The sequence below is a fragment of the Paenibacillus favisporus genome, assembly GCF_040545415.1.
In the GTDB taxonomy this organism is placed as follows: Bacteria; Bacillota; Bacilli; order Paenibacillales; family Paenibacillaceae; genus Paenibacillus_AQ; species Paenibacillus_AQ favisporus.
Genome location: NZ_JBEPLV010000005.1, coordinates 1 through 57,671 on the forward strand (window position 1 = coordinate 1; position 57,671 = coordinate 57,671).

Genomic DNA, 57,671 nt, shown 5'->3' on the forward strand with positions numbered 1-57,671 from the left:
AGAGCAAGCTCTCCATCAAGTCCGCTCGACTTGCATGTATTAGGCACGCCGCCAGCGTTCGTCCTGAGCCAGGATCAAACTCTCCAAGAAAGTTGATATAGCTCATTTTGAATCTGACGAGATTGATTTAATCTCAATCGCTCCGGTCATAAGACCGTCGCGTTTATACTCACTCGTTGTTCAGTTTTCAAAGATCAAACTTCGTTTCGTTACCGAAAGCTCATCGCCTCAGCAACTTTTATAGTATATCATACTCTCAGCAAGTTTGCAAGCTTTTTTTATATTTCTTTTAAAAAGCTGTGTTATCAACATTCCTGCTTTAAGAGGGCAAGAGATAATATAACACAGCCTTTAATATGAAGTCAACTATTTACGAAGAAATAATTTCGTTGATACATAACTGTCTTTGCTGAATCAGATTGATAATCTGTCCGTTGACAGAGACCATAGGCCGTGTCGGATGATTGCGGTCCGTGAAGACGATTTCTCCAATCTGATCATTGCTTAGTCGGACAACGGTGCCGTTATGAAATTCTGTTACTTTGCTGATCAATGTGCTGACGATACTTGGATCCAACTTACCAAAAGCCTCTGCATGAATTTGCTCCAGCACCAGGTACGGAGATTGGGCTTTCTGGTATACGCGATTCAGCGTCATGGCGTGGAATATATCAACGATGCCAACAATTTTCGCATAGATGTGAATCTTGCCTCCATCCAGCCGGAGAGGATACCCTGTGCCGTCTACCTTTTCATGATGCTGCAGAGCAGCCAAGCGTACGCCCTCATTAATAGCCGTTACATTTTTCAGAAGTTGATAGCCGTAGGTGGTATGTCTCTTCATCTCTTCAACTTCCTCTGCGGTAAGAGGCTGTGGCTTGTACAATACGGCCGGATCAATTTTGAAGTTACCGATATCATGGAATAAGCCTGCGAAAGCAGCTTGCATCCAATCCTTCTGCTGTAAACCGATCCATTTGGCCAGCTGATAGGATGACAACGCACAAAGGACCGCGTGGTGATAAATATAGTCATACTCGCTCATGCTTCTTGGCGAAAAGGTTAATAAATTATAGTCCTTAATCTGTGAAATAAGGGCCTCCAGTTGGCCTCTGAGTTCAAAAATCGGGATCTCTGCCGCAATAACGGAAGGGTATGTGCTTTTTACCAGCTGAATCATTCTGTCATATTCCTCTAGAAAACTGGAACGTTGGACGGTTGTGACTGAGTCCTTTCCGGCCTGAACTGAAGGGACGCTCCGCTGCGGTATCGCCGCTCTGCTGTCAACGGAGCTCTTCGTTTCCTGCTCTCCGTTGTCAACGTCAACCGACTGCACCATAAATGCACGCAGGATTTCTAGGTCTCTCGGCAGCAGTACCGTTCCCTTCTGAAGCAGCAATCCGCCCAATGGCGTGTGAACATCCTTGGATAATTTTAAACCGGGTTTGATTTCTGTAATCGATACGCTGGCCATTAATCCATTCACTCATTTCCAACTCATATGGTGGTAATATACACCAATTATATTACGGATAAGGAGGCTGTACAATTGCCTGCTTGCCACATGAAGCCAAGAAAAAAAGCATGAATCTGATGGAATCAGACTCATGCTCTTAGCGTTTGCCGTATTAACGGAATTATTCTTCGTCCGGTGCCTCATCCGAAGCATCCGTCATTTCCGGCGCAGGTGCTCCGGTGTCGTCAGGCTCCGCGCCTTCTTCCGATCCGTTGCCGACCTCTTGCCCTTCGATCAAGACTACGTCTTCATCTTCCGGATCGTCGCTCTTATCCACGCGGCATACGGTCGCTACAGAATCATCCTCACGGATGTTAATCAGCTTCACGCCCTGCGTGTAGCGTCCCATCGTGGAGATTCCCTCCATGCTGGTCCGAATCAACGTGCCACTGGTGGTAATGATCATCAGGTCTTCCTCGGACTTCACGACCTTCAGCCCAACCACCGGTCCGTTCTTGTCCGTGACGTTGATGGTTTTAATCCCCTTACCGCCCCGCGTTTGCGAACGGTAATCGCTGGCAGGGGTACGCTTGCCGTATCCCTTGGACGTTACGATCAGGACATCCAGCTCTTTATCGATGACGTCCATACCGATCACCGAGTCGCCTTCATCCAGGGTAATCCCTTTAACCCCTGTCGCTCCGCGCCCCATCGACCGCACATCATGCTCAGAGAAGCGGATGGACATGCCGTGGGCTGTACCCATGATCATTTCCTGCTTGCCATCCGTCAGCTTGACTTCAATCAAGCAGTCGTCTTCGCGCAAGTTGATCGCGATCAAGCCGCCTTTGCGGATATTCACGTAATCTTCGAGAGGCGTCTTCTTCACAACCCCGCTGCGGGTAACGAAGAACAGGTATTTGTCATCCTCAAACTCAGAGACCGGAATCACGGCATTGATCGTCTCTCCCTGTTCGATCTGAATGAGGTTAATAATCGCCGTTCCCCGGGCGGTACGGCCGAGTTCAGGAATTTCGTACGCTTTCAGGCGGTACACCTTACCCCGATCCGTGAAGAACATCAGGTAATTATGCGAGTTGGTAACGAAGAGATGCTCGACAAAGTCCTCATCCTTCATATCAAGCCCTGTCACCCCGCGTCCGCCGCGTTTCTGGCTGCGATAGGTATTGGCAGGCAGACGTTTGATGTATCCCGTATGCGTGATCGTGATAACCACTTCTTCACGCGGAATCAGGTCTTCATCCAGAATGCTCTCTTCACCAACGGTAATTTCGGTGCGGCGCTCGTCGCCGAAGCGCTCCTTGATTTCTTGAAGCTCATTCGTAATAATGTCCAGAACAAGCTCTTCATTCGCGAGAATTTCACGGTACTCAGCAATCTTCACCATAAGCTCCTGGTACTCGGCCTCAATTTTCTCGCGTTCCAAACCGGTCAGGCGCTGGAGTCTCATTTCCAGAATGGCCTGGGTTTGCTCAAGGCTTAGGCTGAAACGCTCTATCAAACGGTCACGGGCAATTTCCGTCGTTTGAGAAGAACGGATAATCGAGATGACTTCATCCAGATGGTCAAGTGCGATTCGCAAGCCTTCCAAAATATGAGCGCGGGCTTCCGCCTTTTTCAGATCATATTCGGTCCGGCGGCGGATAACTTCAATCTGGTGCTGCAAATAATAGTACAGCGCATCACGCAGCGTCAGAACCTTCGGCTCCTTGTTCACGATCGCCAGCATGTTGATGCCGAACGTGGATTGCAGTGCCGTATGTTTGTACAGATTATTCAGCATGACGCTCGGATTGACATCACGGCGCAGCTCGATGACGATTCGCATACCGGTCCGGTCGGATTCGTCCCGCAGATCGGTAATGCCCTCGAGTCTCTTCTCGCGCACGAGCTCAGCGATTTTCTCGACCAAACGCGCTTTATTGACCTGATAAGGCAGCTCGGTCACAATGATACGCGCTTTATTGTTGACTTCTTCAATCTCGGCTTTGGCCCGCATTGTGACGGATCCACGGCCAGTCTCATATGCCTGGCGGATTCCCTGCCGGCCTAAAATGAAGCCCCGGGTAGGGAAGTCAGGACCCTTGATATATTCCATCAATTCCAGTGACGTAATGTCGGGGTTCTTGATGAGCGCCTGTACACCATCAATCACTTCGCTCAAGTTATGAGGTGGAATATTGGTGGCCATACCGACCGCGATTCCTGATACCCCATTGACTAGCAGGTTCGGATAACGTGCAGGAAGCACAACCGGCTCCAGTTCCTCACCATCATAGTTTTCGGTAAAATCAATTGTCTCTTTGTTGATATCGCGCAGCATCTCGATGGCGATCTTGGAAAGACGCGCTTCGGTGTAACGCATGGCTGCTGCAAAGTCACCGTCAACGGATCCAAAGTTTCCATGGCCTTCAACAAGCATATAACGCATCGAAAAATCCTGTGCCATACGAACCATGGACTCGTATACAGCCGAGTCACCATGCGGGTGATACTTACCGATGACCTCACCCACGATCCTCGCCGATTTCTTAAATGGTTTATCCGGATACATACCGAGCTCCGACATCGCGTACAGGATACGCCGGTGAACAGGCTTCATCCCGTCCCGCACATCCGGCAAAGCCCGGGAAACAATAACGCTCATCGCATAATCCATAAAGGATTCGCGCATTTCGTCGCGTATGTCCCGATCTTTGATTTGCGAGCCTCTTTCTTCCGCCATGGTGGACCTCCTCCAATTTCTATCAAACCACTAACATGTCTTGTCAGACGATTCATTTAGTACAGCAAATAAAAAATCAATATATGAGGAAAAACGTCTATCGACGTACAGTCTTTGCAGGCTGGACCTAGCGCCCGTACTTCCGCAAAAGCTCCCATAACTTTCAGGCTCATGCAAGCCTGTTAAAGTTCAATTCCTTCTTGCCCGAGCGAACCGAAAAGCGCATAAGCGCAGGGCTGAAAAGGTGAAATCAACGGACGAGAATCCGCAAACCCACCAACCTTTATTATATTACTTTCACAAAAAGAGCACAATTAAACGTTTGAGCGCCGCTGGCTCCGCAGCTGCCCAAGTTCCGCTTCTCTAGGGATTCGCCCGGCCTTCTGTGCCTTTTCCACATATACTGGTAGGGCAATAGGGACGCCTAGTGCTGTTTTGAGCAAACAAAACACCACATCTTTATATTATACCATTGTTTTGCTTGCTTGTCCTATGTTTTACGCCTGTGAACCGCGGAGAAGAAGCTCCGGCCGACAAGCACATAACAAGGCCAATCACGTAGAAAGGATGATATTTCTTGGCGATTCAACGTGTTGCAAGCAAATGGGCGAAAACCCAGGTCCTTTTACAGAATCAACAGGTATCTCCTTACATTCCCTTAACGCAAAAATATACACGCGCTACGCTGGGTAATATGCTTGAAAACACACCTCTTGTATACATTAAGCCGGACCGCGGCACATACGGCAACGGGGTCATGAACGTACAGCGGCACGGTGAACCTGACGTTCCAGCTGGCGAGCAGCCCACCGAGGGTCCTCCCCACACTGGAGTGGAATATACCTTGCGCTACGGCATACGCTCCGAGACGTACGCGAACCTTGATGCGCTGCATCTAGCCATTCTCAGACACACAAGAGGAAAGTTTTATATTATTCAACAGGGAATCGTGACTTTGAAGTACGAGGAGCGCCAGTTTGATCTGAGAATTCTGACCCAAAAAACACCCTACCGTAATTGGGAGACGACAGGCATCATCGGCCGGGTGGCCGCTAAGGACATGATCATCACGAACTACCACGGTGGAGGTTCCGTACGCCTGCTGAACGAACTGCTCGAGGGGAACGTAAGCCCTGAAGAAGCCCCTCACTTGGAACGAAAGCTGTATGAGCTGGGTGTAGCCACTGCACAGCAGCTGCAGACCAAATTCCCCGGTATCAAGGAGATTGGCCTCGACGTAGCCATCGACGAGCAGCTCAACCCCTGGATCCTTGAAGTGAATACGCTCCCGGCCATCTTTCCGTTTAAAAAGTTCTTCAAGGATAAAAGCATTTACCGCCGCATAGAACGGTATGCGATCAACTATGGGAGGCTCCCCGGCAGAAGTAAACGAAGAGGCAGCTATTAACAAAAACAAGAGAAGCTCCGGTTCCGGAAACTTCTCTTGTTTTGTCTGTCTATATCATCTTGGGCTGGACTCACCAACAAGTTAAGGTGGGTTTCAAGCTTAAATGTCCAAATTTTTAACGGTTTTTGCGTGTTCGTGAATAAAATCACGCCGCGGCTCAACGCTGTCACCCATTAGGGTGTCGAAAATAAGGTCTGCCTGCATGGCGTCTTCAATCGTCACCTGCAGCATGGTGCGGCTCTCCGGATCCATGGTTGTCTCCCACAGCTGTTCCGGATTCATCTCTCCCAGACCTTTATACCGCTGGATATTAATTTTGGCTCCCTCTCCGAACTCAGCGATGATTTCATCGCGCTCCTTCTCGGAACCGGCATAACGGATCGTCTTATTGCGCTCAATTTTGAAGAGCGGCGGCTGCGCGATGTATACGTATCCCGCTTCCAGCAGCTGGCGCATGTACCGGTAGAAGAAGGTCAGCAGCAGTGTGCGAATGTGCGCGCCGTCGACATCGGCATCGGTCATGATAATGAGCTTGTGATACCGGGCTTTGCTGAGGTCGAAGTCTTCGTCGCCAATGCCCGTACCCATCGCCGTTACGATCGCCCGGATCTCCAAATTAGACAAAATGCGGTCGAGACGCGCCTTCTCAACGTTCAGGATTTTACCGCGGATCGGCAAAATCGCCTGGAAATGCCGATCGCGTCCCTGCTTGGCGGATCCGCCGGCAGAGTCCCCTTCGACGATGTACAGCTCGCAAATGGACGCATCCTTCGAGGAGCAGTCCGCCAGCTTGCCGGGGAGGGCGCTGACTTCTAGCGCACTCTTGCGGCGCGTCAACTCACGGGCTTTACGTGCAGCTTCGCGCGCACGGGATGCCTGCAGCGCCTTTTCCAAGATCCGCCGGGATACGGCAGGATTCTCTTCAAGGAACTCGGACAGCTTCTCGGAGAAGAGGGATTCCACGATGCCGCGGACTTCACTGTTGCCGAGTTTCGTTTTCGTCTGGCCTTCGAACTGCGGCTCCGGAATTTTGACCGAAATGATGGCTGTCAGGCCCTCGCGCACATCGTCGCCGGACAGATTGGAGCCGTCTTTGACGAGGCCGCTCTTGCGGCAATATTCGTTAATAATCCGGGTCAAGGCGCTCTTGAAGCCGGATTCGTGGGTTCCACCCTCATGCGTATTGATATTGTTGGCAAAAGAATAAATGTTCTCGGTGTAGCTCTCGTTGTACTGCAGCGCGATCTCTGCTTGAATGTTGTCACGCGAGCCCTCTACATAGATCGGCTCTTCATGAAGAACTTCCTTTTTCTCATTCAGGAACTTGACGTACTCGATAATACCGCCCTCGTACTTGAAGTAGTTGGAAGCCCCTGTGCGCTCATCCGTCAGCGTCAGAGCAATGCCTTTGTTCAAAAAGGCCAGCTCGCGAATCCGCGTCAGGAGAGTATTGTAGTCATATTCCGTAGTCTCCGTGAAAATTTCCGGATCCGGCAGGAAGGTAACAGTCGTACCGTGCTCGTCGGTATCCCCGACAACTTTGACGTCATATTGGGGCACGCCGCGCCGGTATTCCTGCTGATAAATATGACCATTCAGCCTAACTTGGACAACGACCTTGGTGGACAATGCGTTAACGACGGATACGCCCACGCCGTGCAGGCCACCGGATACCTTATATCCCCCGCCGCCGAACTTACCACCGGCATGAAGCACGGTCATAACGACTTCAAGCGTCGATTTTTTCAGTTTCTCGTTCTCACCAACCGGAATACCGCGCCCGTTGTCGACAACCGTGATGCTGTTATCCTTGTGGACAATGACTTCGATATGGTCGCATACGCCCGCCATCGCCTCGTCGATACTGTTGTCCACCACTTCCCAGACCAGGTGATGGAGTCCTTTGACGCTGGTCGATCCGATATACATGCCCGGCCGTTTGCGGACGGCTTCCAGACCCTCCAGAACCTGAATCTGACTCTCATCATATTGCGGTTGATTCATAGACATGCCTGTCACCTACTTCTATATATTCTACGTTTGCTGATTGGAGTGTACCTGCGTTCACAGTGTCCTAAGCGTTGGCGAAGAAAACATTCGCCCGCTTCTTAAGCGTGGATGAGGAAATTGGAGAGTAATAGACGGTGCTCTTCGTCACGACGATGGATTTGGCTTCCTCTTCGCCAATGTACTCCACGTTCTTTTCCTGCCGGGCATGGCTTACAAACTGCTTGGATATTTTGGAGGATTTCTCGATCGAAATGTCAAAGATCGCAACCAGCTCTGCAGAACGGATGATTTTTTCACCGCCCAGATGGATATACATAACCATTCCCCATTCCTTAAGAGTTGACCTGTCCCGCATGAACATGATAGATGTTCGCGTTCTTCAGTTTATCGGCATTCAAACTTTCGATTCCCGTCGCCGTGATAAAGGTCTGAACTTTGCTCTGAAAAGTCTCAATCAATTGTGTTTGCCGGTAAGGATCAAGCTCGGACAGCACATCATCCAGCAAGAGCACCGGATACTCTCCGATCTCCTCCTGGATCAGTTCGATTTCAGCCAGTTTAAGAGACAGAGCGGTCGTTCTCTGCTGTCCCTGTGAACCGTACGTATGAACTTCCTTGCCGTTAATGAAAAAGGCCATGTCGTCGCGGTGAGGCCCGGCAAGGGTCATTCCGCGGCGCACTTCTTGATCCTTCACTTGTGATAACTTTAACATAAATTGTTCAAAAAGATAAGCTTCATCTTCCTCCTCGGCGTCGCCAAACGACGGCTGATAGACAAGCTTCAGCGATTCCCCGCCGCTTGTGATGCCTTGGTGGATCGTTTCCGCCCACTTCTGCAGCTTTATTATGAATTGTTTCCTCTTTTTGATGATTTTAACACCGTGCTCCACGAGCTGCTGATCCCAGATTTCCAGCATGCCCGGCTTCACGCTGTCTTTCCCCCACATCTGTTTCAACAGGTTGTTCCGCTGGTTAAGAACTTTCTGGTACTGCTGCAAATGATAGAGATATCCCGGTTGGACCTGGCCGATCTCCATATCAAGGAACCGCCGGCGGATGCCCGGTGTGCCTTTCACAATTTCCAAATCTTCCGGGGCAAACATCACCACGTTCAGCGCACCGATAAAATCGCTCAGCTTCCGCTGCTCGAGTCCGTTAATCTTCGCCTTCTTCCCCTGTGGGGACATCGTCAAATCGAGGGTAAGCGGACCGTACTTCTTATCCACAACCGCGGACAGATGCGCGCTTCCTCCTTCAAACGAAATCAGCTCCCGATCTTTGGAGGTCCGGTGACTTTTGGTTAATGCCAACACAAAAATAGCCTCCAGCAAATTGGTTTTGCCTTGGGCATTTTGTCCGATCAGCAGATTTACGTCTCCAAAAGAATCCAGCTGCAGCTTCTCGTAGTTGCGATAATGCTGCAGACTGATATTTTTAACAAACACGCCTTATCCTCCCCATCTTCGCCGGCCGCCGCAGACAGCAGCGGCCTGGGGGCACTTTATGCCTCTTGTGCTACCACAAATTCGCCGCAGTCCGTCACTTTGACCTGATCGCCCGGATACAGCTTCCGCCCCCGGCGGTCTTCCGGCTCCCCGTTTACGGTCACCATGTTCTCCGACAGCAGAGCTTTGGCCATTCCCCCTGTGGATACGCAGTTGGCGAGCTTCAGAAATTGATCAAGCTTAATATATTCACTGTGGATAACTATTTTGTTCATCAGGAATCCTTTCGCTGTGGACAAGTTTTGCTTTAGTTGGTGGTCCGGTACGGAAGAATAACGTACAGGCTTTGGCTGTCATCCACCGGCTTCAGAATGATCGGGCTCATGATGCCGGTAAAGGCAATTTTGAGCTGCTCGCTTTCCACCACTTTCAGCACGTCCAGCATATATTTCGAGTTAAACGAGATTTTCAGAGGTTCCCCTTTAAAATCAATCACGTCCAGCTCTTCGCGCACTTTACCGAGTTCCGACGAGCTGGAAGAAATTTCGATACCGCCATGCTCCATCGTCTGCAGGCGTACGATATTCGTCTTCTCCTCTCTAGAGAGCAAATAAGCGCGGTCGATCGACTCGCTTAATTTTTTTGTGTCCAAAACCAGTTCTGTTTTGTAGTTTGTCGGAATAATCCTAGAAGTATCCGGATAAATGCCGTCCAGGATGCGGGAATAGAACAGGACCCGGTCGATCTTGAACAGCACCTGGTTGTCGGCCACGACGATATCGACCAGCGTATTCTGGTCGGGAATGATCTTGCTCAGCTCGTTCAGCGTCTTACCGGCAATAACGACATTATGAAACTTCACTTCGTCGGCCCCTTCCAAATGAGCGGAGCGGGTGGCCAGGCGGTGTCGGTCGGTAGCGGTAAACTTCAGCTCGTTTTGATCCAGGTTCCACAGAACCCCCGTCAGGATCGGTGTCGTCTCATGCGTGGAAATGGAAAAACCGGTTTGGCGGATCATGTTTTTGAGCAGCGCTCCAGGCAGGGAAACCGTTTGGTTCCCCTCGATATCAGGCAGTACCGGGAATTCTTCCGGATCCAGTCCGACCATCTGAATTTCGGTGGCTCCCGAGGAAATAAAGGTTTGGAACTGGTCTTTGACCTCCATTTGAATTTCCTGAGAAGGCAGCTTCTTGATAATTTCCACGAAGAATTTGGCTGGCAGCACGACGCTGCCCGGTTGTTCGACCGTGACGATAGTGCGTTCGCTATCCTCCACCGGAATAAAGGACTGAATGGAAATATCGGTGTCGCTCGCTGTGAGGGTAACACCCGAATGATTCACGTCCAGCTTGATGCCGGACAAGATCGGAATGGTGGTTCGGCTCGATATCGCCTTGGATACGTGCTGGATGGATTCGTTAAGAACGTTTTTAAGGATGCTGATTTTCATAGTTTCACTCCTAGCAGGAAATTCGGATTGCAAGACTACTCCGGTATGCCGGCTGCGTGCAGCCTATTTATGAATATTATTTTATTTAAATAATATAGTAATAGCAGTAGGCGCACTGAATTTGTGGATAAGTTCAAAAACCTCAATAAAATCAAGCCTATTCACATGTGTATAGATTGTGCATAGGCTTTGAACTTGTTCAGGTTGGATTTTTGATTTTTTCCGTGATGTTATTGATGACTTTGAACAGATCCTGGTCCTCTTTCAGAGACTGGGATATTTTCTCGTGGGCATGGATGACGGTCGTATGGTCTCTTCCCCCGAAAGCCTCGCCGATTTTGGGAAGCGAGAAATCCGTCAGTTCCCTGGATAAGTACATGGCGATCTGTCTTGGAAAAGCGACGGCCTTAGTCCGTTTCCGCGCTTTGAAATCCTCAAGCTTCAGGTTGTAGTACTCCCCGACCTTCTGCTGAATGTCCTGAATGGTGATCATCTTCGGTCTGCTGGACGGGATGATATCCTTCAACGCTTCGGCAGCCAGATGCGTGGTCACGTCTTGATTGGTCAGCGATGAATAGGCGACGACGCGAATCAGCGCCCCTTCCAGCTCCCTGATGTTCGTGTCGATCTGATTGGCGATGTACATCATCGCTTCATTCGGAATATCGAGATTCTCTGCCTTGGCCTTCTTCCGCAGGATTGCGATCCGCGTCTCCAAGTCCGGCGGCTGGATATCCGTAATCAGCCCCCATTCAAAGCGCGAGCGCAGCCGATCCTCCAGCGTCGGAATTTCCTTGGGCGGCCGGTCGCTTGAGATGATGATCTGCTTCTGTTCCTCATGCAGGGCGTTGAACGTATGGAAAAATTCCTCCTGTGTCGACTCCTTGCCCGCCAGAAACTGAATATCGTCAATCAGCAAAATATCAACGTTCCGATACTTGTTGCGGAAACTCTCGGCCCGGTTGTCACGGATGGAGTTGATGAATTCATTCGTAAATTTCTCGGAAGAGATATATACGACCCGGCTGGCGGGATTGTGCTCCAAAATGTAGTGTCCGATCGCATGCATCAAGTGAGTTTTGCCAAGCCCTACCCCTCCATACAAAAACAAAGGGTTGTATGCCTTTGCCGGCGCTTCCGCGACAGCCAAAGAGGCCGCGTGAGCAAACCGGTTGCCCGAACCGATGACGAAGGTGTCAAATGTATATTTCGGGTTAAGCATATGGGTTAGAGCCTCGTCAGGGGTCGCCTGAGGCATGGGCGCGGGCTGCTGTGGAGTGAGTTCGGCAGGCTTGTTCTCCTCAATAACGAATTTCACGTCAACCTGCTTCCCCAACACTTCATAGATGGTGGAGCTAACGAGTTTTGTGTAGCGGCTTTCCAGCCATTCGACAGCAAATGTGGTTGGAGCGGAAATTACGATGGAATGCTCGCTCATTTGTATCGCTTTGGTTGCTTTAAACCAGGTGTCAAAACTCGGCTTGCTGAGCTTGGTATGAATAATTGATAGGATTTGCTGCCATAATTCGGAAGTATGGCTGTCCACAGACTGTCACTCCTTTAAATCTTCCAAATGTGGCTGGGATCGAGCCATGAGTGGAAATGTCGAAAAAAGATGAATGGTGCAGAATATATCCCCAGTTTCAAAAACGGGGGAAAATAAAAAAAGTGGACAAATTGAAATTGTTCACAAGTTTATCCACAGCTTGTTGATAATATATGGGGTGAAATCACATATTCACATCCAAAAACAATATAATCATAGCAAAAGAACGCCCGTTTATCAATGAAATGGCTGAAATTATCCACAAATTCAATAAGTTGTGTATAATTTTTATTCACACCACTATATATTGTTTATAACGTGTTTAATTTTCGACAGCATCTCCCAAAATAAAAAATCAGTTGTGCACAGGTTATGCCGGATCTTAGAATTTTATTGCGAACGATGTGAACAAGTGGATAAATCCGAATTGTGGATTTTTCAGGTTTGTTGGGCCGGGGGCTGTGGAAAACTCGGATGGCTGGATTTTAAAATGAGATGATATGGTTTTAGCGAAATGCAATCGAATGAAGTGAATGCCAGGAGAAAGTGTCCACAGAACCGAGGCTGGGAGAGAGAGGGAGCGTTTAATGAAACTGCTGCTGAAAATGAAGATGAAGCGGTGAAGCTGGCGTTCCAGATCAGATGGATCGAGAAATGGGAGAGGGAAGCAGTAAAAAGAAGGAGAAGAGCGATCGCAGGGATTCAAATTCCGGAAAGTGGAGGAGCAGGTTTGAGTTGACTTTTGGGCCTGTTCATGATTAAATGTATAAAGGCATTTTCTGTGTTGAATGAAAATGAATATTTAACCATAAAGGTTATGAAATCCTGTAAGGGGGTGTGCAATACATGAGACCTACATTTAAACCGAATGTAAGCAAGCGCAAAAAGGTGCATGGTTTCCGGAAAAGAATGAGCACGAAAAACGGCCGCAAAGTGCTGGCAGCTCGTCGCCAGAAGGGCAGAAAAGTACTGAGCGCGTAAATTTCGTACATGAAGACCACCGAGGTGGTCTTTTTTTCATAAGAAAACGTCTATCGGCGCACAAAAATGAGTCTTTCCTTTCATTTCTATAGATTTTTTCAAGAAAAAGAGGGAGAAGCGGACCTTTCGCCGAGTAGAAGATGTAGATACGTCCCGATCCCGATGAAATGAAAGAGGACGGGCCGTGCTCAGAGAAGTGCTCACGGTTCTCATTGTGGTTTATATCGCACAATTGATGACCATACTAGGAAGTGGAATATCGCTATATATTATATGAAGCAAAATTTCGAGTGCTGATATTTTTGAAGGAAAGGCCGCTGTACATCGGGATGGCGGGCAGCAAGCAGGGGATATTCGTGCATAAAAGTTTACGTTTACGAAACCGGGCTGACTTCAGCCGCGTATATAGGCATGGGAAGTCATTTGCCAATTACCAATTCGTCGTGTATTGGTTCCGCAAAAAAGAGGTAGAGAAGTTCCGCGTCGGCATATCCGTCAGCAAGAAAGTCGGCAACGCCGTTGTACGCAACCGGATGCGAAGACTGGTCAAGGAGATTATGCGCCACCATGAAGACAAGCTGATCGAGCATGTCGATCTTGTATTTATTGTAAGAAAAGGCGCCGTCGAAATGTCCTATAAAGACCTTGAAAAAAGCGTTCTGCATGTGCTGCGGAAAGCGTCGCTGCTGAAGCCGCCGGGGCGCTGAATGCTGGTTTCTTTGTCCAATTAATTATGGTATGATTTACGGTGAATGGAAGCGTTAAGAGAGGGGTTATGAAGTGTCGCTACTTAAGACTAGCCGAGGCAGGAAATGGATCCTCCTCATCGCTGTGATGATGCTCGCAGTGGTTGTTTTAGCTGGGTGCGGAACAGGCAACACTGTGACGCATACTACAGAAGAAATGAAGGAAGGCGGCTTTTGGCAGGCTAACGTCGTTTATTATTTCTCGCTCGCATTAGATACGTTCGCCGGTTGGTTTGGCGGAGCTTACGGCTTAGCCGTTCTCGTGATGGTGATTATCGTCCGTACGATTATTCTGCCGTTGTCCATTAAGCAGGTTAGAAGTTCCAAGGCGATGCAAGCGATTCAGCCTGAACTTGCAAAGATAAAAGAGAAGTATAAGGATCAGCCGGAGAAACAGCAGCAGGAAACGATGAAGCTGTTTCAGGAGAACAGGGTTAATCCGATGGCGGGATGTCTGCCGCTGATTATCCAAATGCCGGTTTTTATCGCACTCTATAATTCCATCGTGTACAACTCGCATCTTCGTGACCACTCGTTCCTGTGGCTCCAATTGGGTAAGCCGGACCATACGTTCATCCTGCCGCTGCTGGCCGCTGCAACGACATTCCTGCAGTCCCGCATGATGTTGAAGATGAACCCGAGCCCGCAGCAGGGTGCCATGCAATTTATGATGCTGGTGTATCCGGTTTTGATTTTCTTCATGTCTTACCAGTTCCCATCCGCATTGCCGCTGTACTGGATTTACAGTAACCTGTACACTATTATCCAGAACTACTTCCTGTATCGTAACAACAATACGACTGCGAACGTAGCTGCCGTTTCTTCTGCTGGAGGAAATGCAAATGCCAAGTCTGGCAACAAAGGTAGCAGCAACAAAGGCGGTAAAGGAAATAACAAAGGGAAGAAGGGGGCAAAAAAATCTAAATGAGCAAAGTCGTCGCTTCAGGAAAAACCGTTGAAGATGCTGTAAACCAAGGGCTGGCCCAGCTTGGGGTAAGCCGCGATCGGGTCACGGTCCAAATCGTATCGCAGCCGTCAAAAGGATTCCTGGGACTGATCGGTGTCAAGGAAGCAAAGGTGGAACTTACACTGCTGCCTGAGCCCGCACCGGAACCAGTGGAGACGGCGAAACCTTTGCCACTAGATTTACTTGAACCCGAAGCTTCCTTAGAGGAAGAAGAGAAGGACCCTTACGAAACGGCTGCCGAGTTTATCATTGACGTCGGAAAGAGCATGGGGCTGGATGTGAGCGTTGAAATCCAGCACGCGAGGGATGCTACGACACTTCATATTTTCGGTCCCGATTTGGGACTGATCATCGGCAGAAGAGGACAAACCCTCGACGCCTTGCAGTATTTGGCTAACATTGTGGCGAACCGGGTGTCAAGCAGTTACGTGCGGCTTGTGCTCGATGCCGAGAACTTCCGGGAGCGCCGGAAGAAAACGCTGGAGGATTTGGCCGACCGGTTGGCGGGACGGGTGATTCGGACCCATAAAGAGGTCGTTCTTGAACCGATGTCCCCGCAGGAGCGGAAGGTGATCCACTCTAAGCTGCAGGATCATCCGCAGGTGAAGACCTACAGTAAAGGGGAAGAGCCCAACCGGCGCGTAGTCATTACGATAAAGTAAAGAGAGAACTGTACAATGACTTTATTGAGCTTACCTTTAGCTTATGAAGTCATTGTTTTTTTTGAATCTTGAATGGGGTCACCGGGAGGCGCCGGGTCCAGGCGTCGCAGGTCTTGATACGTCTTGTTATGGCAACAATAGAGCTAACAGAAACGGATGAACGTTTAATATAGAAAAAAGAGGTGATAGCCTTGCTTACAGATACAATCGCAGCGATATCGACAGCTGTAGGGGAAGCGGGAATCGCCGTTATCCGCGTGAGCGGACCGGACTCGATTTCTGAGGTCGAACGGATTTTTCACAGCAAAACGGCGTTAACGAAGGCGGAGTCGCATACGGTTCATTATGGGCATATCGTCGACCCGGACACCCAGGAGCGGGTGGAGGAGGTGCTTGTCACCGTGATGCGGGCGCCGCGGTCTTTTACCACGGAAGATGTGGTGGAGATCAGCACGCACGGCGGCGTGATTTCGGTCAAACGGGTGATGGATCTGCTGCTGCAGCTGGAGATCCGTCTGGCCGAGCCGGGCGAGTTCACCAAGCGGGCCTTTTTGAACGGCCGGATCGACCTTTCCCAGGCCGAAGCGGTAATCGACCTGATCCGGTCCAAGTCGGACCGTGCCTTCTCGATCGCATTGAAGCAGGTAGAGGGATCTTTGTCCCAGAAAATCGGGGAGCTGCGCCACACCTTGGTGGAAACGATGGCTCACATCGAAGTCAATATCGATTACCCGGAGCATGATGTGGAATCGCTGACGGCAGAGTTCATTAAGCAGAAAAGCAGCGAAGTTATGGAAGGTATCCAAAAGCTGCTGAAGACCGCCGAAGAAGGGAAGATTTTACGCGAGGGCATCACCACGGCGATTGTCGGACGTCCAAACGTGGGCAAGTCTTCGCTGTTGAATGCGCTGGCGCATACGAACCGTGCCATTGTGACCGATATTCCAGGCACGACGCGGGATGTCATCGAGGAGTTCGTCACGATCAATAACATTCCGCTCAAGCTGCTGGACACGGCAGGAATTCGGGAAACGATGGACGTCGTGGAGAAAATCGGTGTGGAGCGCTCGAAGCATGCGGTCACAGAAGCCGATCTCATCCTGCTCGTGCTGAATGCAAGCGAACCGCTGCATGAGGACGAACTGGAATTAATGGAACAAATCCGTGGTAGACAATCCATCGTCATTATGAATAAAATGGACTTACCTTCGCAATTGGACAGGGATCTGCTGTCCAGGTACTATCCGGATGAATTGATCGTCCCAATGTCGGTGATGACCGAAGAGGGGATCGATCTTTTGGAAAAGGCGATTTCATCGCTCTTTTTCAGCGGGAAGCTGGAGTCGGGCGATCTGACTTATGTCAGCAACGTCCGGCATATCGCTCTCCTTAAAAAGGCGTACAAATCGCTTCAGGATGCCTACGAAGCGGCGGATCAATTCATTCCGATCGACATGATCCAGATCGATGTCCGTCTTGCTTGGGAACAGCTTGGTGAGATCACAGGCGATACGGCGGCCGAAACGCTGCTGGATCAAATTTTCTCCCAGTTCTGTTTAGGTAAATAAGTCGTTCGTTCATATAGATTCATGTATTTATTTTCAGAAAAATAAAGGAGGTTTGTCCGATGAGTTATGATGGAGGCAGCTATGATGTTATCGTCATCGGCGCAGGTCATGCCGGCTGTGAAGCGGCTTTGGCCGCAGCGCGGATGGGCTGCAATACACTGATGATTACCATCAATCTGGACATGGTCGCATTTATGCCGTGCAACCCTTCGATCGGGGGACCGGCCAAAGGGCATGTCGTCCGTGAAATCGATGCGCTGGGCGGCGAAATGGGCCGTAATATTGATAAAACGTTTATCCAAATGCGGATGCTGAACACAGGGAAGGGGCCGGCGGTGCATGCGCTGCGTGCGCAAGCCGACAAGTTCCTGTATCAACAAACGATGAAGGAAACGATGGAGAAAGAACCGAACCTGACGATGCGTCAAGGCATGGTGGAACAGCTGATTGTTGAAGACGGCGTCTGCGTCGGCGTGGTGACGAAAACCGGCACCTCGTACCGTGCAAAATCTACGGTGCTGACTACCGGCACGTATCTTCGCGGTAAAGTCATTATGGGTGAGCTGACCTACGAAAGCGGTCCGAACAACCAACAGCCTTCGGTGAAGCTGGCGGAAAATCTGCGCGAGCTGGGCTTCGATCTCGTTCGCTTCAAGACCGGCACGCCCCCGCGTGTACACAAGTCCACCATTGACTTTTCAAAGACCGAAATTCAACCGGGTGATGAGAAACCTAAATTTTTCTCTTATGAAACAGAGTCTTCCGATAATGAGCAGCTTCCTTGCTGGCTGACGTATACTTCGGTGGAAACCCACCGCATTATTAACGAGAACCTGCACCGTGCGCCGATGTTCTCCGGTATTATTGAAGGAACAGGACCACGTTACTGCCCGTCGATTGAGGATAAGATCGTGCGCTTCAGCGACAAGCCGAAGCATCAAATTTTCCTCGAGCCGGAAGGCAAGAACACCTCTGAATATTATGTCCAAGGGCTGTCCACCAGTATGCCTGAAGACGTTCAGCTGGCGATGCTGCGCAGTATCCCTGGCTTGGAAAAGGTTGAAATGATGCGCAACGGTTATGCGATTGAATATGACGCTATGGTGCCGACGCAGCTGTGGCCGTCTCTGGAAACGAAGAAGATGCCGGGCTTGTTCACCGCCGGTCAAATTAACGGAACCTCCGGTTACGAAGAAGCTGCAGGTCAAGGCATCATGGCCGGCATTAACGCCGCGCGCAAAGTACAGGGCAAGGAACCGGTCATTCTGGACCGTTCGCAAGGCTATATCGGAGTTCTGATCGACGACCTCGTGACGAAGGGTACCAACGAGCCTTACCGTCTGCTGACTTCCCGTGCGGAATACAGACTGCTGCTTCGCCATGACAATGCCGATCTGCGGTTGACGCCGGTGGGGCATGAAATCGGTCTGATCTCGGAGGAACGGTTCGCGAAGTTTTTGGATAAGAAGGAAAAGGTGGAGCTGGAAATCGAACGCTTACGTTCAACGAAGGTGGGTCCTTCCCATGTGAATGCACTGTTGGAATCGATCGGTTCCGCCCCGATTCAGGATGGCAGCAACCTGCTGACCATTCTACGCCGTCCAGAAGTAACCCACAGCCATATTGAACAAATTTCACCTTCGCCATATGAACTAACGGAAGAAATGAAGGAGCAGGTGGAAATTCAAATCAAGTATGCAGGGTATATCGAAAAGCAGCTGATCCATGTGGAACGTCTGCAAAAGATGGATAAGAAGAAGATTCCGGAATCGATCGACTATAACGATGTTCAAGGTATCGCCATCGAGGCTCGTCAAAAGCTCAGCAGCATCCGTCCGATTTCGATCGGTCAAGCTTCACGCATTTCCGGCGTGACGCCGGCGGATATCTCGATTCTGCTGGTATATCTGGAACACTATAATCGCGTTACAGCGGCAAGAGGTTAACGAATGGATCCGATACAAGAGCAATTTGTGCAGCGTTTAAAAGAACATGGCATTACGCTCGAACCATCCCAGTTGGAACAATTTGAAATTTATTTCAAGGAACTGGTCGAATGGAATGAGAAAATGAACCTTACCGGGATTACCGAGCGGGAGCAAGTGTACACCAAGCATTTCTATGATTCCATCTCCCTGGCTTTTTATGTGAACATGGAGGAGATCGGAACACTAGCCGATATTGGCTCGGGGGCGGGATTCCCGGGAATCCCGCTGAAGATTTGTTTTCCACACTTGAAGCTGACGATTATCGACTCGTTAAACAAGCGCATTTCCTTCTTGCAGCACATTGTGCAGGAGACTGGACTTAAGGATGTAGAACTTCTCCATGGCCGGGCCGAGGATTGGGGAAGGAAGGCGGGGTACCGTGATCACTTCGATCTCGTTACCGCCCGAGCAGTAGCCAGGCAGGCCGTCCTGAATGAGTTCTGTCTCCCCTTCGTCAAAGTGAACGGTCTGTTTGCGGCGATGAAAGGAAGCGATCCGGCGGAGGAAGTACAGGAGGCAGCCAAAAGCTTGAAGGAACTGCGGGGGAAGGTGATCGAAGTAGAACGCTTCTTGCTACCTGTAGAGGAATCGGCTCGCCATATTGTCCAGATCCGTAAGACTGCGCCTACCCCAGGCAAATATCCGAGAAAGGCCGGAACTGCGGTTAAATCGCCTTTAGTATAAGAAAAAACTGGTTTCAGCAAGCTGCATCAGACCCTATGGGGTGTGCAGTCGACTGACTTCCTATCATCGAACTGTCTGAAACCAAGTCATATTTATAAAATGAAGAGGATTGTTTCACGTGGAACAGTCCTCTTTTTTTAGATTATAAAACATTAATTTTCAGCGGAGCTGTTCGATCCTATATAATTTCAAGAAAACTTCTGAAATACACGGTCTGTCCTCTATAAAGATACAGCGATAGCCGCTTTACTAAAATTATAGAGAGATAAATATAACGGTGCCGAATCACTGTACAATCGCAAGAAATGCTTCTGCTAGAAGCGGGTTGTCTTCTTTGACGTTCCTTATATTAATGCTTTTCCCAATGTGAAAAAATGGATAAATGGCAGGAAAAATCGGGAACTTTGGAGAATAGGATTATATGAAGAAAAGTGGTAGAATAGAGTATAAACTGTATTCTATGAACTGGCTTCAAATGGTATGATAGAGAGGGATGATCGTTGGTAAGTGGTCTGACTGTCAGACCGTTCAGTCATGTGAACCTTATACATAAATTACGTTCGGATCTGACGATTCTCATCTTCCATTTTGAAGTCATTGAACGACTCTCTATGTCTGGATTGCAGCTGTCAAAGCTCAAGGGTTAGTTGTTACCCATATCCAACATGGATATCTCGATGACCTGTAGATTGTTGTTAGGTGCTCTAGCGGTGCTATTACGAATTTAGGTGGTAATATACGGAATGAAAGAACAATTTTCTAAATTGTTTGGTTTGACGGAACGAAGCAATGGGGACGAAGTAAAGCAAATTCCGGTGGCGGAAATCGTAAGCAGTCCTTACCAGCCCCGGACCATTTTTGATGACGATAAAATCGACGAACTCTGTCAAACGATCAAGACGCATGGGGTGATCCAGCCCATTGTTGTTCGTATCCGTAATGCCAAATACGAGATTATTGCCGGTGAACGGCGCTGGCGTGCCGTTTCCAAACTCGGTTTGGAGACCATTCCCGCCATTGTCCGTGAATTCAATGATTCCCAAGCTGCTTCCATTGCATTGATCGAGAACCTCCAGCGTGAAGGCCTGACTTCCATCGAGGAAGCCGTTGCCTATCAAAAGCTCATTGACCTTCATCAGCTTACGCAGGAGAGCTTGGCGCAGCGCCTTGGGAAAAGCCAATCAACGATTGCCAATAAAATCCGGCTGCTTCATCTTCCGGATGAAGTGAAAAATGCACTGATGGAGCGCAAAATTACTGAGCGGCACGCCCGCGCGTTATTGTCCCTCGATACCGAGGAACTGCAGCTGAAAGTGCTGGCTGAGATTGTATCCAAAGAGCTGAACGTGAAACAAACGGAGGCTAGAGTTGCCTTTTACAAGGAATCGGCAAAAATTAAAAAGGCAAAGCGCATCTCTTACTCCAAGGACGTCCGGTTGGCGCTGAACACGATTCGCCAATCCATCGATATGGTGTCTGGATCCGGGATGGCCATTAAAACGCAGGAAAACGATCATGAGGATCATTATGAGATCGTGATCAAAATTCCTAAGCGCTAATACGATGGAGCTTAGCGGCTAAGCGGCCGCTTTTTTTAGGAAGTCATAATGAATTTATGCTCTAAACCACGAAATCATAGGTTCCAGGCAGCTGAATTTCATAAGATGGAAGAATAGAGGGGGAGGGGGAATGTTCGCATCTCCCATTTTTCTCGTCAATGTTCTGAAATCAAAGTTGTTCATTGATGATGTCCGAATAATTGAGTAAAGGTTTTTCTTGTTATTCCAGCAAGGGGAAGCGCACTACTGCAGGGCGAAGCCGTTTCTGCGTATCTGTATACTTGAAACACCGGTACTTCTGATGTACCGCCGAGGGCATACAGGTATTTGCAGCCGTTTGTTTTGCTGATGATCACAATCCCGCGACCTACAAGAAGAGTCTTCATACACATAGAGGTGAATTGAGTGTCCAAAATTATTGCCATAGCAAATCAAAAGGGCGGAGTCGGCAAGACGACAACCTCCGTCAATCTCGGTGCAGGATTGGCTTCGCTCGGAAAAAGGGTGCTGCTCGTCGATATCGATCCCCAAGGCAATACAACCAGTGGGGTAGGTGTCAATAAAGCGGATGTAGCGAACTGCATTTATGATGTGATTATCAATGATGTACATCCCAAGGATGCGATCCTGCAAACGCAAATCGAAGGACTTCATATTATTCCGGCAACGATTCAATTGGCTGGAGCGGAAATTGAACTGGTACCGACCATTTCAAGGGAGCTTCGGCTCAAAAAGTCGCTTCAGTTGGTGAAAGCAAATTATGACTATATTTTAATCGATTGTCCGCCGTCTCTTGGTATACTTACTATTAACTCACTTACTGCCGCTGACTCGGTCATTATTCCTATTCAGTGCGAATACTATGCCCTTGAAGGATTAAGCCAGCTGCTGAATTCAATTCGTCTCGTCCAGAAGCATTTGAACACTTCGCTCCGAATTGAAGGCGTTCTGCTTACCATGCTGGATGCTCGGACGAATTTGGGGATTCAGGTGATTGAAGAAGTAAAGAAATACTTTCAGGAAAAAGTGTACCAAACGATCATTCCGAGAAATATTCGACTTAGTGAAGCTCCGTCCCATGGCCAGTCGATCATTACGTATGATCCGCGTTCGAAAGGCGCTGAGGTATATTTAGAGTTGGCAAAGGAAGTGATTTCGTATGAGTAAACGATTGGGTAAAGGGCTCGATGCTTTAATTCCTTCACTTTCGATTAATGAAGATGACAAAATCGTAGAAATCCCACTCAGCCAACTTCGTGCCAATCCTTACCAGCCGCGCAAGGACTTTAACGAGGAATCAATTCAGGAATTGGCCGAATCGATTCGTCAGCATGGGGTCATTCAACCGATTGTTGTACGCAGCGTGCTCAAAGGATATGAAATTATTGCAGGGGAGCGGCGCTTTAGAGCTTCGCAATACTGCGGCAAGGCCACCATCCCGGCTGTGGTTCGCACATTCAGCGATCAGCAGGTGATGGAGATTGCCTTGATTGAAAACCTGCAGCGCGAGAATTTAAATGCGATGGAAGTGGCTGTTGCTTACCAGGGCTTGATGGATCAATACTCACTGACGCAGGAAGAGCTGTCGTTGAAAGTGGGAAAATCCAGATCCCATATAGCAAACTTCCTTCGTTTGTTGGCTTTACCGGATGAAGTCAAAGACTATGTTTCACGTGGAACAATTTCCATGGGCCATGCGAGAGCGTTGGTTGGTCTCAAGGATTCGTCCCTCATCAAGCAGTTGGCGAAGCAATGTGTTAACAATGAGTGGAGCGTACGGGATCTTGAGGAGGCTGTGAAACAGCTCGATCGGAAACCGGCGGATAAGAACAAGGTGAAAGTCAAAAAGCGCGATCCATATATCGATAACTTGGAAGAGTCGCTGCGGGAGCGGTTTAGAACGACAGTGAAGATCAAGCAGAACAAAGATAAAGGCAAAATCGAATTGAACTATTACAGCAAACAGGACCTGGAACGGCTGCTGGAGTTGTTGCAATAAAGATCAGTGGATGGGATGACGCGTCTAGGTGATTCCTGAAAAGGACCGAAGATGCGTCATTCTTTGTTCCTTGGATCGGAGTGAAACGGGATATGAACGCAGTTGTATATCTGGATCATGCAGCGACTTCCTGGCCGAAACCGCCTGGTGTTCTGGCAGCCATGCAAAAGGCGATGGAGGAAGCGGCAGCGAATCCAGGACGAGGGAGTCATCAAATGGCCGTGCAAGCGAGCAGGGTTCTCTTTGAGACCCGCCGGGTGCTGGCTCAGTTGTTTCGGGTGAAGAACCCGAATAACATCATTTTCACCTATAACACAACCCAGGCATTGAATATGGCGATCAAAGGAATCTTGAAGTCCGGTGACTATGTCGTTGCGACGATGATCGAACACAACTCCGTGCGGAGACCGTTGGAATATTTAATGCGGACACTGGATATTCAAGTGGATTACATTGGGGTAAATGATCAAGGAGAACTGGACATGCAGCAGTTGGAGGCATGTTTATCCAAAAATCCGAGGCTGGTGGTTTGCAGCCATAGCTCGAATCTGTTGGGAAGTATTCTGCCAATCCAGCGAATTGGTGAGCTGGCACGCAGCAGTGGGGCAGTATTCTTGGTAGATGCTGCACAAAGCGCCGGCGTGCTGGACATTGATGTGGAGTCCTGCTGCATCGACATGTTGGCTTTTCCGGGCCATAAAGGGCTGCTCGGTCCGCAAGGGACAGGAGGGCTTTACTTATCGCCGGAAATCGAACTGGAGCCGCTGATCCACGGAGGAACGGGCAGCCAATCGGAGGAAAAGGAAATGCCCAGCGTAAGGCCGGACCGGTATGAAGCGGGGACCTTGAACACGGTCGGAATTGCCGGGCTAAGAGCAGGGGTAGAGTATGTGCTTAGGGAAACCCCTCAGCGGATTTATGAGCATGAATGGGCGTTGACACAAATGATGATCGATGGGTTGAAGGGTCTGCCAGGTATGAACTTGCTTGGTCCTGCACAAGGAAAGGAAAGGACCGGAATCGTGGCCTTTACGATCGAGGGCCGGGATTCTACGGAAATCGCCTTCCGCTTGGACCGGCAATATGGAATCGCAGTGAGGGCGGGGATGCACTGTACGCCGTTGGCTCATTATGCGGTACGAACGGATAAGACCGGAGCAGTGAGGGCGAGTGTAGGTGCGAACAGCACGGAGCAGGAAGTTCAACGGATGGTTGAAGCGATGCGCGAACTGGTTCGTTAACTTGATGGCCTGACGCAAGCCTCGAAGTCTATTTGTAATCAAACATCGATGGCAAGACAAAACCGGTTCTCCCCTAAAGCTGAAGGGACAACCGGCAGAATGAATGTTTGTGATTTTTAACCGTATAGTATCAAGGACCATGAATATATGGGATCACGATACGTCTTGGAAACGGGTAGGTCAAGATTGAGGAAAAGGAATGAACAGCATGTCGGACTTAAATGATTTAATCAGCGAACAATTACCAGGAATCATTGGCGGGATCGTACTCCTCATTTTGATCTTGCTCGTGTTGGTGCTGACACAAGGGGCAAAGCTTAGAAAAGTTCGCCGAAAATACGAAACGATGATGGCCGGCAGCGGGGTAGAGGATTTAGAAACACTGCTCATCGATCTAAAGACACAGGTGGACAGCGTGGAGGATGAGCAGCAGCAGCAGCGTGAATCCTTGTCACTGGCATTGAACAAGCTTCAAACGATCAAAGGTAATATCGGTATTAAACGTTACAATGCATTCAGCGAACGGGGGAGCGATCTAAGCTTTTCGATTGCGATCGTTGATGCCGATAGAAGTGGAATCGTCATCACTGCGCTGTACAGCCGTGACAGCTCCTATGTTTATGCCAAACCGGTAGAAGCCGGGCAGTCGACTTATCCCCTTTCACCGGAAGAGGTAGAGGCGATTACTCTAGCCTTGCAAAAAGCGTAGTACGGGCTTTCCATTCCTTAATGGCGGAATGAAGGCTTGAGGCAATAATTTCGGACAAACGCATCACCAAGCTCAGCCTGGTGTTTTGCAATACAAAATATTCCATAAAGCCGCCGACATTAACGATACCCGTCAAATGGATATCGCCAACCGGCGGTAATTCTTTATGTACGCCAGCGCCGGGTTTGAGCGGGCCGTTGGCGACTTGAATGCAGCCTACGCTGGAGGATTGTCCAAGACACGCATCGATGCCGATGACAAATGGATTGTCATACAGCGAATAGATCGAGGAGAGCGTCTCCTGGAGGTTAACGGCATGCACAGGCTCGTCCAGCGTGCCAAACAAGTGAAACCATGGACTTTTATACCGGGCCAATGCAGTGCCTACCAAAGGACCGAGGCAGTCGCCTGTGGACCGGTCGGTACCGATACATACAACGATAACCTGTTGATTTTCCCCGGCTTGAGAGAGATGAAACAGAAGACGATGAATAATAGCGGAATGGATTTCAGGGTCGGTATGTGGTATTTTTAAGCATGTAGGCTCCTGTTTGGGAGACGTTTTTGGCCACTGAGTCATAGAATCTTCCTCTCCTTGCATTTGGTAGTAACTAGTATATGGAAGGAAGAGGGTTTTTATACTTCATGCAGGAATTCCATAGAAAAAGTAATTCTGACGAATGCAGCACAAATCAAGGTGGGGGAGAAACGGATGGCGGCGGAGATGGAAACCTGGATGCTGATTGCTTTTGATTCGACACAGCAGGCGCTGCGCGCTGAGATGCTGCTTGAATATGCGGAGGTTGAAATTGATTTATTTCCTACCCCAAAGGAAATTACAGCGGGCTGTGCATTATCGATCCAGTTCCCGCCGGACCAGCTGGATAGCGTACAGACGATCATCCAGCTGGAGCAGGTGGAGATTCGGGGAATCTACTTCAAAGACAGCACAGAGGGATATAAGAGCATCGAGGATAGGAGGTAGAGTTGATTGAGTAAGTTTTGGCTGGAGGAGACCATTCCCAATCCAGAGCAGGCTGTCAAGCAGGCGGTAAATATCGGCGATAAATTTCTGGATTGGGTGACGAATGTAGATATGTGGACCAATGTGCTGTTTTCAGGCATTCGGATCATCATTCTGTTTTTTGTTTCCCGCGTCATTATACGGGTTGTCTCCAAAATCATAGACAAATCCCTGGCGAGACAGGAGCAGAGCCGGATGAACGTCAATCCGCGGAGGTTCGCCACGGTAGCCGAGCTGCTGAAAAACGTAACGGCGGTCACCTGTAATTTTATTATGGTGCTCCTGATTCTGTCGGAGTTCAACTTTCATTTGGGGCCGCTCCTTGCGGGAGCAGGGGTGCTTGGTTTGGCCATAGGTTTTGGCGCACAAAGTTTGGTTAAAGATGTGATTACCGGATTCTTCATTATATTAGAAGACCAATTTGCGGTAGGGGACGTTATCCAGACAGGGACCTTCAAAGGCACCGTAGAGATGATCGGCCTTCGGACCACACGCATCGTAAGCCCTACCGGGGAAGTTTATATTTTGCCTAACGGTTCCATCGCCAGCGTAACGAACTACTCCTTATCCAATGCGCTCGCGGTTGTTGACCTTCCCATGAAAAACGAGCGAAATCTGGAAGAAACCGTAGCCCTGATTAAACAGGCGCTTACCGGCATTCAGCAGCGGGATCCTAATGTCATTTCAGTGCCGAATGTACTCGGGGTGCAATCCTTGAACACGAGTGAATACGTCATCCGGATCGTAGCCGAGTGCATGCCGAACACCAAAGGAGATGTCGAACGGCAGATTCAGGCCGACGTGAAGCAGGCTTTGGAATACGAGGACATGATGAAACAGGCACAGGCCGAGCTAGCGGCAGGCAAAGAAGGGAACAACGAAATGGGGGAAGGATAACGGTGGAACGTAAAGTGTTTCAGCTCGGAGATATCGTCCAAATGAAGAAAAACCACCCATGCGGCAGTAACGAAATGGAAATTATCCGCATGGGAATGGATATCCGGATCAAATGCGTCGGCTGTCAGCACAGCGTATTGATCCCACGGGCGAAGTTTGAGAAAAATATGAAAAAGGTGCTTCGTTCGAAATCGGAAGACGGAACGGAAGGGCAGGCTTAGAAATAAATAGCTTTGGGGTAAAGGGCTTGCACAAATGATGGACATGTGCTATAATCAATTTTGCTGCGGAAAGGTACCCAAGAGGTCTAAGGGGGCTGACTCGAAATCAGTTAGGCGTCGCAAGGCGTGCGAGGGTTCGAATCCCTCTCTTTCCGCCACATTCCCTTATTTAAGTGACTGCGCATAGAATACATACGGCGAAAACCTTCAGTTGAAGAAACTGGAGGTTTTCTTAGTTGTTGGAGCATTTCACTTTATGATCCTTTGCTTTCATAATAAAGAGATGGGAAGCGGCATTACGGCTATATACAAACCAAAGGAGGACCCATAAGGTCCTCCCATTTGGCAGGCGATGCCATGATTTTTTGGAATTCATCCACACAACACTTCAGCAAGTGAAACTCGGGTCAGCCTTTAGCAAATCTTTGCTTTAGACAATAAAGTGTTTTTAGCACTTCCCTCCGCTTCTTGAACGTGCTGTTTCTGACTTCCTGTGCTTTGTTGCGTTGATCATGTCCAACGGAACCACACCTCTCTCAAGCACCGCCTGATTGTAATATGCGCAGTTTTCGTGCGCTTATGCATCCATTTGTAAAATTAGTGGACCCGCGCTTTCGTCATCCGTTTCCATTTGCGGTCTTTCTTCGAGGTCTCTGGAAAGGTATCGCCCTTAGCCAGCTCGACCCGCTGCGGATCCGTGATTTCAGTGTGGAAGCTGTTTTCACCAACCTCCATGTATACGCCGGGGTTCGGCGCTTTGTCGCCTGGTTCGAATTCGGTTCTTTCACCCATGGACAAGGCCTCCTTTAATCGTTAAAATGGACTGCCTCTGTAGTGTGTACCCTTGGCGGAGAATCATGTGTGGAACAGGATCAATACGGCATTGTACTTGCAATCATTGGGCCAATTTGATATATTAATATGGTGCGAGTTTAGACTCGTTCCTTGCTCCTGACATGATCAGGGGCCGAAGTCCATAAGGAGGTGAAACATATGCGCAAATACGAAGTGATGTACATTATTCGTCCTGACATTGAACAAGATGCTGTTCAAGCCGCAGTCGAAAAATTCCAAGGCATCATCTCCAACGGTGGAGAAATCACTAAGCATGAAGTGATGGGTAAACGCCGCCTTGCGTATGAGATCAACAAATTCCGTGACGGTACTTTTGTTCTGGTTAACTTCAGCGCCAACCCTGACGTTGTAGCCGAACTTGAGCGCCTCATGAAAATTTCTGACGAAGTGATTCGTTATCTCATTACGCTTGACGTTGTTGCTTAATATCCGTTTACGGAATTAGTGATGAAATTCGCTCAAAGGAGGGGACTCGATTGTTGAACCGTGTTATTTTGATCGGCCGGTTGACCCGGGATCCGGAACTGCGCTATACACCTTCAGGGGTAGCCGTAACGCAGTTTACGCTCGCTGTAGATCGCCCGTTTACGGCGCAAGGCGGAGAGCGTGAGGCGGACTTTATTCCGGTGGTCACATGGAGACAGCTTGCTGAGACCTGCGCCAATTATCTGCGCAAAGGCCGTCTGACGGCTGTAGAAGGGCGCATCCAGGTACGGAATTACGAGAATAACGAAGGTAAACGTGTATACGTCACCGAAGTCATTGCCGATAACGTACGTTTCCTGGAATCCAACCGTGAAGGCGGTGGAGGCGGAAGCACCCCGCGTGAGGAGCCTTCCTACGATGGCGGCGGACGTGGCGGTAACAGCTACTCGCGGAACAATTCCAATCAGGATCCTTTTTCCGATGACGGAAAACCGATTGATATTTCGGATGATGATTTGCCATTTTAATAAGGAAAGGACTGAAACAGCATGGCTTTTAAACAAAGAGAAGGCGGAGACAACGATAAAAGACCGGCTCGCCGCGGCGGCCGTAACAAACGTCGTAAAGTGTGCTTCTTCACTGTGAACAAAATTACTCACATTGACTATAAAGATACCGATCTGCTGAAGAAATTTATCAGCGAACGCGGTAAAATTTTGCCTCGCCGTGTAACCGGAACTAGTGCAAAATACCAACGCATGCTGACGATTGCGATCAAACGCTCCCGTCAAATCGCGTTGCTGCCATACACTACAGAGTAATCTGTATCATGGCGAGCGAGAAAGCCAGTACCTTGGACATCCCAGGTGCTGGCTTTTTTGCTGTGATGAACATGTTCAAAATTATTCCATTTGTCTTACGGGAAACGAAAAAGTTATCATAGTGTTATTGCTGCATCAAGCAGTGGCGGTAAGGTTGTAAGCGTACCCGTAGGAAAGGGCAGGGCACAGCTTTCCATTTCCCGGGCAATTTCATGATAGTGAAGTTCCGGCTGGATTGATTCGCAAACAGGCTTCGTAAACAGCATGTTCCTTAACGATCAATGAGGGTATGATATAATGGAAAAACGGCGAAAAGGGGGATTACGATGGGACTGGGCAGAATCTACAGGAATTATTTTAAAAATAACATGTTCATGAGGATTCTGCTGATTTTCACGATCATTGCCATTCTGACAATCGTGATTCTGTCCTATCTGATGTTCTCTTCCCTATCCCAATCGATCGTGGAGAAGGAACTCAACAACCAGAAGGCTGCGATGGAAAATGTCAGCCGGTATCTGGATCAGCGCTACCAGTCGGTAGAGAATATTGCCAGGGATATGTACCGGAACGAAATGCTGTTCTCGAACATTTCCTTTTTGATGGAGCATCCTTATTCGCAATATGTCCAGCATCGGATGGACCAGTTTTACAACGAAACGAACAACAACTCGACGGACCCGCTGCAGTATTTCCAGCAGGTGATGGACGAAAACGGAGATATCCGCAACATCATGCTGTACAGTTCAGAGAAGCAGTTTCTGTCTGTGTTCAAGCCAAACAAGCAGTATAAGCAGCTGACCACCGATATGACCCACTCCTATATTCCGGACGTTATGGCGATGGATTATAAGGGCATCACCGCTCCGAATTACTGGATCCGGAAGGCGGCGGACCAGTGGGCGCCGGAGCTGTACGCCATCCGGGTACCGATCAATAACCGGCAGCTCAAAAATGCAGGGCAGTTTCTCGTTTATTTGGATTCGGGCGGTATCACCGATGCTCTGACCAGCTATAAGGACAGCTTCAAAGGGGATATTGCGGTGCTTTCCGCGGACGGCAAGGTTTTGTATGATTCGGAAGGGAAATATTATGGGAAGACCTATCCTTATATGGATGTGACCGACTCGCTGTATGACGGTGGAAATACCCGCCCGGCTGAGATCAGCAGCCGAATGTATATCAACAAGCTGACTTCGGCTGACAACGGATACGTCGTGATTGGTGCGGTTCCGAAAAAGGACGTGGAGGCCAGCTATTCAGGTATCCGGAAAACGATTATAACGATCAGCGGGATCTGTATATTGTTTGCGATCTTTTTCCCGGCCTTTTTTGTGATTAATTTCGCCAATCGGACGAACCGGATTATTAGGATTACGCGCAAGGTAAAAAACGGGGATTTGTCCGCACGGATCGATAACCCGGGAGAAGACGAGCTTGGCCAGATTTCCCGAAGCTTTAACGACATGCTGGACGAGCTGAACCTGTATATCGAGCGGGTGTACAAAGCCGAAATTAAACAGAAGCAGACGGAGCTGGTGGCGCTGCAGGCGCGGATCAATCCTCACTTTTTGTACAATACACTTGAAGTGATCCGGATGCGAGCCATTTCCCAAGGGGCTAAGGATGTCGGGGAAATGATCTATAGTTTGTCCGTGCTTTTCAAAAGCCTGGTGAAGCAGAAAAAGATTTACACGCTCAAGGATGAGCTGGAGGCATGCCGCTTGTATCTGGAGCTGTTCCGGATCCGTTATAAGGAGAAGTTCAGCTATACGATCGATTCAGACCCGGCGCTGCAGGGCAAATCGGTCATGAGGCTGTCGCTGCAGCCGCTGATCGAAAACTATATCGTTCACGGCATCCAGACCAATCGCGACGATAATCATCTGGACATTCGGGTGAGGGAAGAAGGCGATATGCTGGTGGCTGTGATTACGGATAATGGCAAAGGTATCACGCCTGAGCGCCTGGCTGAAATCCATGAAGAGCTCGGCAAGCCGGAGGAGTCCGGCGAAATGTTTGGGCTGCGCAGCGTGCACAGCCGGCTCCAGTTTTTGTACGGTCCGGCTTACGGGGTGGAAATTGACAGTCGGCCTGGAGTCGGTACGGTTGTCACCGTACGTTATCCTAACCGGGAAGGGACGGATGCTGAAGATGTATAAGGTGTTTATTGTGGATGATGAGCCGTTCATTATCGAAGGGCTGTACGATATTTTGGATTGGGCAGCGCTAGGGCTGGAGATCGTCGGGCACGCAGAGAATGGCCGCCAGGCGCTCGAGGTGATGGCGTCTACGCCCGTGGATGTGCTGATTACGGATATTTCCATGCCGGTGTTGGACGGCCTGAGTCTGATCGGCGAGGCTCGCAAAACCCGCAGCGACCTCAAGGTGATCATCCTAAGCGGATACAACGAGTTCGATTACTTGAAGCAGGGGATGAGGCTCGGTATCGAGAACTACTTGCTGAAGCCGATCAATGTGGAGGAATTGGAATCGACGCTCCGCAATACCGTGTCCAAGCTGGACAGTACGAGGGCGAGTGGATTGTACAGCGCGTTTGATGTGCAAATTTTGAAGGACAATACGCTCTATCGCTGGATGAACGGGCAGATCGCCCCTCCGGAATTTATAGAAAGAGCCGATCTGCTTGGCGTGAACTTGGACCGGCCTTATATGGCCGTGGCGGTGCTTCGGACTGCAGCCGATGAGGCGTTGTTCGGGCAGGTTGACGATTTGCTGGAAGACAGCACGGAGCTGACGCTATTCCGCGATGTGGATGGGGATACTGTCCTTATTGGAAGTCTGGAGAACCCACAGGAGGGGAAAGCTCGTCTGATGACAGCATTGGAGCAGCTGGAGGCTGATTTAGCGAGGCAGGGCTGCACGGTGCATATCGGTGTCGGCTCGGCGGTGAGCCTGCCTGAAGAGGCTTCAGTCAGCTACAAGGAGGCCAAGCAGTCGCTGGAGTATTTTATGGTATTTCCGGATCGGCGGATCATCGACTACACCAGCCTGGAGGAGAATAGCGGCGGCCCGGAGCGGCATATCGCCATCGCTTGGGACGAATACGCCAAGCTGATTCTGGCGAGGGACGAGGCCGGGCTGAATCGAAAAATCCAAGACGACTTTGAGCAGATGCAGAAGGCGGGACATATCCGCCCGGAGGATCTGCTGAACGCGGCCCTGGAGCTGGTGATTCGCTTTAAAATGGAGCTTGAGCAGATCAAGCATACGGATGAGTCGGATATATTCAAGAACGGCTTAGGCAGGGTCCGGGACAGCTCCTCGCTCCAGGATCTCATTACTGCTCTGCAGGACGTGGCTGGGGCTGCGGTCCAGTCGCTGCTACAGGATATGAAGAACCCCGTTGTGAATCAGGTGCTGGTCCATATTCACAATCATTATGCGGACGAACTGTCGCTGAAGACACTGGGGGCGCAGTATCATATCCATCCGGTGTATCTGGGACAGCTGTTTCATAAGGAAACCGGAGAAACGTTCGCCGAGTACATCAATAAGTTCCGGATCGAAAAGGCGAAGCAGCAGCTGAAGAACACGAACCTCAAGGTGCAGGAGATCGCGCGGAACGTAGGCTACTGGGAGACCGGATATTTTTATAAACAGTTCAGGAAATATGTCGGGATCTCGCCGACGGATTACAAGGGGCTGGGTTAACCGGCTGGAGACACCCTGAATCAGATGAGACTAAACACCTACCATCTCATCCGGTTTAGGGTTTTTTTGTGACGTTTGATGCAGAAAAAACCAAATGAAAATGAAAGAAAAACAATAAAAGTAAGCGTTTCACTGAAGAAATGACAAATTTAGACAAAAAGAAAACCTTTTCTTTAATTTGTACACGGTTTTATTTAGTTTATCTTCTTTTTGTAACGGCTTACATCCGTTAAGGTTATCTTAGTTAAACAAACCGAGCCGGAAACAATAAAAGAAAAAGCCGGTTTGGCCGCTTGGTGGGCAGACAGCTAGACAACATTGACTGCAACACAAAAAGGGAGGAACACACATGAGCAAGGGTAAGAAAAGCTTCTCGTTCGCACTGGCCATGTTGACGGCCTTCGCGCTTGTACTCAGCGCGTGCGGTGGGGGCAACAAAGACGTGGAAAGCAGTGGTTCCGGATCTTCGGGAAGCTCCGAGAAACCGGTAAACCTGATCTGGTACACGATCGGCACGCCGCAAAAAGACGTTGACAAGGTTATGGCCGAGGTCAGCAAGTATACGCAGGAGAAGATTAATGCAACCGTCACCATGAAAATGATCGACTGGGGCGACTACCAGCAAAAAATGCAGGTGAACGTAGCTTCCGGCGAACCGATGGACATCATGTTCACATCCGCAGGCGGATTCGATTACGTACAGAACGCAAGAAAAGGCGCGTTCATGGAACTCGACGATCTGCTTGATAAATATGGACAAGGTATCAAAGATACCATCGATCCTGCTTTCCTGGAAGGCTCCAAAGTCGATGGACACAACTACGGCATTCCGGCCAACAAAGAGCTTCCTCAGCAAGAAGTATGGCGCTTCAACCAAAACCTGGTGGACAAGTACAAACTGGATACCTCCAATGTACGTTCCCTGGATAGCATTGAGCCGCTGTTGAAAGCGATTAAGGAAAAAGAACCGAACGTAACACCGTTCGCGATGGACAAGAACTACGTTCCTTATGTTCCTTATGACTACATCATTCAGAATCTGCCAATGGCCGTGAAGCTGGATACGACCGATTACAAAATCGTCGACATCCTCGAAACGCCAGAAATGAAGCAGGCGCTGACAACGATGCACAAATATTATCAAGCCGGCTATGTGGCTCCGGAAGCAGCAACAACAGGCTCCACTAGCGATCTGATGACTTCCGGCAACTGGTTCATGGACCGTGCGCAAACCCAGCCGCTGGCTGACAATACTTGGTCTGCAAGCTATGGCTATCCGGTTAAATCGACACCGGCAAGTGATGCCATTATCACAAATACATCGGTTCAAGGTTCGATCATGGCGATTTCCGCGAACTCCGAACATCCGGAGAAAGCAATGGAATTCCTGAACCTGCTGAATACGGATCCGGTTCTTCGCAACATGGTGGATTCCGGTATCGAAGGAACGCACTACAAGAAGGTTGACGACAAGCACATTGAAAACCTTCCAGAGGGCAAAAACTACGACATGCCGTCGTACTCCCTCGGCAACAACATGCTGCTCTACTTGAACCCGAATGACCCGGATGACAAGTGGGAGCAATTCAAGAAATTTAACGCTGAAGGTAAAGATTCTCCAATCCTGAGCTTCAACTTCGACAGCACGAAAGTAGCAACCGAAATGGCAGCTGTACAAAACGTGAAGGAACAGTTCTGGGCATCCCTGATGACCGGTACCGTTGATCCGGAAACCTACCTGCCAAAAGCGATTGCGGCCTTCAAGCAAGCCGGCCTGGACAAGGTCATCGCTGAAGCTCAAACTCAGCTTGACGCCTGGAAAGCTGCAAACAACAAGTAATGTAGAAAAAAATTCGGAAAGGATCGGGCGGGTGACTTAGCGCCCGGTCCTTTTTCAATGTATAACCAATCAATCATGGGAGGGAAACAGAATGGCCGCATTTTTCAAAAACCTCATTAGAAACAAAGTCATGCTGTTTATGGTGCTGCCCGGTGCCATTTGGTTTTTCTTCTTTTCCTACCTGCCGCTGGTGGGTACGATCGTGGCATTCAAGCAATACCGTTTCAACCGGGAAGGCTTCTGGGCCAGTATCAGCAAGAGTGAGTGGGTAGGCTGGGACAACTTCAAATTCCTGTTCAGCACCAATGATGCCTACACGATTACGCGTAACACGTTATTGTACAACCTGGCTTTTATTATCCTTGGATTGATCCTGTCTGTAGCCATGGCAGTTCTGCTCTCCGAGCTGGTCGGCAAAACGATGGCGAAAATTTATCAGACCGGGATGTTCCTTCCTTATTTCCTGTCCTGGGTCATCGTCGGATACTTTGCATTCAGCTTCCTGAGCATGGACCGCGGGATGATCAACCAAATCCTCGGCTGGTTCGGCGCCGAGCCGGTTCAGTGGTATTCCGATCCAAAATATTGGCCGTATATCCTTGTCTTCGTCAGTCTTTGGAAATCCGTCGGTTATAACAGCGTCGTGTATCTCGCCTCCATCATGGGCATCGACAAATCCCTGTATGAAGCGGCCATGATCGACGGCGCCAGCAAGTGGCAGCAAATCAAGAACATTACGATTCCGATGCTCTCGCCGATCATCATTATCATGACGCTGCTCGCAGTGGGCCGGATCTTCTACGCCGACTTCGGTCTGTTCTACCAGGTTCCAAGAGACTCGGGTACGCTGTACTCCGTAACCAACGTTATCGATACGTACGTATACCGCGGTCTGAAAACAACTGGCGAAATCGGTATGAGTACCGCTGCAGGCCTGTATCAATCGGTTGTCGGCTTTGTACTCGTTATCGTGTCCAACTTTGTCGTCCGCAAAATCGACAAGGACAGCGCATTATTCTAAATCATTTTTTGAAGGGAGTGTCAGGTTATGGCGGAGGTCATTCAAAGAAAAAAACGGGATTTTCATCATGTTTCGCGCGGCGCGAACGCTGTTCTTCATACGATTGCGGCGATCTTTTCCTTCTTGTGCGTATTTCCTTTTCTGTTCGTCGTCATTATCTCGTTAACCGATGAAAAAACGCTGGCAACGGACGGCTACCGTCTGATCCCGGCCAAATGGAGCTTCGAGGCTTACAAATTCGTATTTCAAAGCGGCGACACGCTGCTCCGTTCCTATGGCGTGACGATCCTCGTTACCATTGTAGGTACGCTCGTCAGCTTGATCCTGATCTCGCTGTACGCATACGCGATTTCGCGGAAAAGCTTCCGCTACCGCAGATTTTTCTCCGTATTCGCGATTCTCACCATGCTGTTTAACGGCGGAATGATTCCGACGTACATGGTTGTGTCACAATTGCTCGGATTGAAAGATACGCTGTGGGCGCTGATTTTGCCGCTCGCGATGAACGCTTTTTATATCATGATTCTGCGTACGTTCTACAGCACCAGCGTACCGGAGGCGATTATCGAATCGGGCCGGATCGACGGCGCGGGCGATTTCTACATTTTCCTCCGCATCGTACTGCCGTTGTCTTTGCCAGGTCTGGCGACGATCGGACTGTTCAGTACGTTAGGGTATTGGAACGACTGGTTTAATGCCTTGCTCTATATCGACAATCCGAACCTGGTGCCGCTGCAATCGATGCTGATGCGGATCGAATCCAGCATTCAGTTCATTCAGCAAAACTCGGCCAACAGCTCGCTCAGCATGGCTGCACTGCAGTCCATTCCGCAGGATACGTCCCGTATGGCGATGGTCGTGCTCGCTACGCTGCCAATTATTTTTGCATATCCGTTCTTCCAACGTTATTTTGTACAAGGACTTACCGTAGGTGCCGTCAAAGAATAATAAACAACATCACTTTAGGGAGACAGGAGAGAAGTCGAGATGTTGATTTACAAAGACAAGACGAAACCAGCTGTGGAGAGGGCCCGGCATTTGCTAGGTCTGATGACTTTGGAAGAAAAGGTTGGCCAGCTCGTGCAGCCGTTTGGCTGGCAAACCTATGAACATAGAGATGGGAAGATTGAATTAACGGAATCTTTTAAACAGCAAGTCAAAAATGGCGGTGTTGGTTCCCTGTACGGGGTGCTGCGCGCCGATCCCTGGACCGGCGTCACGCTGGAGAACGGCCTGTCCGCCAAGGAAGGTGCGGAGGCGGTTAACGAAATTCAGCGTTATGCCATTGAGAATTCCCGGCTCGGCATTCCGATCCTGATCGGAGAGGAGTGCTCGCACGGGCATATGGCGATCGACGGCACGGTGTATCCGGTGCCGCTGCTGCTCGGGAGCACGTGGAACGTCGACCTGTACCGCGAGATGTGCCGCGCCGTCGCCGCGGAGACGCGGGCGCAGGGCGGGGCGGTGACGTACTCGCCGGTGCTGGACGTCGTGCGCGATCCCCGCTGGGGGCGCACGGAGGAGTGCTTCGCCGAAGACCCTTACCTGATCGGCGAATTTGCCGCCGCATCGGTCCAGGGGCTTCAAGGCGATGCTTTGGACAGCGACGCGAGCGTTGCTGCGACGCTGAAGCATTTTGTCGGATACGGCAGCTCCGAAGGCGGACGCAACGCCGGCCCGGTGCACATGGGCTGGCGCGAGCTGCTTGAGGTGGACCTGTATCCGTTCAAGAAAGCAGTGGAAGCCGGCGCCGCATCCATCATGCCGGCGTATAACGAAATTGACGGTGTGCCATGCACGGTCAACACGGAACTGCTGGAGGACGTCCTCCGCAAGCAGTGGGGGTTCGACGGTATGGTCATCACCGACTGTGGGGCCATCGACATGCTGGCCGCGGGTCATGATGTAGCAGAAGACGGCATGGACGCCGCCGTTCAGGCCATCAAGGCGGGCATCGACATGGAGATGTCAGGCGAAATGTACGGCCGGTATTTGCTGGAGGCGGTCAGCCAGGGCAAGCTTGGCATTGGTGTCCTGGACCGGGCGGTGCTGCGGGTGCTGGTACTCAAGTTCAAGCTGGGCCTGTTCGACCGGCCATATGTGGATCCGGAGCGGGCTGGGCAGGTCATTGGCCAAAGCGAGCATGTGCAGCTGGCACGCAAGCTGGCGGAGGAAGGCATCATTCTCTTGAAGAACGAGAAAGATGCGCTGCCGCTGGACAAGCGGGCGGGCACCATTGCCGTGATCGGTCCGAACGCAGACCACGGCTATAACCAGCTGGGCGATTACACGTCGCCGCAGCCGGCGGACAAAGTGGCGACCGTGCTGAAGGGCATCCGGGCGAAGCTCGGCGCTGAATCCGGCCAGGTGCTGTATGCGCCGGGCTGCCGGATTAAAGGCGATTCCCGGGAAGGATTTGACACTGCGCTGTCCTGCGCGTCTCAGGCAGACACCGTGGTGATGGTGATGGGTGGATCGAGTGCCCGCGATTTCGGCGAAGGGACGATTGACCTGAAGACAGGCGCTTCGAAGGTGTCGGACAGCTCCTGGAACGACATGGAGTGCGGCGAAGGCATCGACCGCATGACGCTGGGATTGGCAGGCGTACAGCTGGAACTGATTCAGGAGATCCACAAACTCGGCAAACGCCTCGTCGTGGTGTATATTAACGGCCGTCCGATTGCTGAGCCATGGGTGGACGAGCATGTCGACGCGATTCTGGAAGCCTGGTATCCGGGGCAGGAGGGCGGACACGCGGTGGCGGACATTTTGTTCGGCGACGTCAATCCGTCCGGACGGCTCACCGTATCGATTCCGAAGCATGTTGGCCAGCTGCCGGTGTATTACAACGGCAAACGCTCGCGGGGCAAGCGGTATATGGAAGAGGACTCGAAGCCGCGTTACCCGTTCGGCTATGGCCTCAGTTATACGACCTTTGGTTACGATCAGCTCCGCATCAGCGCAGATTCGATAACGGAAGACGAAACGGCAACCGTGTCGGTGAACGTCACGAACACCGGCAGCCGTACCGGAGCGGAAGTCGTGCAGCTGTACGTTTCAGATAGCGTGAGCGCTGCAAGCCGTCCGTTGATGGAGCTCAAAGGGTTTACGAAAGTGGAACTTGAACCGGGTGAGTCCCGGACCGTGGAATTTAAGATCGGCAGGGAACAGCTGCAGTACGTGGGCAGGGACCTGAAGCCCGTCGTGGAACCGGGGCTGTTCCGGATCCATGTCGGCAGACATGTAAACGACACGATGAGCACGGAGTTGGCCGTGCGGGAGGGTAAATAAATGGAACGGATCAGACGCTTTATCCGTGAATTATCAGACAACCGCTGGCTGGAGCAGACAGAGCTCCGCAGCTGGGACATCACCCGCTCTTACTACAAATTGCCTGGCGAATACGAGAATACGGCTCCTTACCCGGAAGGGAAGGGGCTGGCCTCTTTTCCAAGCAAGCAAGGAACGACATATTTCTTCCGGACCCGGCTTGAGCTGCCGGAAGGCTGGCCATCCGAGCCGTTCGGGCTCGTCTTCGCTTCGGGCGGAGAAGGGCTTCTGCGCGTCAACGGGGTTTCCTACCAGGGCCTCGACCGCAATCATACGTACGTGACGCTCGATCCTGCAGTGATCGGAGAGACGCCGGAACTCGAAATCGAGCTGTTTGATCCGGTTCCTGAACCGGTCGATCCATTGAACCAGCAGGCGGTCATCAACCCGCCGATCACGTCGGTCACGAGTCTGCTCGTGCGGCCGAATCATGCGGTTCTGAGCCTGATGTATACAGTCACCGTCGTGCGTGACTCGCTGGTGCTGCTGCCGCAGGAAGACTTCCGCCGCGTGCGCCTGATGGAAGTGCTGTACCGGGCGATGGACCGGTTCGTGAACCTGGATGCGGCGGCCATCCGTGATGGCAGGGACGTTGCCGAAATCGAGGCAGCGCTCAGAGCAGACGTCCAGGAAGTAGGCGGCAATGCCGAGGGGCTGGAGCATATGGTCGGCCAGTCGCACATCGATATCGCCTGGCTGTGGCCTGTCCGCGAAACAGTGCGCAAGGCGAGCCGCACGTTCTCGACGGTCGACCGGCTGATGGAGGAATATCCGGAGTACCGGTACACGCAAAGCCAGCCGCAGCTCTTCGCGTTTCTGAAGGAAAACGATCCCGAGCTGTTCGAACGGGTCAAGGCGCGGATCGTGGAAGGACGCTGGGAGCTGGTCGGCGGCATGTGGGTCGAGCCTGACCTGAATCTGCCGAGCGGCGAATCACTGATCCGGCAGATGCTGTACGGCCAGCGGTTCTACCAAGAGGAATTCGGCCGGATGTCGAATATCGAATGGCTGCCGGACACGTTTGGCTACTGCGCATCACTGCCACAAATTTTGAAGCACGGCAAAGTGGATTATTTCATGACGACCAAGCTCGGCTGGAACGACACCAACCTGTTCCCATACGATTTGTTCCATTGGGTCGGCATCGACGGAACACCGATTTTGTCTTATCTGAACCATGGCGTGAACGAACACACACTGCCGAAGGATGTTCACGATCACTGGCAGTCCTATCGGGAAAAGGCGCTGCATCCCGAGCAGATGCTCCTGTACGGGCACGGGGACGGCGGCGGCGGCGTCACCCGCGAGATGCTGGAGTACATCGACCGGTCCGATCTGATGGTCGGGCAGCCGGCAAGCCGTTACAGTACGGCGGCCAAGTTCTTCGAGAGCATCGAGCATGCGGGTCCGGTGCTTCCGACGTGGCGCGGCGATCTCTACCTGGAGCTGCACCGCGGCACGTATACGACGCACGCCCGCAACAAACGCAGCAACCGCAAGGCGGAGGTGCTGTACCGGGAAGCCGAGCTGTGGAACACGCTGGCTGGGCCGAACATGGATGCGGCCAACCGTACAGAGGTGACGCAGCAGCTGCATGACGGCTGGAAGCTGATCCTGCTGAACCAGTTCCACGACATCATTCCGGGCTCGGCGATTACCGAAACGTATGAAACGTCGGACAAGGAATACGGCGAAATTTTCGCCAAGGGAGAACATGCCTTGAACGAAGGGCTGAACACGCTGGTGTCGAATATCGACACTTCCGGCATGGAGGGCACTCCGTACGTTGTCTTCAACAGTCTCGGATGGAGCCGGAGCGCTGTGGTTCATATCGAAGCCGAACAAGGCGAAGGCGCCTTGGCCGCTTATGACGAGCACGGCACGCGCCTGGAGACGGACGCTGTCGAAGGCGGAATCTCCGTGCGGGTTCCCGACGTACCGGCACTGGGTTATAAAACCGTGTGGGTGAAGCCGGAAGCCACTGTGACTGACTCCGCCGGAGTTCAATCGTTCGGTGATACGTGGGAGACTTCCGCTTACCTCGTGCGGTTCAACGAGCGGGGCGAAATCACCAGCCTGCTGGATAAGGCTGCCGGCCGGGAAGTCGTGAAGCAAGGGGAACGCGCCAACCGGTTCCACTTCTTCCACGACCGTCCGACGCTGTGGGATGCCTGGGACATTGACACCCGCTACGAACAGCAGCCGGCCGGTGAGGCGGAGCTGCTCGAGAAGCGGCTGGTTCTGGCCGGGCGCACCAAAGATGTGCTCCGCTTCCGCTGGAAGATCGGCCAGTCCGAAATCACGCAGGACATGATCTTCTATCACCATGACCGGCGGATCGATTTCAAAACGCATGTCCACTGGAACGAGGCGCACAAGCTTCTGAAAGTGGGCTTCCCGGTCGATGTGGTCACCGATAAGGCGACCTACGAAATTCCATTTGGTTCCCTCGAGCGCGCCACCCACCGGAACACGAGCTGGGAGCAGGCGCAGTATGAGGTATGCGGACACCGCTTCGTGGACGTGTCGGAGCATGGATACGGCGTCAGCCTGCTGAACGATTGCAAATACGGCTATGACGTTCAGGGCAGCACGATCCGTCTGTCCCTGCTGCGGGCGCCGAAGTGGCCGGACGTGACGGCAGACCTTGGCGAGCATGACTTCACCTACTCTTTGCTGCCGCATCAAGGCGGCTGGAGGGAGTCACACACCGTCCGTCAGGCGGCGGAGCTGAACGTGGACATGCCGGTTCGCCAGGCGAAGTCCGGTGCACAAGGCTCTCGTCCGTCAACGGGATCGCTGATTACCCTATCCGGTGGACACGTCGTGCTCGACACGGTGAAACCGTCCGAGGACGGAAGCGGCGTTATCCTGCGGTTCTATGAATCGACCGGTGGACGCGAACAGATCGAGCTGACATGGCCGGGTGCCATCACAGAGGCTTATCTGTCCAACGCGCTGGAGGAGCCGGCCCATCCGCTGCAGCTTCAGGAGGGGAAACTGCAATTGTCTTTTGCCCCTTATGAAATTAAAACCGTCCTGCTTAAGCAGGTTGATTAACGCAATAAATAGAAGTTTGGTATAGATCGTATAACAATACATGATTTGATGTGACATCATTACACTCTACAATTCAGCCAAGTAAAGGGGCGTATCGCTTTGGAACAATTCAGACTTCCTAAAATACCGATGCCGGCGCTGGAGATGCCGCAGGCGATCCAGGACGTAATTAAAGAAGCCGAGCAGAAGCTGGCCCACCGGCCGAAGCTGCTGCAGCTGTTCAAAAACTGCTTTCCAAATACGCTGGAAACGACGACTAAGCTGATGGATGACGGAACGACCTTCGTCATTACAGGAGACATCCCGGCCTCCTGGCTGCGCGATTCCGTGGAGCAGGTCGTCCATTACGTGCCTTTTGCCAAGGAAGACCAGGATCTGCAGCGCATTATCGGCGGATTGATCAAACGCCATGTTCACTACGTCTTGATCGACCCATACGCCAATGCGTTCAATGAATCGGCCAATGACTGGCACTGGAATACGACGGATGAAACGGACATGTCCCCATGGGTGTGGGAGCGCAAATTCGAGATCGATTCGCTGTGCTTCGTCATTCGTCTGGCGTACCTGTACTGGAAGGAAACCGAGCTGACTGATATTTTCGATGCCAATTTCAAAAAGGCCATGCGCGCTATCATCGACGTGTTCAAAACGGAGCAGCGCCACTTCGAGAAGTCTCCGTACCGCTTTACGCGCAACAACGGCATCCTGACCGACTCCCTGCGCAATAACGGAATGGGCATGCCGGTTAACTACACAGGTATGATCTGGTCGGGCTTCCGCTCCAGCGACGACGCTTGCGACTTCCATTACAACATTCCGGGCAATATGTTTGCGGTCGTGGCGCTGCGCCAAATGCAGGAGTTCGCCGAATGGGTCTTCCGCGACATGGACATGCTCGCTGAGCTTAAAGAGCTGGAGATCGAAGTCAACTACGGTATTCAGCTGTACGGCATTTACCGCCATCCGCAGTTCGGGCCGATTTACGCGTACGAGACCGACGGCTACGGCAACTACTGCCTGATGGACGACGCCGGTACGCCGGGCCTGATGTCCATCCCTTACTTGGGGTACACAACGGCGGACGATCCGATTTATCAAAATACGAGACGGTTTGCGCTCAGCAAAGAAAATCCGTTCTACTTCGAGGGCAAAGCGGCCAAGGGCATCGGCAGCCCGCACACGCCGGAGGACTATATCTGGCATATGGCCTTGTCCATGCAGGGATTGACCGCGCAGACGGCCGAAGAAAAGCTGGAGATGATCGCCATGCTGGAAGCGACCGATGCGGATACAGGCTTTATGCATGAAGGGTTCCACGCTGACGATCCGACCGTCTTTACGCGAAAATGGTTTGCCTGGTCCAACAGCCTGTTCTCCCAGCTCGTGTATAAGGCCATGAAGGACGGTCTGCTATGAGCCGGCATATCATCATACTATGCGATACGGATTTCCCGGCTGCGGGCAAGCTCCCGCAGGCCGGAGACTTCCAGCATGCCGCAGAAGTGGCGGTCGTTCGCGCCGAAGAACTGGCTGATGCGCTTCGCGGAGTAGATCAAGGTTGTTTTGTCAATTTGCACGCGCCTTATTTTCCAAAGGCTGCCTGGACGGAAATTTCCGCCTTCCTGCATCGGGGAGGCAGCCTGATCAGTGCAGGCGAGGCGCCTTTTAAAATTCCTGTGGTACGGGATAACGGGTCTTGGGTTTTGGAGACCGAGCAAACTGCCTATCATCAGGAACTCTATATTCACGAAGCGCTGCGGGTGGACACAGGCAAAGTCACGAAACTCGCCGTATCGGACCGCATCCCGCTGCTGAACGGCCAAGAAGGCCTGTTTGAGCTGGCAGATGCCTGGAACCTGGTGCCGCATACGACCAAAAGCGCCGATTTGCCGCAGCAGATGGGCTCAGCCGGCCCGATGAGCACGCAGATCTATCCGCTGCTTACCGGCCTCAGTGCCGAAGGGCGCGAGATCGCCGCGCCGGTCGTGCTGTGGGAGAACTCCCGCGTGACGTTCGCGGGCTCGCGCTGGATGTTCGTGTTCCTGCCGCTAACGGAAGCATTCTGGAACGGCAATGGCGCTGCGCACCTGGTCGACTGGGCGCGTTTCTGCGCCCGGGGCGTGACCGAGCTGTCGCTGAAGCCGAACTACGCTTCGTACGAAGCCGGGGAACACGCGGTGCTGACGCTGCAGACGCAGATTTTACAGCGCGGGGAATCGCGCAGTGCGGCGCCTGAGCTGTGGAGCTTCGAGCTGGAAGTAAGCCATGAGGGCGGAAGCGGAGAGGCCTGGAGCCACCGGTTCCAGGCGCAGGTGACGAAGGAGCAGAACTTTGTGCGCATTCCGGTGCCTCTGGCCTTGAAGAGCGGGCTGTACCGCATCGTATGCCGCGCAGAGGGACCGGACGGCGAGATTCGCGTGCTGCGCCAGGGCTTCTGGGGCCGTGACGACCTCCTTCTGGCCGAGGGTTCGCCGATTACCCGCAGCCGCGACTATTTCATCAAAGACGGGCGGCCGCTGCCCGTTGTGGGCATGACGTACATGACGTCAGATGTAGCGCGCAAGTTCCTGTTCCTGCCGAACGTGGACGTATGGGAGCGGGACATGGCCCAGATGGCCAAAGCGGGCATCAACTGGATCCGGACCGGCGTCTGGACGGCTTACCGGAATATTATGCAGGTTGACGGCCATGCCTCGGAGGAAGTGCTGCGCGCAATCGATGCTTTCTTCCTGACGGCCAAGCGCCACGGCCTGCAGGTGACGTTTACGTTCTTCTCCTTCACACCGGAAACGTGGGAAGGGCTGAACCCTTATCTCGACCCGCAGAGCGTTGAGGCCCAGAAACGCTTTATCCGCAGCATCGTCAGCCGACATACGGCCACGACGCATGTGGACTGGGATTTGATCAACGAACCGTCGATGTTCGATCCGCCGCGGATTTTCTCGGAGGGGCCGCGTTCCGCCCGGGATCCGTTTGAGCACCAGGCGTTCGTGGAGTGGCTGGAGCGCCGCCATGGCGATATCCGCAGCCTTCAGGAAGCATGGAACATGACACCGGACCAGCTGCCCGACTTTGCTTCGGCATCCATTCCGGAAGCGGAAGAGATCAACTTCGACGTGCAGGATATGCACAAAGCCAAGAAGGGAACGAGATGGCTCGATTACTGCCTGTTCTCGATGGATATGCACAACCGGTGGGCCGAGCAGCTCGTCGGCACGATCAAGGAGCTGTGCCCTGACCATTTGGTCACCGTCGGGCAGGACGAAGCGCTCGGCGCCCAGCGCCCATCTCCGTTCTTCTATGAGCAGGCCGTCGATTATACGACAGTGCACTCCTGGTGGTTGAACGACTATCTGGTATGGGACGGCATCTTCACCAAAACGCCGGATAAACCGAACCTGATTCAGGAAACCGGCATTATGTACGTAGAAACGCCGGACGGCCGCGCCAAGCGGTCCGAAGCCGAGCTGCGCAGCATTCTGGAGCGGAAATACGCCTACGCCTTCTCTACCGGGGGGGCCGGTGCGATCCACTGGATCTGGAATACGAACTTCTATATGGATAACGCCAACGAATCTCATATCGGAGCGCTCCGCGCCGATGGCACGGAGAAGCCGGAAGCGGACGTATCCTACGACTTTGGACGCTTCATCGCGGCCACGCGGGACTTGTTTACGGACCGGGAGCTCGAGGACATCGTCGCCGTCTTCCCGTACTCCAACGACTTCTCAAACCGAGCATTTGCGTTCCAGTCGACGACGCGGCTGACCCGGCTGCTGGCCTATGACCTGAAGCTGCCGTTCCGTGCGGCGTCGGAATACCATCTGGACGCGCTGCGGCAGAAGGCGCCGAAACTGATCCTGCTGCCGAGCCCGCATAACATGGACAGCCGGGCGCTGGACGAGCTGCTGGAGCTCGTCCAGGAGACCGGCGCGACGCTGCTCGCCACCGGCCCGTTCGGCCTGGACGCCTACTGGCGTCCGACGACGCGCCTCGACGCCGTTCTCGGCGAGCGCCGGCTTGCCAATGTGCGCCGGGAGGAAATGCTCGGCGTGAACGGCCGACTGCTGCCGGTATCCTTCGGGCACCGGCGGATCGCCGAGGTGGCGAAGGAAGTCCCGGCCGCAGCTGCAGGGACTGGCGCAAGCATGGACGCGCTCGTGGACGTGCCGCTGGGCAAGGGCCGGCTCATTTGGAGCCCGCTGCCGCTCGAGCTGAACGGCCGGGACGAGCCGATCCTTGAGCTGTACCGGTACGCGGCTGCCGCAGCCAGCGTTGAGCGTGAGCTCGAGTGGTTGGCCGGCGGGGACCTGCCTGGTGTGTACGGCCGGAAGCTGAGCTTCAAGGACGGCAGCCTGTACGTGTTCGTCTCCGAGTACGGCTGGGATGCCCCGGTACAGGTCAAGGACCCGCAGACCGGAGCCGTCTACAGCTTTACGCTCGAGAGCGACCGCAGCGTGTTGTTTGCCGCCGACCGGGAGGGCCGCATTACGGCCGTGTACCGGCCAGATGAGGTTGACATCCAAGTAGACTAAACACATTGAGTTTATTTGTACAATAAGGTGTAGGCGATCGTCCGGAGCTTTTGCAGAGGTGGGGCCATCGGAGCAACGGGAGGGGCATCAAACCAATCCTTACAGGGCAGGGGAAAAGGATAATTTTGGTGCCGGATTCAGGGATCCTGCCCCTTTTCACTGCTGTACCGGAGGCAAGGCTTCTGTCCACTGTGAATGGACACTTGTTTTTAGGAGCCAGTGTTATTCCGGCAGGAAGCTCGCGGTCTTATTGGGCAAAAGGGCTTTTGGTAGCAATAGCCGGCTTTTGAATGTTGGGCCTCTGGTGTCCTCCTATTTGGGAAGTTCTTTGGGATTGATCACCAAAACTGGGCAATCGGCAGGGGTTTTTTATAAACTTTTAATCGAAGGTTCAGGCCTGCAGAAATCGTCTGATGTACGGATCGCCAAATTTTTTTCTTCTATTATATATAGGTTATATTTAAGACTTACTTTGAATGTTAATTTGTACACGATGGATGGACACTTGCGGAAGGAGATGATGATGTCCGTAAGTCATCCATGCCAGCGTCCGGCCATCCATGACAGTGCAAATTTATCCAGGGCAGGGTTTGGCTATAAGCTGGACCTTAGCCCAATATGTTGATCTGCAAGCAGGGGATGAGAGTTCCGATCGGGAACAAGCCGCCCAAGGAAAGGAGACCCGATTTCTATGTCAAACAAGCCAAAACGAACGGCGCATATCATCTCCCATACTCACTGGGACCGGGAATGGTATTTGCCCTATGAAAAACATCATGTCCGTCTCATCCGTCTGATGGATGTGCTGATGGATACTTTGGAGAACGATACGGAGTACAAGAGCTTTTACCTGGACGGGCAAACGATCATTTTGGAGGATTACCTTCAGGTGCGTCCCGAGCAGAAGGAACGGCTTGAAAAATACATCCGCGAAGGCCGCATCTTCATCGGCCCGTGGTATATTTTGCAGGATGCGTTCCTGACCAGCGGCGAGGCCAACATCCGCAACATGCAAATCGGCCATAAGGACGCCCGCCGTTATGGGCAAATTTCCAAGGTGGGATATTTCCCTGACACCTTTGGCATCGTCGGCCAGGCGCCGCAGCTGATGCGCCAATCCGGCATCGATAACGCCTTGTTCGGCCGCGGCGTCAAGCCGACCGGCTTTAACAATACCGTTGCCGACTCTGAATATGAGTCTTCCTTCTCGGAGCTCATCTGGGAAGGTCCGGACGGCTCCAAGGTGCTCGGCATTCTGTTTGCCAACTGGTACAGCAACGGCAACGAAATTCCGGCCGATCCCGAAGAGGCGAAGGCGTTCTGGGACCGGAAGCTGGCGGATGCGGAGAAGTATGCGTCGACGCCGGAGCTTCTCTTCATGAACGGCTGCGACCACCAGCCGATCCAGACGGATTTGGCTGAGGCGCTGGAGACTGCGCGTAAGCTGTATCCGGACACGGAGTTCGTTCACTCGAACTTCCCGCAGTATTTGGAATCGGTCAAAGGCCATCAAGAAAACGAGCTGTCCGTCGTGCGCGGCGAGCTTCGTAGCCAGCGGACCGACGGATGGGGAACGCTTGTGAACACGGCGTCTGCCCGCGTATATCTCAAGCAGATGAACCAGCAAGGCCAGGCGCTGCTGGAAAAGGTAGCCGAGCCGCTGGCGGCGTATGCCCACCTGACCGGTCAGGCCTACCCGCACCATCTGTTTACGTATGCATGGAAAACGCTGATGCAGAACCATCCGCATGACAGCATCTGCGGCTGCAGCGTCGATGAGGTTCACCGCGAGATGGTAACCCGCTTTGCGAAGAGCCGCGACGTGGCGGAATCGATCATTGAAGACAGCAAGCGGGCGGTGGCCGATGCGGTGGATACGTCATCCTTCGCGCAGTATGGCGAAGATGCGCTCCCGTTTGTGGTGTTTAACACTACCGGATGGGAGCGGACCGGCACCGTATCCGTCGAGCTGGACGTACAGCGTATTTACTTCCGCGACGGCATCCCACTGGATGAAATCAGCCGCCGGATTCAGACGCTCGAGCTTGGTGAGCGCGTGGTGCTGGACCCGAGCGGAAAGCCGGTGCCTTTTACGCTCGAGGATCTGGGCCAGCGCTTCGGCTACGATCTGCCGGATGACCGGTTCCGTCAGCCGTATATGGCGCGTGCCGTGCGAATTACGCTGCAGGCGGACGCCGTTCCGGCGCACGGACTTCGGGCGTACGCACTCGTGTCCGGCCAGGCAGCGGCGCAGCACTCGGACAATGCTTCAGCATCGCTGATCACCGGGAACAACGTGATGGAAAATAGCATCCTGCGGGTAGCGGCTCAGCCGAACGGAACCCTTACGGTAACCGACAAGCGAAACGGACGCGAATACCGTGACCTGCTCGTTTACGAGGATACCGGGGACATCGGCAACGAATACATGTACAAGCAGCCTGAAGGTGAAGCCCCGCTGACGACGCGCGATGTGCAAGCATCGATCCGGGTTGTGGAAGATACGCCTTACCGCGCTACGCTCGAAATCGTTCATGACTGGGAGGTACCGGCATCGGCGGATGAGCTTCTTCAGAAGGAGCAGATCGAAGTGGTCTACTATCCGGAGCGCAAAGCTCAACGGGTGAAAGAAACCGTGCCGATGAAGATCCGTACCCTGGTACGCCTGGAGAAGGACGGCAAGGGCGTTAAAGTGGAGGCCTCGTTTAACAACCAGGCCAAGGATCACCGTGTCCGCGCATTGTTCCCGACTGACATTGAAGCCAGCCGGCACCGCGTGGACTCCATGTTTGAAATCGTGACACGGGATAATCAGCCCGCGATCGAATGGCAGAATCCGAGCAACGCCCAGCACCAGCAGGCTTTTGTCGATGTGAGCGGGGAGACAGCCGGCCTGGCTGTAGCCAACCTCGGCTTGAACGAGTATGAAGTGCTGCGGGACGGCCGGAATACCATCGCGGTCACGCTGCTGCGTTCGGTCGGAGAATTGGGCGACTGGGGCTGGTTCCCGACGCCGGAGGCTCAATGCCTTGGCGAACATGCCGTTCAGCTTGAAATCATTCCGCATGACGGCCGCGGGGAGGAGTCCGGAGCTTACGCGGAGGCCTACCAATTCCAAATTCCGTGGACAAGCGTGCAAACCGGAATCCATACCGGCGAGCTGTCTGCGGTACATGCTCCTTTTGTCTGGAGCGGTGAGGGAGTCGCCTTCTCGGCGTGGACCGTTAACGAGGATTCCGGAGATCATATGCTTCGCTGGTACAACATGAAACAGCAGCCTGCCAGCCTTCGGTTAGAATGGCCTCAATCGGTGAGCCGTGCGTATAAAACGACCATTCTGGAAGAGACGGAAGGCGCTTCGGTAGAACAGCTGTCTGAGTCTTTGGAGCTGGAAGCGGGACCTTGCGAAATCGTAACGATAGGTATTGAGCGCTAGTATGTTTAACTTGCTGGAGTAATTTAGTATTCGTAGATTTATTCAAAAAGTGATTTATAATAGGGGTGTGAGGGGGGCTTTTTCCCCCTCCGGCAGCCCCGGCGCCTTGACAATTCAAACAATTCAATTCCCATCTATTTCCCAGAATTACCCGCTATTTTTATAATTGACAGATGATTTATGTTCCAGTAAATTTGAACGTAATCAATTGTTGATTTGCAAGAGATGACGCGGAAGATTCCTATGCTGTTAGCCTGTGGCTTCCATAATTTACAAGAAACCTCACTATCATGTCACAGAACCTAACATGCATTTTTATGTATTCTTAATGTAAGCGGTTTATACTTTGAACATTTTGAAAACTTGGATGTTCCAGACGTCAAACCTTCCTGTTTTTAACATTTAAATTTGGTGAAAACGGATCGCCTCTTTCATCAAAATCCCATTGATACAGCTAATATTCAGCCATTTTAAAAAATATATTAAAACCGCCTAAAAAAAATATTGACGTGATATTAATTTACACGTATTATTTACATTAAATTTATTAGGAAGTTTTAACCATTTCACATATAGTCCTTTTTGCTGATTCAAATTGACCGATGGTCATTTAAAGCATTAATGCTTTATTGCGCTATAATGCACTGCGCGTCCACGTCGCGGAATCAACCGTCCTTTATTGCTGTACGATCCCGCATCGGTCCTGCCTTACTTCTGGATATATTATTTTTTAATATATTGCTTTACCTTGCTACCGTCGTCTTGTTGCAATATGAAAGGTCTACAAGAGGGGGAATTGTTTCAACGTCATTCGGGGGTCGGTTACGGTAACCGAAGTAGGTGTAAAGTCCCTAATGGTTTTCGCGGCCAGATTCGCTTAAGACCATTGGAGAGGTCTTGGGTTGTTCTCGTATCTTATGCGGGACGCCATTATTTTTCAAATCATAAAGGGGAGGAAAATGGTACATGACAAGCAAGAAAAAATGGCTCTCATTACTCGTTTCATTATCGGTAGTCAGCACGCTGTTCGTAGGATGCGGCAGCAAGGATGAAGCAAGCAGCACACCTAAAGACGAGGGGAACAAAGAATCGTCTACGAATACGGGTACGGAAGGAACGAAAGAGGCGACCGGTCCGGTGGACGGCGGAACGCTGACTTACGGAAGCTTTTCCGACATCGTTAGCGTAAACCCACTGTTCGTTCAAGATACAGCTTCTGGTGATGCTGCGGAGTTCATGTATGCCAAGCTGTATGACATTAACCGTACAGGTGAAGTCGTAGCCGAGCCTTGGTCTATTGCCGCTGAGCCGATGACGATTTCCGAAGATGGACTTACGTATACCATCAAACTGAAAGATTCGGCGAAATGGAGCGACGGCGAAGCGATTACGGCCGACGACGTCGTCTTCACATTCAATTCGATTAAGGACCCTAAAGTCGGATCCCCTGGAATGTCCGGATTTGACAAGGTAACGAAAATCGAGAAAGTGGATGACCTTACCGTTAAAATTACGCTGAAACAAGTCTACGCTCCATTCCAATATGTTTTGTCTACCCAAATCGTTCCGGAGCACATCCTGAAGGACGTTAAGCCTGAAGAGCTGCAAAAGAACGTATACGGAACCGATCCGGCCAAAACGGTATCCAGCGGTCCTTGGGTATGGAAAGAGTGGAAGCAGAAGCAGTACCTTTCCTTCGAAAGAAACCCGAACTACTGGGGTCCTAAACCTCATATCGACAAGATCGTATATAAAATCTATGCCGACCAAAACACAGAAGTTCAAGCCCTTATCAAAGGCGACGTTGACCTTCTGGGCGGTATCCCGGTAACTCAAGTCGACGCCGTGAAGAGCAGAGACGGCTTGACCGTTATCCAGGAGCCAGGTCCGCAATACGAGTACCTCGGATTCAACTTCAACCCGGACAACTTCAAGGACAAATTCGTTCCTTGGGCTGGACAAAAAACAAGACAAGCGATCGCTTACGCGCTTAACCGTCAAGGCATGATCGACAACGTTCTGAAAGGCACAGGCAAGCTGATGAACGCTCCGTTCCTGCCAGGTTCCTGGGCAGATCCGGGCGATGCGGCAGTCAACTATGCCTTTGATCCGGAAAAAGCGAAGCAGCTTCTGGCTGAAGACGGATGGACTGCAGGCAGCGACGGCATCCTGACGAAAGACGGACACCGTTTCTCCTTCGAACTTCAATACAACTCGGGTAACAGCCGCCGTGAGCAAGTGGCGAGCGTAATCCAGCAAAACCTGAAGGATGTTGGTATCGAAGTGGTGCCAAAAGCGCTCGACTTCGCTGCATGGGTTGACCAAAACCTGACTCCAGGTAAATACCCGGCAATCCTGATGGGCTGGTCCCTGAACAACCCGGATCCGGACGGAGAAACGACGTTCAGCTCGAAATACTTCCCGCCGGCTGGTCAGAACCAAGGTTTCTATAAGAACGAAAAACTCGACAAGCTGTGGGAAGAAGGAACGGCTGTCGTAGACCAAGAGAAGCGTAAAGAGATTTACAAACAAATCGGTCAAGAGATTTCGACGGACCTTCCATACGTGTTCATGTACCAATACGGTACGCCAACCGCGTATAACAGCAGCAAGGTGAAATTTGCGGAAGAGGATGCTCCTGAATCCTCCCTGGCTTACGGATACTTCTTCCACCTGATCAACTGGTGGGTAGACGCAAAATAATAGACAACATAGGAAGTAACAACGGTGCTAGAGGGGGAGGAAACTTCCCCTCCACCCTTTTTTGTGTTTAAAAAAGGATGATGGTTAGGCGTCCGTGTCCGTATCATCTCTAGGAGGATCAACAATGACTGAATACTTCATCCGCCGCTTACTGCAATCCATTCTTGTACTCTTTCTGATCTCTTTGGTTGCATTCGGCCTTATTCACGCTGCGCCAGGCGGTCCAACACAGATGATGATGGCCCCTGGAGTATCACCCGAAACCGCAAAGATCCAAGCCCATAACCTGGGTCTGGATAAGCCGGTTCCTACCCAGTATGTTATTTGGTTGACGAACATGCTGAAAGGCGACTTGGGTCACACGTTCAAAAACAACCTGCCGGTTGGCGAAGTGTTGTGGCCAACGGTTGGCAACACGATCAAACTGATGGCGTTCGCCTGGTTTATCTCACTGCTCATCGCCATTCCATGGGGGATTTATAACAGTACGAAAGTGTACGGCATTTCCGACCAGACGGCTAACTTTGTCAGTTACATTGGCTTTGCAATGCCTGCGTTCTGGTTCGGGATCATCCTCCAGGAATTGTTTTCCTTAAAACTAGACTGGCTCCCGCTGTCCGACATGTACGACATGGATAAGCAAGGGAATTTCGGCAACCTGCTGTATCACTTGATTCTGCCTTGCTCCGTCTTGGTGCTTGGTTTCTTGGCCTCATATTCCAAATACGCGCGTTCCAGTATGCTTGAAGTGCTGGAGCAGGACTACATCCGTACGGCCCGTGCGAAGGGCGTGCCTGAGCGCAAGGTCATTTTCCGGCATGCGCTGCGTAATGCTTTGATTCCGATCATTACGATCATTGGCCTGGATCTGCCGATTCTGGTCGGCGGTGCGACGCTGACGGAAAGCGTGTTTAACTGGCCGGGCATGGGACGTTTGTTCGTCGAAATGGCCCGTTCGCGTGAGTATTCCGTGTTAATGGCGATTACGCTCATTACTGCTGTGGTCGTCGTTGCCGGTAACTTTATCGCTGATATTCTGTATAAGATCGTCGATCCACGCGTGAAACTTGGAAGTAAAGGAGGAAAATCGGCATGAGTGACATGAACATCGAGACAGCTCCTAATGTTCAGGCATCTGAGCATCCGGAACCGGCCAGCGCGCCACTTCCCCCTTCCAAGAAGCCTCCGGGCCCGTGGATGACGGTCGTGAAGAAATTCCTTCGTAATCCTTATGCCGTAACCGGGCTTATTGTTTTGCTCTTTTTTGTCGTGATATCGGTACTGGCAAACGTTATTTCGCCTTACGACCCTGCTAAAATCGATCTGATGAACTCCAACTTGAAGCCAGGCACTGGTGATCACCTTCTGGGCACAGACGAACTAGGTCGAGATATTTTCTCAAGACTGCTGCACAGCGGTCAGATTTCCCTGACGGTCGGATTTTCCGTCGCGGCCATTTCCGTCATCATCGGTACATTGGTCGGCGCGATTTCCGGCTTCTTCGGCGGCTGGATCGATACGATCTTCATGCGTCTGATTGACGTCATGAACTCGATACCGACGCTGTTCCTGAACATTCTGGTCATGGCGATTTTCGGAACGAAAATCCAATATATGATCATGATTTTGGCCTTTACAAGCTGGATGGGCGTGGCCCGTCTCGTTCGCGGTACGTACCTGCAGCTTCGTGAAATGCAGTACGTGGAAGCTGCCCGTGCTATCGGGGTTTCCAGAACAGGTATTATTTTCAGGCATTTGCTTCGTAACGCAAGCTTTCCGATTATCGTAAACGCCACCCTGATGGTAGGGGGCGCGATTCTTTCCGAGTCCGGATTGTCCTACCTGGGTCTGGGTATCCAGGCACCGGCCACAAGCTGGGGACTTATGCTGAGCAACTCGCAGGAGTTTATGCTGATTGACCCGTTGCAGGCCATTTATCCAGGGGTTTGTATCCTGGCGGTCGTGCTTGCCGTCAACTTCATCGGCGACGGTATCCGCGATGCGATGGACCCTAGACAGAAGAAGAAGATTTCCCGGAGGAGGCTGGACAAATGGCGGAAAAACTACTCGAAATCCGGAATCTGACCACGGCATTTATGTCCGAGAATGGTTTCGTCAAGGCGACGGACCGGATCTCACTCAATATCGAAAAAGGACAGACGCTCTGCCTCGTCGGCGAGTCCGGCAGCGGAAAAAGTGTTACCTCTTTATCCATCATGCGTCTGATAGATTATGCAGGGGGCAGTATACTGGAAGGTAACATCCGGTTTAATGGCGACGACCTTGCAACTAAAGAGCAGGACCAGATGAGATCGATCCGCGGCAACAAGATTGCGATGATTTTCCAGGACCCGATGTCTGCGCTTAATCCCGTCTTTACCGTGGGTGAGCAGATCGCGGAGAGCCTGCGTCTGCATCAGAACAAGAGCCACAGCGAAGCCTGGAAAGAAGCCATCGAGCTGCTTCGTCTGGTAGGTATACCGGCTCCGGAAATGCGAGCCAAGCAGTACCCGCACGAGTTGTCCGGCGGTATGTGTCAGCGCGTCGTCATCGCGGTGGCACTGGCCTGCAAGCCCGAGCTCTTGATTGCGGATGAACCGACAACCGCATTGGACGTAACGGTACAGGCACAGATTCTGGAACTGCTTATGAAACTGAAAGAAGAACTCGGTATGGCCATTCTGCTGATCACGCACGATATGGGCGTGGCTGCGGAGGTGGCTGACCATATTGCCGTTATGTATGCGGGCTCGATCGTCGAACAGGGAACAGTGGAAGAGATCTTCTCTAACCCTTCCCACCCATACACGGTTGGTCTGCTGCAGTCCATTCCGGGATTTGAAGGCAAACGTGGCAACGAATTGTATACGATCAAGGGCACCATCCCTGGTCTGGGCAACCTGCCGAAAGGATGCCGCTTTAACCCGCGCTGTCCGCATGTGATGGATAAATGCCGTCAGGTGGAGCCGGGGGATATTCAGATCGGTGAAGAACACAGCACGAAATGCTGGTTGTACGAAGACAAGGATCGTAACGGAGTTTCGGTAAGCGGTGGAATAGGGGGAAATGCCAATGGCTAAGAACTTGATCGAAGTAGAGCACGTGAAGAAGTATTTCCCTATCCATAAAGGACTGCTGAACCGCGTTGTGGGCAATGTCAAAGCGGTCGACGACGTGTCCATTACGATCCGCGAAGGCGAAACCTTTGGACTCGTCGGCGAGTCCGGATGCGGCAAGTCGACGCTGGGCCGGGTCATTTTACGGCTGCAGAACGCTACTGCTGGTGCCGTTAAATTTAACGGGCGCGATATTCATTCCATGGGCTCCAAGGAATTGAACAAAATGCGCGAGGAAATGCAAATTATTTTCCAGGATCCGTTTGGTTCCCTGAACCCTCGTTTCTTGGTCAAGGATATTATCGGCGAACCGCTGAAGGTCCATACGAAGATGTCTTCTTCGGAGATCGAAAAGCGCGTCATTGAGCTGATGGAGCTGGTCGGTTTGGACGCTTCGCGCCGGAATCGTTATCCGCATGAATTTTCCGGCGGTCAGCGCCAGCGGATCGGGATCGCCCGCGCCATCGCCCTGAATCCGAAATTTATCGTGGCCGACGAAGCAGTATCGGCGCTTGACGTGTCGGTCCAGTCGCAGGTCATCAACCTGCTGATGAAGCTGCAGCGCGAAATGGGCCTGACGTTCCTGTTCATCGCCCACGGCCTGAACGTCGTCCGGCATATTTCCGACCGCGTCGGCGTCATGTACCTCGGTAAAATGGTTGAGGTCGGCGAAACGGAAGCGCTGTACGCCAACCCGCTGCATCCTTACACCGCGGCGCTTCTGTCCGCGATTCCGAAGCCGTCGCCAACGAAGAAACGCAACCGGATCGTCCTTCAGGGCGATGTGCCGTCTCCGGCCAATCCACCGTCCGGCTGCCGATTCCATCCACGCTGCCCGTTTGCTCAGGAGAAATGCAGCCAAGTGGAACCAGCCCTGACGGAAGTGCTTCCTGGGCGCCAGGTGGCCTGCCACTTCCCGATCGGCGTGGAAGGCGGTTCGGACCTGAACAGCCTGAAGTAATATTGTATTCGATGATTAGAGCTCATATGCTGCGTATACAGGAAGGATTGGGGTCCTTCTGAGCGTTCCATATACAGCCCTGCCTGCGGTGTTCAGCCGAGGCGGGGCTTTTTTTGAGGGAAGAAAACAGCTTGGAAATATCCTCTTTCCGGTAACACTGTTACCTTTTTAAGGTTTTCTTTTGTTTCGTTTGCGTTTACAATGTAAATGTCGTTTGGCTGTGACTTTATACCCAAATGGCAGCGGGCAAGCTTGTGCGTCAAGCCTTCGCCCCTCGTGTAAATATAGAAGGGAGGGATGGAAGTACAGGCGCGACCTGGCTATAATTCATTTTTTATTCTAAATTTAAAGAAGGAATCCCTTAATGAAAAAGAGAACAAAAACATATATAACGTTAACTGTGATTTTGCTGCTTTTGGCCGGAGGGGCTTATTTCTTCCGCAAGCAGCTCGCAGTCATGGCCTTTGACCTGTTCCTGTCCAAGCAAGTGGAAAGCTCGCTGCAGAAATCGTATCAGCCGTTGACATCCCAGGACAACGTGCCGAGCAAGCCAGTGGAGAAGATTGCGTACCAAAGCAAGCC

Annotated in this window: 46 protein-coding genes, 1 tRNA gene and 1 rRNA gene (1 of these 48 running past the window's edge); 37 read left to right on the forward strand and 11 right to left on the reverse strand. The window is 51.6% G+C overall.

The annotated features are described in order from the left end of the window. The 3 genes from ABID47_RS21410 to gyrA all read right to left on the reverse strand — a co-directional run. Positions 1–90, reverse strand: a 16S ribosomal RNA gene (locus tag ABID47_RS21410); the annotation flags it as partial. Between the two features lie 280 nt (positions 91–370). Then, positions 371–1,474 carry an HD-GYP domain-containing protein gene (locus tag ABID47_RS21415; RefSeq protein ID WP_354499744.1) on the reverse strand — a complete coding sequence of 368 codons (1,104 nt, stop codon included), beginning with the start codon at positions 1,472–1,474 and terminating at the stop codon, positions 371–373. Between the two features lie 163 nt (positions 1,475–1,637). Continuing rightward, positions 1,638–4,202: a DNA gyrase subunit A gene (gene gyrA / locus ABID47_RS21420; protein WP_116233175.1), complete on the reverse strand. Its 2,565-nt coding sequence runs from the start codon at positions 4,200–4,202 to the stop codon at positions 1,638–1,640. 577 nt (positions 4,203–4,779) lie between these two features. Here gyrA and ABID47_RS21425 point away from each other — a divergent pair. After that, entirely contained in the window at positions 4,780–5,610 is an 831-nt protein-coding gene (locus ABID47_RS21425) for a YheC/YheD family protein (protein WP_354499746.1), read from the forward strand. Between the two features lie 99 nt (positions 5,611–5,709). Here the strand turns inward: ABID47_RS21425 and gyrB are convergent, their stop codons facing one another. From gyrB to dnaA, 6 genes are all read right to left on the reverse strand, one after another. Continuing rightward, complete coding sequence (gene gyrB, locus ABID47_RS21430; protein ID WP_116233177.1) at positions 5,710–7,620, reverse strand: DNA topoisomerase (ATP-hydrolyzing) subunit B; 1,911 nt, start codon at positions 7,618–7,620, stop codon at positions 5,710–5,712. Between the two features lie 64 nt (positions 7,621–7,684). Further along, positions 7,685–7,936, reverse strand: a complete 252-nt coding sequence (gene remB, locus ABID47_RS21435; RefSeq protein ID WP_076172512.1) for an extracellular matrix regulator RemB — start codon at positions 7,934–7,936, stop codon at positions 7,685–7,687. A 16-nt stretch (positions 7,937–7,952) separates the two neighbouring features. Next, positions 7,953–9,065: a DNA replication/repair protein RecF gene (gene recF / locus ABID47_RS21440; protein WP_116233178.1), complete on the reverse strand. Its 1,113-nt coding sequence runs from the start codon at positions 9,063–9,065 to the stop codon at positions 7,953–7,955. Between the two features lie 56 nt (positions 9,066–9,121). After that, entirely contained in the window at positions 9,122–9,340 is a 219-nt protein-coding gene (yaaA, locus tag ABID47_RS21445; RefSeq protein WP_354499749.1) for a S4 domain-containing protein YaaA, read from the reverse strand. Positions 9,341–9,372: 32 nt separating this feature from the next. Beyond that, a complete protein-coding gene (dnaN, locus tag ABID47_RS21450) occupies positions 9,373–10,515 on the reverse strand; it encodes a DNA polymerase III subunit beta (protein ID WP_105445360.1) in 1,143 nt (380 codons plus the stop codon). 199 nt (positions 10,516–10,714) lie between these two features. Further along, positions 10,715–12,061 carry a chromosomal replication initiator protein DnaA gene (dnaA, locus tag ABID47_RS21455; RefSeq protein WP_076172504.1) on the reverse strand — a complete coding sequence of 449 codons (1,347 nt, stop codon included), beginning with the start codon at positions 12,059–12,061 and terminating at the stop codon, positions 10,715–10,717. A 514-nt stretch (positions 12,062–12,575) separates the two neighbouring features. On the opposite strand from dnaA, the gene ABID47_RS21460 reads away from it, so the two are divergent. From ABID47_RS21460 to ABID47_RS21520, 13 genes are all read left to right on the forward strand, one after another. Then, complete coding sequence (locus ABID47_RS21460; protein WP_354499752.1) at positions 12,576–12,800, forward strand: hypothetical protein; 225 nt, start codon at positions 12,576–12,578, stop codon at positions 12,798–12,800. Between the two features lie 107 nt (positions 12,801–12,907). After that, positions 12,908–13,042 carry a 50S ribosomal protein L34 gene (gene rpmH, locus ABID47_RS21465; RefSeq protein WP_068778604.1) on the forward strand — a complete coding sequence of 45 codons (135 nt, stop codon included), beginning with the start codon at positions 12,908–12,910 and terminating at the stop codon, positions 13,040–13,042. A 356-nt stretch (positions 13,043–13,398) separates the two neighbouring features. After that, a complete protein-coding gene (gene rnpA / locus ABID47_RS21470; protein ID WP_076172607.1) occupies positions 13,399–13,749 on the forward strand; it encodes a ribonuclease P protein component in 351 nt (116 codons plus the stop codon). 73 nt (positions 13,750–13,822) lie between these two features. Beyond that, positions 13,823–14,716, forward strand: a complete 894-nt coding sequence (locus ABID47_RS21475; protein ID WP_116233181.1) for a YidC/Oxa1 family membrane protein insertase — start codon at positions 13,823–13,825, stop codon at positions 14,714–14,716. After that, positions 14,713–15,417, forward strand: coding sequence for an RNA-binding cell elongation regulator Jag/EloR (jag, locus tag ABID47_RS21480; RefSeq protein ID WP_251678506.1), 705 nt, complete (start codon positions 14,713–14,715; stop codon positions 15,415–15,417). Before ABID47_RS21475 ends, jag begins: the two co-directional genes overlap by 4 nt. Positions 15,418–15,608: 191 nt before the next feature. Then, a complete protein-coding gene (gene mnmE, locus ABID47_RS21485; RefSeq protein WP_105445365.1) occupies positions 15,609–16,985 on the forward strand; it encodes a tRNA uridine-5-carboxymethylaminomethyl(34) synthesis GTPase MnmE in 1,377 nt (458 codons plus the stop codon). 59 nt (positions 16,986–17,044) lie between these two features. After that, entirely contained in the window at positions 17,045–18,931 is a 1,887-nt protein-coding gene (gene mnmG / locus ABID47_RS21490; protein ID WP_076172498.1) for a tRNA uridine-5-carboxymethylaminomethyl(34) synthesis enzyme MnmG, read from the forward strand. Positions 18,932–18,934: 3 nt separating this feature from the next. Then, complete coding sequence (rsmG, locus tag ABID47_RS21495; protein WP_354499756.1) at positions 18,935–19,657, forward strand: 16S rRNA (guanine(527)-N(7))-methyltransferase RsmG; 723 nt, start codon at positions 18,935–18,937, stop codon at positions 19,655–19,657. A 743-nt stretch (positions 19,658–20,400) separates the two neighbouring features. After that, entirely contained in the window at positions 20,401–21,216 is an 816-nt protein-coding gene (gene noc, locus ABID47_RS21500) for a nucleoid occlusion protein (RefSeq protein ID WP_152399719.1), read from the forward strand. A gap of 405 nt (positions 21,217–21,621) precedes the next feature. Further along, positions 21,622–22,383 carry a ParA family protein gene (locus ABID47_RS21505; RefSeq protein WP_076172495.1) on the forward strand — a complete coding sequence of 254 codons (762 nt, stop codon included), beginning with the start codon at positions 21,622–21,624 and terminating at the stop codon, positions 22,381–22,383. Next, on the forward strand, positions 22,376–23,215 hold the full coding sequence (locus tag ABID47_RS21510; protein WP_354499759.1) for a ParB/RepB/Spo0J family partition protein: 840 nt from the start codon (positions 22,376–22,378) through the stop codon (positions 23,213–23,215). The genes ABID47_RS21505 and ABID47_RS21510 overlap by 8 nt, the downstream gene beginning before the upstream one ends. 92 nt (positions 23,216–23,307) lie before the next feature. Next, on the forward strand, positions 23,308–24,456 hold the full coding sequence (locus ABID47_RS21515; RefSeq protein WP_354499761.1) for an aminotransferase class V-fold PLP-dependent enzyme: 1,149 nt from the start codon (positions 23,308–23,310) through the stop codon (positions 24,454–24,456). A gap of 208 nt (positions 24,457–24,664) precedes the next feature. Then, on the forward strand, positions 24,665–25,165 hold the full coding sequence (locus ABID47_RS21520) for a DUF4446 family protein (protein WP_354499763.1): 501 nt from the start codon (positions 24,665–24,667) through the stop codon (positions 25,163–25,165). Here the strand turns inward: ABID47_RS21520 and yyaC are convergent. After that, positions 25,140–25,745, reverse strand: coding sequence for a spore protease YyaC (gene yyaC / locus ABID47_RS21525; RefSeq protein ID WP_076172492.1), 606 nt, complete (start codon positions 25,743–25,745; stop codon positions 25,140–25,142). The two genes, ABID47_RS21520 and yyaC, sit on opposite strands and share 26 nt — an antisense overlap. Before the next feature lie 144 nt (positions 25,746–25,889). On the opposite strand from yyaC, the gene ABID47_RS21530 reads away from it, so the two are divergent. The 4 genes from ABID47_RS21530 to ABID47_RS21545 all read left to right on the forward strand — a co-directional run bounded on the left by ABID47_RS21530 (position 25,890) and on the right by ABID47_RS21545 (position 27,465). Next, on the forward strand, positions 25,890–26,150 hold the full coding sequence (locus tag ABID47_RS21530) for a DUF3343 domain-containing protein (RefSeq protein ID WP_354500414.1): 261 nt from the start codon (positions 25,890–25,892) through the stop codon (positions 26,148–26,150). A gap of 6 nt (positions 26,151–26,156) precedes the next feature. Beyond that, entirely contained in the window at positions 26,157–27,086 is a 930-nt protein-coding gene (locus tag ABID47_RS21535; RefSeq protein WP_435530655.1) for a mechanosensitive ion channel family protein, read from the forward strand. Positions 27,087–27,088: 2 nt separating this feature from the next. Continuing rightward, positions 27,089–27,307 carry a DUF951 domain-containing protein gene (locus ABID47_RS21540; RefSeq protein WP_354499765.1) on the forward strand — a complete coding sequence of 73 codons (219 nt, stop codon included), beginning with the start codon at positions 27,089–27,091 and terminating at the stop codon, positions 27,305–27,307. A gap of 67 nt (positions 27,308–27,374) precedes the next feature. Further along, positions 27,375–27,465: transfer RNA gene (locus tag ABID47_RS21545), tRNA-Ser, on the forward strand. Between the two features lie 439 nt (positions 27,466–27,904). On the opposite strand, the gene ABID47_RS21550 is transcribed toward ABID47_RS21545, so the two are convergent. Further along, entirely contained in the window at positions 27,905–28,099 is a 195-nt protein-coding gene (locus tag ABID47_RS21550) for a YjzC family protein (protein WP_076172489.1), read from the reverse strand. 201 nt (positions 28,100–28,300) lie between these two features. Here ABID47_RS21550 and rpsF point away from each other — a divergent pair, with 201 nt between their 5' ends. From rpsF to ABID47_RS21645, 19 genes are all read left to right on the forward strand, one after another. Beyond that, complete coding sequence (gene rpsF / locus ABID47_RS21555) at positions 28,301–28,588, forward strand: 30S ribosomal protein S6 (RefSeq protein WP_076172488.1); 288 nt, start codon at positions 28,301–28,303, stop codon at positions 28,586–28,588. Between the two features lie 50 nt (positions 28,589–28,638). Further along, the gene (gene ssb, locus ABID47_RS21560) at positions 28,639–29,115 is read left to right on the forward strand and encodes a single-stranded DNA-binding protein (protein WP_354499768.1); all 477 of its coding nucleotides are present in this window, start codon (positions 28,639–28,641) and stop codon (positions 29,113–29,115) included. A 21-nt stretch (positions 29,116–29,136) separates the two neighbouring features. Further along, a complete protein-coding gene (rpsR, locus tag ABID47_RS21565; RefSeq protein WP_076172485.1) occupies positions 29,137–29,409 on the forward strand; it encodes a 30S ribosomal protein S18 in 273 nt (90 codons plus the stop codon). 326 nt (positions 29,410–29,735) lie between these two features. Beyond that, on the forward strand, positions 29,736–31,571 hold the full coding sequence (locus ABID47_RS21570; RefSeq protein ID WP_354499770.1) for a sensor histidine kinase: 1,836 nt from the start codon (positions 29,736–29,738) through the stop codon (positions 31,569–31,571). After that, complete coding sequence (locus ABID47_RS21575; protein WP_354500416.1) at positions 31,564–33,084, forward strand: response regulator transcription factor; 1,521 nt, start codon at positions 31,564–31,566, stop codon at positions 33,082–33,084. Before ABID47_RS21570 ends, ABID47_RS21575 begins: the two co-directional genes overlap by 8 nt. Positions 33,085–33,433: 349 nt before the next feature. Beyond that, positions 33,434–34,924, forward strand: a complete 1,491-nt coding sequence (locus ABID47_RS21580; protein ID WP_354499772.1) for an ABC transporter substrate-binding protein — start codon at positions 33,434–33,436, stop codon at positions 34,922–34,924. A 91-nt stretch (positions 34,925–35,015) separates the two neighbouring features. Next, positions 35,016–35,945: an ABC transporter permease gene (locus ABID47_RS21585; protein ID WP_076172479.1), complete on the forward strand. Its 930-nt coding sequence runs from the start codon at positions 35,016–35,018 to the stop codon at positions 35,943–35,945. A gap of 27 nt (positions 35,946–35,972) precedes the next feature. Continuing rightward, on the forward strand, positions 35,973–36,893 hold the full coding sequence (locus ABID47_RS21590) for a carbohydrate ABC transporter permease (RefSeq protein WP_116233193.1): 921 nt from the start codon (positions 35,973–35,975) through the stop codon (positions 36,891–36,893). Between the two features lie 39 nt (positions 36,894–36,932). Then, positions 36,933–39,236, forward strand: a complete 2,304-nt coding sequence (locus tag ABID47_RS21595; RefSeq protein WP_354499775.1) for a glycoside hydrolase family 3 N-terminal domain-containing protein — start codon at positions 36,933–36,935, stop codon at positions 39,234–39,236. Then, the gene (locus ABID47_RS21600; RefSeq protein ID WP_354499777.1) at positions 39,237–42,335 is read left to right on the forward strand and encodes an alpha-mannosidase; all 3,099 of its coding nucleotides are present in this window, start codon (positions 39,237–39,239) and stop codon (positions 42,333–42,335) included. A 99-nt stretch (positions 42,336–42,434) separates the two neighbouring features. Further along, entirely contained in the window at positions 42,435–43,754 is a 1,320-nt protein-coding gene (locus ABID47_RS21605; protein ID WP_354499779.1) for a glycoside hydrolase family 125 protein, read from the forward strand. Beyond that, positions 43,751–46,873, forward strand: a complete 3,123-nt coding sequence (locus ABID47_RS21610) for a beta-galactosidase (RefSeq protein ID WP_354499781.1) — start codon at positions 43,751–43,753, stop codon at positions 46,871–46,873. The genes ABID47_RS21605 and ABID47_RS21610 overlap by 4 nt, the downstream gene beginning before the upstream one ends. A 691-nt stretch (positions 46,874–47,564) precedes the next feature. After that, on the forward strand, positions 47,565–50,309 hold the full coding sequence (locus ABID47_RS21615; protein WP_354499783.1) for an alpha-mannosidase: 2,745 nt from the start codon (positions 47,565–47,567) through the stop codon (positions 50,307–50,309). 966 nt (positions 50,310–51,275) lie between these two features. Beyond that, positions 51,276–53,012: a peptide-binding protein gene (locus tag ABID47_RS21620; RefSeq protein ID WP_145162290.1), complete on the forward strand. Its 1,737-nt coding sequence runs from the start codon at positions 51,276–51,278 to the stop codon at positions 53,010–53,012. A 124-nt stretch (positions 53,013–53,136) separates the two neighbouring features. Continuing rightward, a complete protein-coding gene (locus tag ABID47_RS21625; RefSeq protein ID WP_076172462.1) occupies positions 53,137–54,108 on the forward strand; it encodes an ABC transporter permease in 972 nt (323 codons plus the stop codon). Next, positions 54,105–55,097, forward strand: coding sequence for an ABC transporter permease (locus tag ABID47_RS21630; RefSeq protein ID WP_076172460.1), 993 nt, complete (start codon positions 54,105–54,107; stop codon positions 55,095–55,097). Before ABID47_RS21625 ends, ABID47_RS21630 begins: the two co-directional genes overlap by 4 nt. Further along, the gene (locus ABID47_RS21635) at positions 55,064–56,092 is read left to right on the forward strand and encodes an ABC transporter ATP-binding protein (protein WP_145027543.1); all 1,029 of its coding nucleotides are present in this window, start codon (positions 55,064–55,066) and stop codon (positions 56,090–56,092) included. Before ABID47_RS21630 ends, ABID47_RS21635 begins: the two co-directional genes overlap by 34 nt. Next, positions 56,085–57,089 (forward strand): ABC transporter ATP-binding protein, encoded by a 1,005-nt coding sequence (locus ABID47_RS21640; protein ID WP_354499786.1) that lies wholly within the window; start codon positions 56,085–56,087, stop codon positions 57,087–57,089. Before ABID47_RS21635 ends, ABID47_RS21640 begins: the two co-directional genes overlap by 8 nt. 364 nt (positions 57,090–57,453) lie before the next feature. Then, positions 57,454–57,671, forward strand: the 5' portion of a protein-coding gene (locus tag ABID47_RS21645) for an LCP family protein (protein WP_354499788.1). The gene runs 802 nt beyond the window's last position; only the first 218 of its 1,020 coding nucleotides appear in the window; the start codon lies at positions 57,454–57,456; its stop codon lies off the right edge, out of view.

Excerpts from the sequence above, each read along its gene's own strand:
- ABID47_RS21415 (WP_354499744.1), bottom strand. The coding sequence starts at position 1,474 with ATGGCCAGCGTATCGATTACAGAAATCAAACCCGGTTTAAAATTATCC.
- gyrA (WP_116233175.1), bottom strand. The coding sequence starts at position 4,202 with ATGGCGGAAGAAAGAGGCTCGCAAATCAAAGATCGGGACATACGCGAC.
- gyrB (WP_116233177.1), bottom strand. The coding sequence starts at position 7,620 with ATGTCTATGAATCAACCGCAATATGATGAGAGTCAGATTCAGGTTCTG.
- remB (WP_076172512.1), bottom strand. The coding sequence starts at position 7,936 with ATGTATATCCATCTGGGCGGTGAAAAAATCATCCGTTCTGCAGAGCTG.
- yaaA (WP_354499749.1), bottom strand. The coding sequence starts at position 9,340 with ATGAACAAAATAGTTATCCACAGTGAATATATTAAGCTTGATCAATTT.
- dnaN (WP_105445360.1), bottom strand. The coding sequence starts at position 10,515 with ATGAAAATCAGCATCCTTAAAAACGTTCTTAACGAATCCATCCAGCAC.
- ABID47_RS21460 (WP_354499752.1), top strand. The coding sequence starts at position 12,576 with ATGCAATCGAATGAAGTGAATGCCAGGAGAAAGTGTCCACAGAACCGA.
- rpmH (WP_068778604.1), top strand. The coding sequence starts at position 12,908 with ATGAGACCTACATTTAAACCGAATGTAAGCAAGCGCAAAAAGGTGCAT.
- jag (WP_251678506.1), top strand. The coding sequence starts at position 14,713 with ATGAGCAAAGTCGTCGCTTCAGGAAAAACCGTTGAAGATGCTGTAAAC.
- mnmG (WP_076172498.1), top strand. The coding sequence starts at position 17,045 with ATGAGTTATGATGGAGGCAGCTATGATGTTATCGTCATCGGCGCAGGT.
- rsmG (WP_354499756.1), top strand. The coding sequence starts at position 18,935 with ATGGATCCGATACAAGAGCAATTTGTGCAGCGTTTAAAAGAACATGGC.
- noc (WP_152399719.1), top strand. The coding sequence starts at position 20,401 with ATGAAAGAACAATTTTCTAAATTGTTTGGTTTGACGGAACGAAGCAAT.
- ABID47_RS21510 (WP_354499759.1), top strand. The coding sequence starts at position 22,376 with ATGAGTAAACGATTGGGTAAAGGGCTCGATGCTTTAATTCCTTCACTT.
- ABID47_RS21515 (WP_354499761.1), top strand. The coding sequence starts at position 23,308 with ATGAACGCAGTTGTATATCTGGATCATGCAGCGACTTCCTGGCCGAAA.
- ABID47_RS21520 (WP_354499763.1), top strand. The coding sequence starts at position 24,665 with ATGTCGGACTTAAATGATTTAATCAGCGAACAATTACCAGGAATCATT.
- yyaC (WP_076172492.1), bottom strand. The coding sequence starts at position 25,745 with ATGACTCAGTGGCCAAAAACGTCTCCCAAACAGGAGCCTACATGCTTA.
- ABID47_RS21530 (WP_354500414.1), top strand. The coding sequence starts at position 25,890 with ATGGAAACCTGGATGCTGATTGCTTTTGATTCGACACAGCAGGCGCTG.
- ABID47_RS21550 (WP_076172489.1), bottom strand. The coding sequence starts at position 28,099 with ATGGGTGAAAGAACCGAATTCGAACCAGGCGACAAAGCGCCGAACCCC.
- rpsF (WP_076172488.1), top strand. The coding sequence starts at position 28,301 with ATGCGCAAATACGAAGTGATGTACATTATTCGTCCTGACATTGAACAA.
- rpsR (WP_076172485.1), top strand. The coding sequence starts at position 29,137 with ATGGCTTTTAAACAAAGAGAAGGCGGAGACAACGATAAAAGACCGGCT.
- ABID47_RS21570 (WP_354499770.1), top strand. The coding sequence starts at position 29,736 with ATGGGACTGGGCAGAATCTACAGGAATTATTTTAAAAATAACATGTTC.
- ABID47_RS21575 (WP_354500416.1), top strand. The coding sequence starts at position 31,564 with ATGTATAAGGTGTTTATTGTGGATGATGAGCCGTTCATTATCGAAGGG.
- ABID47_RS21580 (WP_354499772.1), top strand. The coding sequence starts at position 33,434 with ATGAGCAAGGGTAAGAAAAGCTTCTCGTTCGCACTGGCCATGTTGACG.
- ABID47_RS21585 (WP_076172479.1), top strand. The coding sequence starts at position 35,016 with ATGGCCGCATTTTTCAAAAACCTCATTAGAAACAAAGTCATGCTGTTT.
- ABID47_RS21590 (WP_116233193.1), top strand. The coding sequence starts at position 35,973 with ATGGCGGAGGTCATTCAAAGAAAAAAACGGGATTTTCATCATGTTTCG.
- ABID47_RS21595 (WP_354499775.1), top strand. The coding sequence starts at position 36,933 with ATGTTGATTTACAAAGACAAGACGAAACCAGCTGTGGAGAGGGCCCGG.
- ABID47_RS21600 (WP_354499777.1), top strand. The coding sequence starts at position 39,237 with ATGGAACGGATCAGACGCTTTATCCGTGAATTATCAGACAACCGCTGG.
- ABID47_RS21610 (WP_354499781.1), top strand. The coding sequence starts at position 43,751 with ATGAGCCGGCATATCATCATACTATGCGATACGGATTTCCCGGCTGCG.
- ABID47_RS21615 (WP_354499783.1), top strand. The coding sequence starts at position 47,565 with ATGTCAAACAAGCCAAAACGAACGGCGCATATCATCTCCCATACTCAC.
- ABID47_RS21620 (WP_145162290.1), top strand. The coding sequence starts at position 51,276 with ATGACAAGCAAGAAAAAATGGCTCTCATTACTCGTTTCATTATCGGTA.
- ABID47_RS21625 (WP_076172462.1), top strand. The coding sequence starts at position 53,137 with ATGACTGAATACTTCATCCGCCGCTTACTGCAATCCATTCTTGTACTC.
- ABID47_RS21630 (WP_076172460.1), top strand. The coding sequence starts at position 54,105 with ATGAGTGACATGAACATCGAGACAGCTCCTAATGTTCAGGCATCTGAG.
- ABID47_RS21635 (WP_145027543.1), top strand. The coding sequence starts at position 55,064 with ATGGCGGAAAAACTACTCGAAATCCGGAATCTGACCACGGCATTTATG.
- ABID47_RS21640 (WP_354499786.1), top strand. The coding sequence starts at position 56,085 with ATGGCTAAGAACTTGATCGAAGTAGAGCACGTGAAGAAGTATTTCCCT.